The 57,671-nt window shown below is 39.2% G+C and carries 52 protein-coding genes and 1 pseudogene (1 of these 53 cut by a window edge); 4 read left to right on the top strand and 49 right to left on the bottom strand.

The features are described 5' to 3' along the window. Nucleotides 1–40 precede the first annotated feature (40 nt). Nucleotides 41–1,174 (bottom strand): aspartate phosphatase, encoded by a 1,134-nt coding sequence (locus ACQKEZ_RS14420; RefSeq protein ID WP_427301830.1) that lies wholly within the window; start codon nucleotides 1,172–1,174, stop codon nucleotides 41–43. A 362-nt stretch (nucleotides 1,175–1,536) separates the two neighbouring features. On the opposite strand from ACQKEZ_RS14420, the gene ACQKEZ_RS14415 reads away from it, so the two are divergent. The 3 genes from ACQKEZ_RS14415 to ACQKEZ_RS14405 all read left to right on the top strand — a co-directional run bounded on the left by ACQKEZ_RS14415 (nucleotide 1,537) and on the right by ACQKEZ_RS14405 (nucleotide 2,645). Continuing rightward, complete coding sequence (locus ACQKEZ_RS14415) at nucleotides 1,537–1,698, top strand: hypothetical protein (protein ID WP_427301828.1); 162 nt, start codon at nucleotides 1,537–1,539, stop codon at nucleotides 1,696–1,698. A gap of 71 nt (nucleotides 1,699–1,769) precedes the next feature. Continuing rightward, the gene (locus ACQKEZ_RS14410; RefSeq protein WP_427301826.1) at nucleotides 1,770–2,018 is read left to right on the top strand and encodes a hypothetical protein; all 249 of its coding nucleotides are present in this window, start codon (nucleotides 1,770–1,772) and stop codon (nucleotides 2,016–2,018) included. Between the two features lie 54 nt (nucleotides 2,019–2,072). After that, nucleotides 2,073–2,645: a hypothetical protein gene (locus ACQKEZ_RS14405; protein ID WP_427301824.1), complete on the top strand. Its 573-nt coding sequence runs from the start codon at nucleotides 2,073–2,075 to the stop codon at nucleotides 2,643–2,645. A gap of 61 nt (nucleotides 2,646–2,706) precedes the next feature. Here the strand turns inward: ACQKEZ_RS14405 and ACQKEZ_RS14400 are convergent. From ACQKEZ_RS14400 to ACQKEZ_RS14385, 4 genes and pseudogenes are all read right to left on the bottom strand, one after another. Next, nucleotides 2,707–2,781: pseudogene (locus tag ACQKEZ_RS14400) on the bottom strand (peptidoglycan-binding domain-containing protein); the annotation flags it as partial. 14 nt (nucleotides 2,782–2,795) lie between these two features. After that, a complete protein-coding gene (locus ACQKEZ_RS14395; protein ID WP_427301822.1) occupies nucleotides 2,796–3,230 on the bottom strand; it encodes an ArpU family phage packaging/lysis transcriptional regulator in 435 nt (144 codons plus the stop codon). 18 nt (nucleotides 3,231–3,248) lie between these two features. Then, nucleotides 3,249–3,440: a hypothetical protein gene (locus tag ACQKEZ_RS14390; RefSeq protein ID WP_427301820.1), complete on the bottom strand. Its 192-nt coding sequence runs from the start codon at nucleotides 3,438–3,440 to the stop codon at nucleotides 3,249–3,251. After that, the gene (locus ACQKEZ_RS14385) at nucleotides 3,437–3,631 is read right to left on the bottom strand and encodes an XtrA/YqaO family protein (RefSeq protein ID WP_427301975.1); all 195 of its coding nucleotides are present in this window, start codon (nucleotides 3,629–3,631) and stop codon (nucleotides 3,437–3,439) included. Before ACQKEZ_RS14385 ends, ACQKEZ_RS14390 begins: the two co-directional genes overlap by 4 nt. Here ACQKEZ_RS14385 and ACQKEZ_RS14380 point away from each other — a divergent pair. After that, the gene (locus tag ACQKEZ_RS14380) at nucleotides 3,567–4,124 is read left to right on the top strand and encodes a site-specific integrase (protein ID WP_427301818.1); all 558 of its coding nucleotides are present in this window, start codon (nucleotides 3,567–3,569) and stop codon (nucleotides 4,122–4,124) included. The genes ACQKEZ_RS14385 and ACQKEZ_RS14380 overlap by 65 nt on opposite strands. A 50-nt stretch (nucleotides 4,125–4,174) precedes the next feature. On the opposite strand, the gene mutL is transcribed toward ACQKEZ_RS14380, so the two are convergent. From mutL to ACQKEZ_RS14160, 44 genes are all read right to left on the bottom strand, one after another. Next, nucleotides 4,175–6,064, bottom strand: a complete 1,890-nt coding sequence (gene mutL, locus ACQKEZ_RS14375; RefSeq protein WP_427301816.1) for a DNA mismatch repair endonuclease MutL — start codon at nucleotides 6,062–6,064, stop codon at nucleotides 4,175–4,177. Between the two features lie 21 nt (nucleotides 6,065–6,085). Then, a complete protein-coding gene (mutS, locus tag ACQKEZ_RS14370; protein ID WP_427301814.1) occupies nucleotides 6,086–8,668 on the bottom strand; it encodes a DNA mismatch repair protein MutS in 2,583 nt (860 codons plus the stop codon). Between the two features lie 122 nt (nucleotides 8,669–8,790). Beyond that, entirely contained in the window at nucleotides 8,791–9,336 is a 546-nt protein-coding gene (gene cotE, locus ACQKEZ_RS14365; RefSeq protein ID WP_007499466.1) for an outer spore coat protein CotE, read from the bottom strand. 299 nt (nucleotides 9,337–9,635) lie between these two features. Further along, on the bottom strand, nucleotides 9,636–10,067 hold the full coding sequence (locus ACQKEZ_RS14360) for a RicAFT regulatory complex protein RicA family protein (RefSeq protein WP_427301812.1): 432 nt from the start codon (nucleotides 10,065–10,067) through the stop codon (nucleotides 9,636–9,638). Nucleotides 10,068–10,069: 2 nt separating this feature from the next. After that, nucleotides 10,070–11,596: a tRNA (N6-isopentenyl adenosine(37)-C2)-methylthiotransferase MiaB gene (gene miaB / locus ACQKEZ_RS14355; protein WP_427301810.1), complete on the bottom strand. Its 1,527-nt coding sequence runs from the start codon at nucleotides 11,594–11,596 to the stop codon at nucleotides 10,070–10,072. A 174-nt stretch (nucleotides 11,597–11,770) separates the two neighbouring features. Further along, nucleotides 11,771–12,949, bottom strand: coding sequence for a glycine C-acetyltransferase (locus tag ACQKEZ_RS14350; RefSeq protein ID WP_427301808.1), 1,179 nt, complete (start codon nucleotides 12,947–12,949; stop codon nucleotides 11,771–11,773). Nucleotides 12,950–12,970: 21 nt separating this feature from the next. Further along, a complete protein-coding gene (gene tdh, locus ACQKEZ_RS14345; protein WP_427301806.1) occupies nucleotides 12,971–14,011 on the bottom strand; it encodes an L-threonine 3-dehydrogenase in 1,041 nt (346 codons plus the stop codon). Nucleotides 14,012–14,695: 684 nt separating this feature from the next. After that, a complete protein-coding gene (gene spoVS, locus ACQKEZ_RS14340; protein WP_003211281.1) occupies nucleotides 14,696–14,956 on the bottom strand; it encodes a stage V sporulation protein SpoVS in 261 nt (86 codons plus the stop codon). 200 nt (nucleotides 14,957–15,156) lie between these two features. Continuing rightward, nucleotides 15,157–15,951, bottom strand: a complete 795-nt coding sequence (locus tag ACQKEZ_RS14335; RefSeq protein WP_427301804.1) for a TIGR00282 family metallophosphoesterase — start codon at nucleotides 15,949–15,951, stop codon at nucleotides 15,157–15,159. Between the two features lie 89 nt (nucleotides 15,952–16,040). Continuing rightward, a complete protein-coding gene (gene rny / locus ACQKEZ_RS14330; RefSeq protein WP_427301802.1) occupies nucleotides 16,041–17,603 on the bottom strand; it encodes a ribonuclease Y in 1,563 nt (520 codons plus the stop codon). A 302-nt stretch (nucleotides 17,604–17,905) separates the two neighbouring features. Continuing rightward, complete coding sequence (gene recA / locus ACQKEZ_RS14325) at nucleotides 17,906–18,946, bottom strand: recombinase RecA (protein ID WP_427301800.1); 1,041 nt, start codon at nucleotides 18,944–18,946, stop codon at nucleotides 17,906–17,908. Nucleotides 18,947–19,124: 178 nt separating this feature from the next. Next, nucleotides 19,125–20,375: a competence/damage-inducible protein A gene (locus tag ACQKEZ_RS14320; RefSeq protein WP_427301798.1), complete on the bottom strand. Its 1,251-nt coding sequence runs from the start codon at nucleotides 20,373–20,375 to the stop codon at nucleotides 19,125–19,127. 16 nt (nucleotides 20,376–20,391) lie between these two features. Next, nucleotides 20,392–20,973: a CDP-diacylglycerol--glycerol-3-phosphate 3-phosphatidyltransferase gene (gene pgsA / locus ACQKEZ_RS14315; protein ID WP_427301796.1), complete on the bottom strand. Its 582-nt coding sequence runs from the start codon at nucleotides 20,971–20,973 to the stop codon at nucleotides 20,392–20,394. Between the two features lie 64 nt (nucleotides 20,974–21,037). Beyond that, nucleotides 21,038–21,937 carry a helix-turn-helix domain-containing protein gene (locus tag ACQKEZ_RS14310; protein ID WP_427301794.1) on the bottom strand — a complete coding sequence of 300 codons (900 nt, stop codon included), beginning with the start codon at nucleotides 21,935–21,937 and terminating at the stop codon, nucleotides 21,038–21,040. Between the two features lie 23 nt (nucleotides 21,938–21,960). Next, nucleotides 21,961–22,752, bottom strand: a complete 792-nt coding sequence (locus tag ACQKEZ_RS14305; protein WP_427301792.1) for a DUF3388 domain-containing protein — start codon at nucleotides 22,750–22,752, stop codon at nucleotides 21,961–21,963. Nucleotides 22,753–22,881: 129 nt separating this feature from the next. Continuing rightward, on the bottom strand, nucleotides 22,882–23,139 hold the full coding sequence (locus ACQKEZ_RS14300; RefSeq protein ID WP_427301790.1) for a DUF3243 domain-containing protein: 258 nt from the start codon (nucleotides 23,137–23,139) through the stop codon (nucleotides 22,882–22,884). Nucleotides 23,140–23,214: 75 nt separating this feature from the next. Next, nucleotides 23,215–23,943 carry an elongation factor P 5-aminopentanone reductase gene (ymfI, locus tag ACQKEZ_RS14295; protein ID WP_427301788.1) on the bottom strand — a complete coding sequence of 243 codons (729 nt, stop codon included), beginning with the start codon at nucleotides 23,941–23,943 and terminating at the stop codon, nucleotides 23,215–23,217. A 29-nt stretch (nucleotides 23,944–23,972) separates the two neighbouring features. Then, the gene (locus tag ACQKEZ_RS14290) at nucleotides 23,973–27,092 is read right to left on the bottom strand and encodes an MMPL family transporter (RefSeq protein WP_427301786.1); all 3,120 of its coding nucleotides are present in this window, start codon (nucleotides 27,090–27,092) and stop codon (nucleotides 23,973–23,975) included. Continuing rightward, entirely contained in the window at nucleotides 27,070–27,546 is a 477-nt protein-coding gene (locus ACQKEZ_RS14285; RefSeq protein WP_427301785.1) for a MarR family winged helix-turn-helix transcriptional regulator, read from the bottom strand. The genes ACQKEZ_RS14290 and ACQKEZ_RS14285 overlap by 23 nt, the downstream gene beginning before the upstream one ends. Before the next feature lie 209 nt (nucleotides 27,547–27,755). Further along, a complete protein-coding gene (yfmH, locus tag ACQKEZ_RS14280; protein WP_427301783.1) occupies nucleotides 27,756–29,042 on the bottom strand; it encodes an EF-P 5-aminopentanol modification-associated protein YfmH in 1,287 nt (428 codons plus the stop codon). Further along, entirely contained in the window at nucleotides 29,039–30,319 is a 1,281-nt protein-coding gene (gene yfmF / locus ACQKEZ_RS14275; protein WP_427301781.1) for an EF-P 5-aminopentanol modification-associated protein YfmF, read from the bottom strand. The genes yfmH and yfmF overlap by 4 nt, the downstream gene beginning before the upstream one ends. Nucleotides 30,320–30,464: 145 nt before the next feature. Next, a complete protein-coding gene (locus ACQKEZ_RS14270; RefSeq protein WP_427301779.1) occupies nucleotides 30,465–33,581 on the bottom strand; it encodes an MMPL family transporter in 3,117 nt (1,038 codons plus the stop codon). A gap of 313 nt (nucleotides 33,582–33,894) precedes the next feature. Continuing rightward, a complete protein-coding gene (locus tag ACQKEZ_RS14265; RefSeq protein ID WP_427301777.1) occupies nucleotides 33,895–35,127 on the bottom strand; it encodes an MFS transporter in 1,233 nt (410 codons plus the stop codon). Between the two features lie 106 nt (nucleotides 35,128–35,233). After that, nucleotides 35,234–35,959 carry a GntR family transcriptional regulator gene (locus ACQKEZ_RS14260; RefSeq protein ID WP_427301776.1) on the bottom strand — a complete coding sequence of 242 codons (726 nt, stop codon included), beginning with the start codon at nucleotides 35,957–35,959 and terminating at the stop codon, nucleotides 35,234–35,236. Nucleotides 35,960–36,113: 154 nt separating this feature from the next. Continuing rightward, complete coding sequence (locus ACQKEZ_RS14255; RefSeq protein ID WP_427301773.1) at nucleotides 36,114–38,477, bottom strand: DNA translocase FtsK; 2,364 nt, start codon at nucleotides 38,475–38,477, stop codon at nucleotides 36,114–36,116. Between the two features lie 112 nt (nucleotides 38,478–38,589). Next, entirely contained in the window at nucleotides 38,590–38,826 is a 237-nt protein-coding gene (locus tag ACQKEZ_RS14250) for a YlzJ-like family protein (protein ID WP_427301771.1), read from the bottom strand. Continuing rightward, nucleotides 38,823–39,551, bottom strand: a complete 729-nt coding sequence (locus ACQKEZ_RS14245; RefSeq protein WP_427301770.1) for a ClpP family protease — start codon at nucleotides 39,549–39,551, stop codon at nucleotides 38,823–38,825. Before ACQKEZ_RS14245 ends, ACQKEZ_RS14250 begins: the two co-directional genes overlap by 4 nt. Before the next feature lie 118 nt (nucleotides 39,552–39,669). Next, entirely contained in the window at nucleotides 39,670–41,337 is a 1,668-nt protein-coding gene (gene rnjB / locus ACQKEZ_RS14240) for a ribonuclease J2 (RefSeq protein ID WP_427301769.1), read from the bottom strand. A gap of 167 nt (nucleotides 41,338–41,504) precedes the next feature. Beyond that, on the bottom strand, nucleotides 41,505–42,374 hold the full coding sequence (gene dapA, locus ACQKEZ_RS14235; RefSeq protein WP_427301767.1) for a 4-hydroxy-tetrahydrodipicolinate synthase: 870 nt from the start codon (nucleotides 42,372–42,374) through the stop codon (nucleotides 41,505–41,507). Between the two features lie 30 nt (nucleotides 42,375–42,404). Continuing rightward, entirely contained in the window at nucleotides 42,405–43,619 is a 1,215-nt protein-coding gene (dapG, locus tag ACQKEZ_RS14230; protein WP_427301765.1) for an aspartate kinase, read from the bottom strand. 92 nt (nucleotides 43,620–43,711) lie between these two features. Next, nucleotides 43,712–44,752, bottom strand: a complete 1,041-nt coding sequence (gene asd / locus ACQKEZ_RS14225; protein WP_427301763.1) for an aspartate-semialdehyde dehydrogenase — start codon at nucleotides 44,750–44,752, stop codon at nucleotides 43,712–43,714. 142 nt (nucleotides 44,753–44,894) lie between these two features. Continuing rightward, complete coding sequence (gene dpaB, locus ACQKEZ_RS14220) at nucleotides 44,895–45,491, bottom strand: dipicolinate synthase subunit B (protein ID WP_427301761.1); 597 nt, start codon at nucleotides 45,489–45,491, stop codon at nucleotides 44,895–44,897. A 2-nt stretch (nucleotides 45,492–45,493) separates the two neighbouring features. Then, nucleotides 45,494–46,390 carry a dipicolinic acid synthetase subunit A gene (dpaA, locus tag ACQKEZ_RS14215; protein ID WP_427301760.1) on the bottom strand — a complete coding sequence of 299 codons (897 nt, stop codon included), beginning with the start codon at nucleotides 46,388–46,390 and terminating at the stop codon, nucleotides 45,494–45,496. A 122-nt stretch (nucleotides 46,391–46,512) separates the two neighbouring features. Continuing rightward, the gene (locus ACQKEZ_RS14210) at nucleotides 46,513–46,785 is read right to left on the bottom strand and encodes a YlmC/YmxH family sporulation protein (protein WP_427301758.1); all 273 of its coding nucleotides are present in this window, start codon (nucleotides 46,783–46,785) and stop codon (nucleotides 46,513–46,515) included. Between the two features lie 62 nt (nucleotides 46,786–46,847). Beyond that, on the bottom strand, nucleotides 46,848–48,812 hold the full coding sequence (asnB, locus tag ACQKEZ_RS14205) for an asparagine synthase (glutamine-hydrolyzing) (RefSeq protein ID WP_427301756.1): 1,965 nt from the start codon (nucleotides 48,810–48,812) through the stop codon (nucleotides 46,848–46,850). 16 nt (nucleotides 48,813–48,828) lie between these two features. Further along, entirely contained in the window at nucleotides 48,829–49,386 is a 558-nt protein-coding gene (locus ACQKEZ_RS14200; RefSeq protein WP_427301754.1) for a hypothetical protein, read from the bottom strand. 6 nt (nucleotides 49,387–49,392) lie between these two features. Beyond that, nucleotides 49,393–50,391 carry a hypothetical protein gene (locus ACQKEZ_RS14195; protein WP_427301752.1) on the bottom strand — a complete coding sequence of 333 codons (999 nt, stop codon included), beginning with the start codon at nucleotides 50,389–50,391 and terminating at the stop codon, nucleotides 49,393–49,395. A 27-nt stretch (nucleotides 50,392–50,418) separates the two neighbouring features. Further along, nucleotides 50,419–51,612: an acyl-CoA dehydrogenase family protein gene (locus tag ACQKEZ_RS14190; protein WP_427301750.1), complete on the bottom strand. Its 1,194-nt coding sequence runs from the start codon at nucleotides 51,610–51,612 to the stop codon at nucleotides 50,419–50,421. 13 nt (nucleotides 51,613–51,625) lie between these two features. Beyond that, on the bottom strand, nucleotides 51,626–52,888 hold the full coding sequence (locus ACQKEZ_RS14185) for a type III PLP-dependent enzyme (RefSeq protein WP_427301749.1): 1,263 nt from the start codon (nucleotides 52,886–52,888) through the stop codon (nucleotides 51,626–51,628). A 14-nt stretch (nucleotides 52,889–52,902) separates the two neighbouring features. Then, the gene (locus tag ACQKEZ_RS14180; RefSeq protein WP_427301747.1) at nucleotides 52,903–54,129 is read right to left on the bottom strand and encodes an ATP-grasp domain-containing protein; all 1,227 of its coding nucleotides are present in this window, start codon (nucleotides 54,127–54,129) and stop codon (nucleotides 52,903–52,905) included. Between the two features lie 4 nt (nucleotides 54,130–54,133). Then, entirely contained in the window at nucleotides 54,134–55,267 is a 1,134-nt protein-coding gene (locus ACQKEZ_RS14175; RefSeq protein ID WP_427301745.1) for a nucleotidyltransferase family protein, read from the bottom strand. Then, complete coding sequence (locus tag ACQKEZ_RS14170; RefSeq protein WP_427301743.1) at nucleotides 55,254–56,390, bottom strand: aminoacyl--tRNA ligase-related protein; 1,137 nt, start codon at nucleotides 56,388–56,390, stop codon at nucleotides 55,254–55,256. Before ACQKEZ_RS14170 ends, ACQKEZ_RS14175 begins: the two co-directional genes overlap by 14 nt. Next, nucleotides 56,391–57,218, bottom strand: coding sequence for an HAD hydrolase family protein (locus ACQKEZ_RS14165; RefSeq protein WP_427301973.1), 828 nt, complete (start codon nucleotides 57,216–57,218; stop codon nucleotides 56,391–56,393). A gap of 36 nt (nucleotides 57,219–57,254) precedes the next feature. Continuing rightward, nucleotides 57,255–57,671, bottom strand: the 3' portion of a protein-coding gene (locus ACQKEZ_RS14160) for an inositol-3-phosphate synthase (protein ID WP_427301741.1). 666 nt of this gene lie beyond the right edge of the window; the window shows 417 of its 1,083 coding nt (coding positions 667–1,083); the start codon falls outside the window, past its right edge — the gene reads right to left on this strand; the stop codon is at nucleotides 57,255–57,257.

Genomic DNA, 57,671 nt, shown 5'->3' with positions numbered 1-57,671 from the left:
ACCTAACACACTTACAATTATTAATATGGTTACTACTGACTTAAATTTCATAAAGACAGTCTCCCCTTTTAATTTGTTGTTGGAAATAAAGAACCTTCTCATAAAATTCGTTTGCTCGCTCTATATCTCCTGCTTTATTATAATGCTTCGCTGCATCTTTCGATAAATCTTCAAGATTCGCAAAAAAGGACTTTGACTCCAAGTATTCCATTGCTTCTTTTATCCGGTTTATATTGTTTTCTATATATAATGATTTCAATAAAATAAATGTATTCACAAATATGTCATTTTTTAATTTTTCAGCTAGTTCAATGCCATTGTTTAAAGCGTATAACCCTAGATCGCTTTGACCACTTTTAAAATAGGATTTCGTCAACATGACTAGCGGATCGAGAATTTTGTTTAAATGTTCATATCCTCTTTCTTTGAATGAATTTATTGAATCGTTAAAGTATTTAATTGCAACAGATAATTCGTCGTTGTGAAAATAGCTTAATCCTAAATTATATAGCGCTGATCCTTCTAATCGTTTTGTTGAGTTGTCGACAGCTTTTTCTAGTGCGTGTTCAAAATGCGGTGAGGCTTTTTCGGGGCAGCCCATATCTATATAGTTTAACCCAATGACAAAAGAACATTGTATTTCTCTAACTGTGTATGTTTCTTTTTCTCGGTAACATTCTAACGCCTGTGCGATATGGTGCATGGACATGTGGTTTTGTTTCATGTGGTAATAGATTTCAGCCATCTTGTAATTGAACTCGGCACGTTCAATATCATCACTTACAAGAGATAGCTTTTTTTCTGCTCGTTTATAGAAGGTAATGGCGTTGAGGTATTCATAGTTTTCAAACTCATACATACCGTAGAAAAAATTAAAATAATAATCAAGTAAGCCTGTTAATTTCTCTTGATCCCTTTTGATCTTCATTGCTAATTCTCTAAAGTTGGCACGCTCTTTTCCATTCTCCAATGGATTCAAATAATCCAACATTAATTTATGTCGGAATTCCATGAGAGAGAAATATAATAATAAATCCTGGTTTTCCTCCATGTTATCGAGCAAAGATTTTAGTTCTTCTTTATATGCCTCGGCGTCCGGCACGTTAAATCTTTGAATATGGTAATACCATTCATTAATTTTCATACCGACATGAGAAGAAAGCACTTTCTCCATAAGACCCTACCCCTCCCTTGCTATTCCCTTTAATGACATATATTATCATTTTTCGAATAATTCCACACCGAAAAGAAGCCGCAATTTTCCATAAAAATCAAATATAATGAAATGGATACATGAATTTATCACATTACAAAAAAATACAGTATAAAGATACCATTTACCCTTAATATGGATGTTGTTACAATTTTTATGTATCTGCAGGAAGGAGTGATTATCTTATATAAAAGACCTATACGGATTTAAGACATATTTCACTGGATTTTCTTCAGATGCATTTTATAATTGAGGCTTAAACAACAAGATTTTTCTAGCATTATAAACAGCCTCTTCTTTAAATTTTCGGAGGCGAAATTAACATGACTTTTAGAAAAAAATTTGTTCCTGTACTACTAAGCACAACTTTATTAACTTCCGGTCTTGGTGCGACTACTGCGTTTGCAGCAGAGCCGGCTAAATCAACAACACCAGTACATGCGAAGGTGTATAAAAACTTCTTTACAACAAGCCACAACAAATAACAGTACCAGCCCTGTCCAATCCTATTCTTTAGCAACTCGAGCTACAACAAATGGGGATGTTTCTACTCAAGGTGTTGTTTCGTGGACATATAAAGCTTTCCGAGGTGCTTTACTCTGGTGGATGGTTACTGTCGAAAGCATTAAAACCCTTTAATCCAAAGGTAGCTGCATGGATCAGAAAGAATTCTGCCAAAATCGCAAATATAATGGATAAAGGGGAAAAGTGGACAGAAAAACAATTCACAAAAGCTTTTACTAAAATAGGCACTCCTAAAGATGTTGCTAAAACTCTGGCAAAGTTCATCGTTAATCTTATCTAAATATAAAAATATGTGCTTTTAGTTTCTAATAGCGCTTTTTTATGGAGGGTATTCATGTCTTTTTCTTACGTGATTTCATTAACTTTTTTAATACTCCTTTTAGTGTCTATCATATTCTATACTTTTTTAAGGAAGAAAAACGTTGTAGATGAAGCCCCTGGCGCTATTGTTGCCGTTCTTCTTATTTTACTTATATTTTTTTCCCTAAGTTTAGTTATTGTCCTTCCAACTGCCATGCTTTACCTAGTCTCATTGGGAGTAAATTTTCTTTTCGGTGAATACATAACTTATGATTCATTTTTCTCTTTAATTACCTTCTCGTTGTTAGTCAGCATCATTGTGATTTTTTGGTCATTTATCGTTTTATTTATAGGGAAAGGAATCACTTTTTTGTTGAAGGTCCCAAAATGGATAACTTATATTTTAGAATTTTTTGCTTCGTGGGCTCTTATTTACTTCACGATTAAATATGTACTAAATTTGAAGATAATTGAAGTTTCTATATGGGGAAATGGTGTATTGATTTTATCTTTCTTTGTTAGCTTTTTATACATTGGTCTTGATATCATATCCTCTGCGCTTGATCAAAAAAATCAGAACATAGAAGAAGACCCCCCCATCCAATAATGGAGAAGGGGTTTGTTTATTTCATAGCTTTTACTCTCTATAGTCGTATGTCTATAGATTTTTATTTTAATAGCTTTTCTAAAGCTACTTTAGTCTTTGGACCATAGATGCCATCAGCAGCAAGTCCATGCATAAGTCAAAAAAACACCTCTAAACTGGTGCTTTAAATACAACTTCATTGAGAGCATAAGCCAGGTCTAGGAAAGTCTTTGCTTTTAACCTTGTATACGACCTTTCACTCATGCCGATTTCATTATATACCTGGTAATCGAAAACAGGTTCTTGCTGCATGTAACGTTTTATAATGATCTGTCTCTCGTTATACGGAAGACGATTGACCGCTCTTTGCACCTTCTCAAGATAGGCATTTCGTTTCTGTTCCCATTCTATCCGTTTAATAGCTGTGCTTTCTGTGGATGAGCGGAAAGCGTTGGTAGTAGCGGGCGGCACTATGCTAAATCCTCCTGTTATCTTCGGTAGCATATCATCTGGGACCTGGAGAAGATATAAACGATAGTTGTCGAGTATCCTTTCAACTCTTTTTCTAGTTTCTTTTTTGTCTATTACAGGTGGTTCAACCAACATAAAAATACTACCCCCTTTTTATTTGCTTTTAAATGCCCCACCACGCCCTCTTTTATATGTTGGATGGTAGATACCCATGAGTGATTTAATCTCTTCTTCTGAAAGCTCCTGCGGGTGATTTTGGGCACACTCGTTCCTAGGAACATCAGTTCTTTTCGTTGACATAGATTTATAACCCGCTTTTAGAAAATCAGCTCTCAACGTTTTCATTTTGTTTTCTCCTTTCCGACAAATAAAAAAAGGACACCAACCACACAGCGCTTTGCTGTCATGATCAGCGCCCCCCGGCTTTCCGGTAGAACGGTTTTATTTACTGACTTGAATAACTCGCCTTCAATGAAACTAACACGAGTTACTTTGTTGTCATGTGTAACGATTTTTGTTTCACCGTGCGACGGCAGCGGTGCAAATCTCGCTTTACCATCAGATAAAATTAACCAAAAGACGATACGGATTAATAAATCAAGAAATGAGTATGGTGTAAAGATACCTAAAACAAAGTCCAGCATTCGTACAATCGCAATTGATGACACATTAATAACTGAACTTAAAAAATATCGCACCTGGCAAAAGAAAAACAAAATTAAATATGGAGTTGCATATCAAAAACCTAATTTTTTGATAGCATCACCAAATGGAAAAGATATAGGAACGTTTGGAATCAATAAAGTTATTGACTCGATCCTGTCAAAAACAAATTTACATCACATTACACCTCATGGGCTACGACATGCTCATGCAATCATGCTCCTTGAAAGCGGAGTTGATATAAAAACAGTGAGTGACCGACTCGGGCATGCTACCATCAACATGACAGCGGATGTTTATCTTCACGTTACAAAAAAACACAAAACAGAAAGCGTTTTGCGTTTTGAAAAGTATCTTGAAAATTAATCGGTGGGCAAATGGTGGGCAAACCAATTCTCCCACCATCTAAAATCCTGCTACATCACCCGTTTAAACATCTTCTCCATTTCATATGTGGAATGATGGATGATGATAGGTCTGCCATGCGGGCATGTAAATGGATCAGTTGTTTGGCGAAGTTCGTCTAACAATGCTTTGATCTCGTCATTTCTCAAGTGACGATTGGCTTTAATTGAACCTTTACAGCTCATCATAATCGCTGCTTCTTCACGCAATTTCTTTAGATCAATTCCTTTTTCGTCAAGGACTTGCTGGATGATATCTTCAATGATTTCAGCTTCTTCTCCTTTTGGGAACCACTGCGGATGTGAACGGACAATATAGCTCCCTGAACCAAATGACTCTAAGAAGACGCCAACTTTTGCTAGCGCATCCTTCTGTGCTTCTATTAGGAGCACTTCATTTTTCGAATAGTGAAACGTCAAAGGGACAAGCATCTCTTGAACTTCAGGTTTAATCTCACCTACCTTTTCACGATAATATTCATATTTGATTCGCTCCTGGGCAGCGTGTTGGTCAATAATATAAAGGCCTCTTTCATTCTGTGCCAAAATATATGTCCCGTGCATTTGGCCAATCGGGTACATCACAGGCACTCGATCACTTTCTTCGCTTATTTCAAATGTTGTAGATGTCTTTCCCTCCACATACATGTCTTCGGCTTTTGTATATTCTAATTCCAGCCCTGCGCTTACTTGTGATAGAGAAGATTCAGCGATGATTTCTTCTGGATCACTCACTTCATATGGCACATCTGTCTTGGCTTCATTCACAATAGAGTGAAGCGACGTAGATCGAAATGTTGATGGTTCATGCTGACTGTCTGCTTTGGATCGAGCTGCATCAAATGATAATGCTTGCTGCTCATTTTTTACTGTTTGAATCGGTGTCTTCTTAGGAAGAGTTGCACTAGGAATCAGTTGTTGTTTTTGAAAAACATCTCTAATTCCTTGCTTTATGAGATCATGAAGCTCTTGTTCTTTACTTAGCCTGACTTCGAGTTTAGACGGATGAACGTTCACATCGACTAAAATCGGATCCATGTTCATTTCAATGAATGTAATTGGGTGCCGCCCGATCGGTAAAAGGGTATGGTATCCTTCATGAATCGCTTTGACAAGCGGAAAGTGTTTAATATATCTACCGTTTACAACAGAGGACATATAATTTCGTGATGCTCTTGTCATCTCTGGAAGTGAAATATATCCTTTCACTTCAAAGTCCAGTGATTTCACATGAAGTGGCAGCATTTTTTTGGCAACAGCAGTTCCATAAATCGCTGCAAGAACATGTCTCACATCACCATTTCCATTCGTTTGCAACAGAACTTTTCCTTGATGACGTAATCTAATTGACACTTCTGGATGCGCCAAAGCGATCCGATTGACAACATCTGATATATTGCCTAGCTCTGTATGAACTGTTTTCATATACTTTAGCCGAGCTGGTGTGTTAAAAAATAGATTCGTCACTAAAATCTCAGTTCCGCGTCTTCCTGATGTTTTTTTCTCAGAAATGATCTTTCCGCCTTGAAGCGCTAAGTGGGTGCCAGCCCCTTCACCTGTACTTGTCTTCATTTCAAGGTGGGAGACTGAAGCGATACTTGGTAAAGCCTCCCCTCGAAATCCAAGCGTTCTCACGCGAAAAAGATCATTTTCATCCTTGATTTTACTTGTGGCATGCCTTTGGAAGGCGAGCTTACAGTCATCAGCATCGATCCCGTCACCATTATCAATCATCCGAATAGACGAAAGTCCTGCTTCTTCAACATCAATCTCTATCGCGGTACTGTTTGCATCAATTGCATTTTCTAATAGCTCTTTTACAACAGAAGCTGGGCGCTCCACGACTTCACCAGCTGCAATTTTATTTGAAAGGTCATCAGATAACTGAATGATTTTTGCCAACCTTGCTCACCTCACCAATGATTAGAATGATAATTTCTTTTGTAATTCGTGTAGTTTTGTCATGACATCTAGTGGTGTCATATCCATCAAGTTCAGCTTCTTTAATTCAGCTAAAACAGCCATCTCTTTCTCTTTCATTTTTGGCTTTGAGGATTGACTTTGTTTCTCTTCAAAAAAGGATAGTTGCATTTTCTCTTCTTGTTTTTCCTCTTTTTTGGGCGTGGTGACTTTCGGAATCACTTCACTACTTCCACTTTCTAGTTCTGTTAAGATTGTTTGTGCTCTATTAATAATCGCATTCGGTAATTCAGCGAGCTGTGCCACATGAATTCCATAACTTTTGTCTGCTGCACCTTCTTTGATCTGATGTAGAAATACCACTGTCCCTTCATGCTCTTCGGCACGTACGTGGATATTTTTCAGTTCACTTAATTGCGATTCTAATACCGTTAATTCATGGTAATGTGTTGAAAAGAGTGTTTTTGCCCCAATGTGATCATGGACAAATTCGATGATGGCTTGTGCAAGCGCCATGCCGTCATAAGTGCTTGTCCCGCGCCCAATTTCATCAAATAAAATCAGACTATTGTTCGTTGCATGCACCATCGCATTTTTCGCTTCGAGCATTTCAACCATAAATGTACTCTGTCCTGAAATGAGATCATCAGCAGCACCGATTCGTGTAAATATTTGATCAAAGATCGGTAGCGTTGCTTTTGTGGCAGGAACAAAACAGCCAATTTGTGCAAGAATTGAGATGAGCGCCATTTGTCTCATATAAGTACTTTTCCCTGACATATTTGGTCCGGTAATCAGTAAAGTTTGACGATTTTTCCCCATTTTGCAGTGATTCGGAACGTATTCCTGATGATCCATTACCTTTTCAACAACGGGATGACGTCCATCTACAACATCTACTTCATCATCAGAAAAATCAGGTCTAACGTAGCGACGTTTTTCACTAACTGTTGCAAAGCATTGGAGCGCATCTAGCTCACTCATTTGTTTTGCAAGTGATTGTAGCCTTGGAATATAGCCCTTTACTTGCTCTCGTAATGCAGTAAACAGTTCATATTCCAGCTCGTTAATATTGGATTCTGCTTCGAGTATGAGGGCTTCCTTCTCTTTTAACTCTGGTGTAATATATCGTTCTGCATTCGCAAGGGTTTGTTTTCTTTCATAGCGACCCTCTTCTAGTAGATGTGTGTTGGCTCTTGTGACTTCAATATAGTAGCCAAACACTTTGTTGAAACCGACCTTTAATGAACGGATACCTGTGTATTCTCGTTCCTTTTGTTCAAGGCGAGCAATCCAGTCTTTTCCGTTACGGCTGGCATCACGATATTCATCTAATTTTTCGTGATACCCGTCTTTAATGAGATTGCCTTCTTTTATCGTCATTGGTGGATTTTCATAGAGTGCTTCTTCTAATAAATCCAACAAATCTTTGCAGAGGTCAATTCGGCTTGCTCTCTCTTTTGCCATTTCATGCGCCAATGAGCCAATGAGATATTTGATGGCTGGCACTTGTTTAAGTGATTCCTTTAGCTGAATCAGATCACGAGCATTCACATTCCCAAACGCGACTCGTCCTGCCAATCGTTCAAGATCATATACTTGTTTTAATCGTTCTCTTAAATCTTCACGTTCAAAGAGTTGTTCTATGAAAATTCGAACCATTTCTTGTCGTTCTTTGATTTGGCTCAGCCTAATGAGCGGGCGATCAATCCATTGTTTTAACAACCTCCCGCCCATCGCTGTTTTGGTTTCATCGAGTAGCCAAAGAAGTGAGCCCTTCTTACTTTTTGAACGAATGGTTTCCGTTAATTCAAGGTTTCGTTTGGAATATAAATCAATTTTCATTGTTTGTTCAAGCTCAAACACTTGAACTTTCTGTAAGTGATCGAGACTGCGTTTTTGAGTTCTTCTTAAATAAGAATAGAGTTTGAGAAATGTAGCTTTTAAGTGCTCTTCAAGATGGGAAATGAGCGGTGCTGCTTCTTCGATATTGCCTTCGTCATTTTCATATGAAATGGTTGCATGACACCGTTCTTTCAGTGTTGTGACTGTTTGTTCATCTAGTTCCGATGAGACGACAATCTCCCTTGCACTGACAGAGTATACTTCTGAGATCACATCATCCAGTCGTTCAATAAACGCTGCCATATTCTCACCTGTCGAAATGTCCGAAAGCGCAAGTCCATAACCATGCGGGAACCGAGAGACAGATGCAATAAAGTTGTTTTCATTTTCACTAAGCCCTTTGCCTTCCATGACAGTTCCAGGTGTAATCAACTGAACAACTTCTCTTTTCACAACACCTTTGGCTGTTTTCGGATCTTCAACTTGTTCGCAAATTGCGACTTTATAGCCTTTTGAAATCAATTGTTCTATGTACGCTGAAGCAGCATGATAAGGAACACCACACATTGGTATCGTTCCGCCATCTCTACTAGTTAATGTAATTTCTAGTTCTTGTGACGCTTCTTTCGCATCTTCAAAGAACATCTCATAAAAATCGCCTAAACGAAAAAATAAAAAGGCGTCTTTGTAGTCAGCCTTAATCTTTAAATATTGCTGTATCATGGGCGTGTAACTTGCCATTTTAATCCCTCACTATATCACTTTCTAATTCGTACCACCTTTTATTATATCATAAATGACGAGTGCGTTTGACTATGAGACATACACAAAAAAACTAGGGGTTCATCCGCCCTAGTCATCAATTATTCCTCTGGATCGCCCGCTAAAAACTCTGGGTGGATGTCTTCTAGCTCTTCATCCACTTCTTCTTCCCACTCATGATCGTCTTTTTCTTTCCAGCTTGAGTTGACTTCGACAACGATTTTTGTTTCTCCAACAACCTCTGCAATAAACTCTCGTTCTGCTTGAACAACAATTTTGTTGCCATTCGGGGAAATCGTCACCTCGAGACAGTTCGGCTGTTGAAGTACCTTTGCAATCACTTCATGCTCATCATCCAAGAAATTTTTATCTTTGTATCTCAGCTTGATGATATCGACATACTTCACTCGCTCTGTGACGACCTCGGTTTTTGTATTGTCTGCATAAGAATACCAGACGTTGATGTCAAACGTCCCTTCGATTTCTACTGTTTTACCGACCTTTTCAGCATCATACTTATGATTAATGATCCAACCACCTAGAATACTGGTTGGTTTTTGCGATGGAGAAATGGTGTGTGTGCTTTGGGTGAATTTTCTCCCTTTTGCAACCACCGCTTTTGTAATAATCTCTCTGTATTCAGACATTCCGGCATGCCTCCTTGTTCTTGATCGTTTTATCTTATGCTGGGCATTCGTCTAGTGTGTCACGATTTTGAAAGTCATGTTAAATTCATTTCTGTTTCAGTGTATGCGTGGTTGCCCATAAACTTGCCATGAAAATTGGAAAAGTTGGAGAGCGGGAGAATGATGTCCTTTAAAAATAGGAGGATATGATTAAATGAAAGAAGCTAGAGCTCTTCTGATAAATTGGCAGCGCTCTAATATTAATTTTGTGCAATTTAAATTTCGAGAAACAAAAAACCCCGCAGGTGCGGGGTTTTTCATTAGAGTGAACAGCTTGGTGATGAATTTTTTACTTTCGATCCGGTTTCACCAGATAATAAGTTGCCGCCAGTCGATAAAATGATCTCATCTGTCACTTGATTGGAAATCGTATGTGCGACAAGCTGGAGCAATGAATTGACTTCAATTTGAGATTCTTTGAATTCTTGAATAATCGGAATTTCATCGAGCTCTACTTGAAGTGAATCAATTTTACTCTCGACTTGCTTCAGTGCTTCATGTTTTCCATAGTGTTTCAAATTAACAGCTTGCTTTTGGAGCGCCTTAATTTGATTAATAATGGAAGAAATTTTCGTATTTTCATTTATTTGTGCTTCGGCTTTTTTGAAAAAGTCGACTTCTTCCGTTTCAGAAATCATTTTTGCAAGCTCTCTGGCACGCTCTACAATTTCTTTTTTTGAATAAAGCGTCATTTTTAATTCACCTCGATTGCTTCTCCAACCATTTCTCCGTTAAGAGACCAAGTTTTCGCTTGTGTGATTTTCACGTTGACGAGTTTGCCGATGGCTTCTTTTGGTGCTTTAAAATTCACAAGCTTACTTTTACTTGTATATCCGGCCAGGATTTCAGGGTTATTTTTACTTTCACCCTCGACTAATACTTCGACAGTCTGCCCTTCATATTCCTTCATTTTTTTCGCGGAAATTTCATTCACAAGTGCATTTAGGCGTTGAAGTCTTTCTTTTTTCACACGCATCGGCACATTGTCTTTCATTTTTGCTGCTGGTGTTCCTTCTCTTGGTGAGTAGATGAAGGTATATGCCGCATCAAATTCAACCTCGCGATAAAGTGAAAGCGTTTCTTCAAATTGTTCGTCCGTTTCATTCGGGAATCCAACAATGATATCTGTTGTCAGAGATGCATTCGGCATCGCTTCTTTTATTTTCCGAACAAGATCCAGGTAACGATCTCTATCATATTTTCTTGCCATGAGTTTTAGGACAGCTGAACTTCCTGATTGCACAGGCAAATGAATATGATCAAGTAAATTCCCGCCTTTTGCAAGCACATCGATCAAGTGATCATCAAAATCACGTGGGTGACTTGTTGTAAAGCGAATACGCGGGATATCAATTTTACGAAGCTCATCCATCAGATGGCCAAGGCCATATGTCATATCTTCAAAATCTTTGCCATACGCATTTACATTTTGACCAAGAAGTGTAATTTCTTTATAGCCTTCTGCAGCTAGTCTTCTTACTTCTTGAATGATCTCTTCTGGATGGCGACTTCTTTCCTTCCCACGTGTATACGGGACAATGCAATACGTACAGAACTTATCGCATCCATACATAATGTTGACCCAGCCCTTGATTTTTCCTTGGCGTGCCCTTGGAAGGTTTTCAATGACATCTCCTTCTTTTGACCACACTTCGATGACCATTTCTTTTGACAGATAGCAATCTGATAAGAGCTCTGGCAAACGGTGAATGTTGTGTGTACCAAAGATTAAATCGACAAACGGATGTTTTTTCAAAATACGATTCACGACAGATTCCTCTTGTGACATACAACCACAAACACCTAGAATCAAGTCTGGCTTTTCGCGTTTTAACGCCTTTAAGTGTCCAAGCTCACCGAACACTTTGTTTTCAGCATTTTCACGAATCGCACATGTGTTCAGTAAAATAACATTCGCATCTTCAGTTGAATTCGTTGGTTCATAACCAAGTGCCATAAAAATACCGGCCATGACTTCTGTATCATGCTCATTCATTTGGCAGCCATAAGTACGAATATAAAACTTACGACCTTCCCCGATACCTTTGAACCGCTCGTCAATATTGAATTGATTATACGCTACTTCTTCTTTACCCCGTTTTTTTGCATCCTTTAAAGAAGGTGGAATGTAAACAGCTTCAAAGTACTTACTGTAGTCCTTCTCGGATTTTTTGTCCGATGAACTCACTTGTCCGCTTGCTTTTCTCTGCTCTTCATTCATGATTTTGTACTCCTTTCAAACCAAGTTCCACCCTACAGTATAGACTATTTTCTAATGAATTGAAAATAAATTCATATAGATCCTTTCATTCAATCACGACGCTTCTTGCAAAAAATAGACTTGCTTTTTAAAATCGGAAAGTCCTCCAACAGAAAAAGAGAGCCTTCGCTCTCTTTAAGATAAAATACCGAGTGCTTTCGCCTCTTCCTCAATAATAGCAAGTGCTTGATCCAGTTCTTCTATTGAATGCTCTGCTGTGATCATAGCTCTTATTCTAGCTTTTCCTTTTGCCACTGTTGGAAAGGCGATTCCTTGTGCAAAAACACCTCTTTCCATTAACGCTTTTGAAAAACGGAACGTTAAAGCTTCATCACCGATCATCATCGGGATAATGGGTGTTTCTGTTGGTGCAATATGAAGACCTAGCTCCAAAATTTTCTTTTTAAAATACGCAGTGTTATCCCAAAGAGTTTGAATTCGTTCTGGTTCATCTAAAAGCACCTCGATTGCTTCCTCACAGGCCCTTGTCACAGCTGGTGGATGAGACGTACTAAATAAAAATGGTCGTGCTTTATGCTTTAAATAATCAATCAACACTGCCGATCCAGCTACATACCCGCCGAGTACACCGACTGCCTTACTTAATGTGCCAACTTGAATATGCACTCTGCCATCCAGCTTGAAATGGTTCACTGTGCCACGTCCATTTTCGCCAAGTACACCGGATGCGTGAGCATCATCTACCATCACATATGCATCGTATGTTTCCGCTAATTGAACAATCTCCGGAAGCGGTGCAATGTCACCATCCATTGAAAATACTCCGTCTGTCACAATTAAGCGAGCACGATAGTTCATTGATTTTTTTAAGATTTTCTCTAGCTCTTCCATATTTGCGTGTTGATACACTTTTTTATCTGCTTTCGTCAACCTAATTCCATCGATAATGGATGCATGATTCAGCTCATCAGATATGACAATATCATCTTTTGTTAAAATGCTTGAGAGGACCCCTTGATTGGTCGTAAATCCAGATTGAAATACGAGTGATGCTTCTGTCTTTTTAAACGTTGCGAGCTTTTTTTCTAGACGCTCATGCATCGTCATCGTCCCTGCAATTGTTCGCACTGAACCTGTTCCTGCGCCAAATTCATCAATCGCTTCTTTTGCTGCTTTCATTAGTCTTGGGTGTGAGGTGAGGCCTAAATAGTTGTTGGAGGAAAGTTGAATGACTGGTTTTTCGTTTAATGTCACGGTAGAAGATTGTTTTGAATCAATCTCTTTTAATGTTTGATGTGTCCCTGCCTCTTTCATTTTCTGAAGTTCGTCTTGTAAATAATTAAATTCTTTCATTTATTTTATCCCCCTTTGTTTTTATGGAATGAGAACGACTTTCCCACAAGTACCGCTTCTCATAAGGTCAAATCCCTTTTCAAAGTCTTCAAATGAGAACGTATGTGTAATGACAGGCTGTACATCGACCGTATTTGTTCTCAAAAGATCTGATACTTGTCGCCACGTTTCAAACATCTTTCTACCAGTAATTCCTTGAACCGTTAATCCCCTAAAAACGATTTGATTCGTAATATCCAACGCGACTGGACGTTCTGGAAGACTTAAAATGTTGATTTTACCCCCGTTCGCTGCCGCTTCTAGTGCTTGTGTAATAGCAGTAGGATGGCCTGACATTTCACAAATGACATCCGCTCCTTCCATACGCGTTAGCTGTTTAATGGCACTGACTGGATCTTCTTTTCCCACATGGATGATTTGATCTGCACCCATTTGATCTGCTAATTGTAATCTATATTCATTTTTGTCAATTGCCATCACTTGAACAGCGCCTGAGGCTTTTGCTACAGCAATAGCCATCAGTCCAATTGGTCCACAGCCAAAAATGGCTACAGATTTACCTGAGACCGGTGTATGAAGTACCGTGTGAACAGCATTGCCTAATGGTTCCTGAATAGAAGCAAGTTCCTTCGGCATATTCGGCGGATTATGCCAAATATTTTGTTCAGGCACTTTGACATACTCAGCAAAACAGCCGTCAATATCAACTCCTAAAATATTCGTTTCACTGCATAAATGCTGCTGACCGGTCAAACACATGTAGCACCTGTTGCATACAAGGTGGGTTTCAGCCGACACATAATCCCCTACTGCTGCATGTGTGACCCTTTTTCCCACTTTTACAATATCCCCTGAAAATTCATGCCCAAAAATATATGGCGCTTTCACTCTTTTTTTTGCCCAGTCATCCCAGTTATAAATATGGACATCAGTTCCGCAGATTGACGCCGCTTTAATTTTGATCAGCACTTCATGCTCGTCAATTTCAGGAATGGGCATTTGCGCCAAAACCGCTCCGTAAGCGCTTTCTTTTTTAACAATCGCTTTCATCGTTCCACACATGACGTACAACCCCTTTTGTAAAAAAGTTCTCCCAATCAGATTTTAACATGTCTTTTTTCCCTCGTAAATACTGGTGTCTTCTCTGAGTGAACAGATGATCACGTCAGGAAATTTCTCTGCACTTTTTTTCAAAATAAAAGACAAATCCCCTTGCTAAAAGGAGATTTGCCGAATTTGTTACCTGTATTTTGAGATTGAAACATATAGTACAGTGTATCTGATATGCCTGGATACGCCTTTAAAGTAATGGTTGGTACACCATTTTCATGAGTTTTTGATTTTGTTTTAGTTCCAGCGGAATTCCCTCTGTAACGAGCCCAAACTGTCTATTCACTAGCTATGCACTTAAACAGTCTTCAGCTAGTTTGTCACGGTCTAGTTCATACGAATCGGAAGTTGGATAAACAAATAGCCACCAGCAATGAGGACAATAAAGAATAAAATAAAGACTAGTTTACCTCTTTTTAGAAAAGCCTCAAACATTGATTTACTTGCTTAATGATTTATTTTCGGTGCACTACTTTTTGTTCATTTTAATTTACCATCATATTGAAAAATTGCAAGCTTCCATATGTAGTTTTTAACCATATTCCAAAAGTAATATGTTATATAAGAAATGTATCTCGGTAAACAAAAACAACCTGCTTACAAGATGTAAGCAGGTTGAAAATAATAAAATTAGAATTATCGAGGCTCAACAATCAGTTTGATCGCTGTTCTTTCTTCACCATCGATAAGAATGTCAGTAAAGGCAGGAATGCATATTAAATCTACTCCGCTTGGTGCAACAAATCCCCTTGCAATTGCGACCGCCTTTACCGCCTGATTCAGCGCTCCAGCACCTATCGCCTGAATTTCCGCTGCACCGCGTTCTCGCAAAACTCCAGCTAATGCTCCCGCTACTGAATTCGGATTTGATTTTGCTGAAACTTTTAAAATTTCCATTTCTGCTCCCCCTTAAATTTACAATGGATAAGTGAGTGTTCATTAGAACAATCATTATTAGATGTTACTATTTTTGAAAATCCATCCCCAAAATGCTTTTCAAAAATAGCAGGATACCTTCCATTTTTACTATATTCACGATAGAGGGCGCATATTCCTTCTTTCTCATTAATATTTTTCTGAAATAAATATGTGAATTTTTATTCAAAGAAAATATGGTCATCATTAATCAAAATTCGATCAATTTTGACAGCTTTTTTCGACTGTTCGTCAATTTCTACTATCACTGCACTCAAAGTTGTGCGGCCATCCGCAATTTCAAATCGAACTGGTAGACTTGTTTTAAAACGTTTTATAATGGTTTCTCTGTCCACACCTAAAATCCCATCATAAGGACCTGTCATACCAACATCAGAAATATAGGCCGTCCCTTTTGGTAGCACTCGATTGTCCGCTGTTTGAACATGGGTATGTGTTCCTACAACACACGATGCTCGACCATCCGTATACCACCCCATTGCTTGCTTTTCACTTGTTGCTTCCGCATGAAAATCAATAAAAATGTATGGTGTTCGCTTCATAGCCTCAGCAATCAATTCATCTACTTTTTGAAAAGGGCAATCAATTGGTGGTAAAAAGGTACGGCCTTGCAAGTTGATCACAGCCAGTTCTTTTCCTTGCTTCTTCAAAAAAGTTAGTCCTTTTCCAGGTGTACCCTCTGGGAAGTTGGCAGGACGTACAATATTCGCAGCATCGTCAATAAATTCAAAGATTTCTCTTTTATCCCATGTGTGATTCCCCATGGTCAATACGTCTGCTCCTGATTGTAATAGTTCGCGATAAATCTTTTCTGTAAGTCCTTTTCCATGTGCCGCATTTTCTCCATTGACAATGGTAAAGTGCGGCTGATACTTTTTCTTTAATTTTGGCAAGTATTCTTTTAAGGTCTCCCTACCAGGTGAACCTACAATATCTCCAACAAATAAAATTTTCATGTAGTCTGAGATCCTTTCTTTCGTAAATTAACGTCTTCTAAGTGTTGCACATTTACATAAAAAAATAAAGCGGCGCTAAGCGCACCGCTCTATTTTGCATACTCTACTGCGCGAGTTTCTCGAATGACCGTAACCTTAATGTGGCCAGGGTAATCAAGCTCGTCCTCAATTCGCTTGCGAATATCTCTTGCTAGACGATGAGCCTCAAGATCATTAATGGAATCAGGCTTCACCATAATTCGCACTTCACGTCCTGCTTGTATCGCAAACGATTTTTCAACACCTTCATAAGATTCAGAGATATCTTCTAATTTCTCAAGTCTCCGAATGTAATTTTCAAGTGTTTCACTTCTTGCACCTGGGCGAGCCGCAGACAATGCATCAGCTGCTGCTACAAGAACAGCAATAATAGATGTCGGCTCTTGGTCACCATGGTGAGATGCAATACTGTTAATCACAACAGGATGTTCTTTATATTTCGTCGCAAGCTCAACACCGATTTCGACGTGGCTTCCTTCGACTTCATGGTCAATGGCTTTTCCGATGTCATGCAGGAGACCTGCACGTTTTGCAAGTTTCGCATCTTCTCCAAGCTCTGAAGCCATGAGACCTGCTAAATACGCAACTTCCATAGAGTGCTTCAAGACATTTTGTCCATAACTTGTACGGAATTTCAAACGACCGAGAATTTTGATTAGATCCGGATGTAGGCCATGAACACCTACTTCAAAAGTAGTTTGTTCACCCATTTCACGAATATAATCATCTACTTCACGGCGAGATTTCTCTACCATTTCTTCAATTCGTGCAGGATGAATGCGGCCATCCTGGACTAGCTTATCGAGAGCTATCCTTGCTGTTTCGCGTCTAATCGGATCAAAGCCCGATAGGATAACAGCTTCAGGCGTATCATCAATGATGAGGTCAATCCCCGTTAATGTTTCTAGTGTACGGATATTTCGTCCTTCACGTCCGATAATACGACCTTTCATCTCATCATTTGGAAGATTGACTACCGATACCGTTGTTTCAGCTACATGATCAGCCGCACAACGCTGTAACGCAAGTGAAAGAATGTTTTTTGCTTTTTTATCAGCCTCTTCTTTCGCTCGGTTTTCAGTTTCTTTCGTCATGATTGCAATGTCGTGGGAAAGCTCATTTTCAACCTGATCCAGAATGATTTGCTTCGCTTCATCACGGGTTAGACTAGAAATACGCTCTAGCTCCGCTTTCTGCAAACGAATCATATCATCCACTTTGCTTTCCATCTCTTCAATATGTTGTTGTCGTTCATGCAGAGAATGATCTTTCTTCTCCAACAGGGATTCCCGTTTATCTAAAGATTCGTCCTTGCGATCAAGATTTTCCTCTTTTTGCAGTAAACGGTTTTCTTGTCTTTGAAGCTCATTACGTCTTTCACGAACTTCTTGCTCAGCCTCTACACGAAACGAATGAATTTCATCTTTCGCTTCCAAGAGTGCTTCTTTTTTCAATGCTTCCGCATCACGCTTTGCATCTTCAACAATTTGTTCGGCCATGTTTCTTGCGCCGGATATTTTTGCTTCTGCAATGGTTTTACGAACAAAGTAGCCAACAACTAAACAGATTAGGCTCAGCAAAATGGAGATGATTGTAAACATCGTAGGCGACATATTTTCACCTCCTCTTGCTATGAACTTGGTTTTACTAAATTAAAGTGTCGGCATGTACATTGTCTTTTGTCTCAACATACAGGGCCTTCACAGGGAATGAGAACCTCACTGCCCTTGTCAAGTTTTAATTAGTTATCAATCATGTTAAGAAAAACAAGTGATACATTTCCATTGTAATTGTGTCAGAAATACTTGTCAAGCTAGTCAGGCTGAGGCGTAAGTCGTTATCTGAAGCAAACCCATATCTTTTGTCATGATGGCTGTCATGTAATTGTAAAAAAAAGACGCTTTTCAGCGTCTTTTTAGTCAGTTAACTCCATTTCTTCTTGAGCTTCTTCAGTTGATTTAACTCCATTTGTATCCAAACCATAGTGCTCTCTGATCTGTTCTTGGATCATAAGAAGGATATCTTTGTTTTCTTTCAAGAACTGCTTGGCATTTTCTCGACCTTGTCCAAGACGTTCTTCTTGATATGAATACCAAGCGCCACTCTTTTGAACAATATCTAGTTCGCTTCCAAGATCAATGATTTCGCCTTCTTTGGAAATTCCTTCTCCGTACATAATGTCTACTTCTGCTATACGGAATGGCGGAGCTACTTTGTTTTTAACGACTTTGATTCTTGTTTTGTTCCCCATAATATCGTTACCTTGTTTAAGCTGCTCAGCACGACGAACTTCTAAACGAACAGAAGAATAAAATTTGAGTGCGCGTCCACCAGGAGTTGTTTCTGGGTTTCCGAACATAACGCCCACTTTTTCACGAATTTGGTTGATAAATATAGCAATTGTTTTTGATTTGTTAATCGCACCAGAAAGTTTACGTAGTGCTTGTGACATCAGACGCGCTTGAAGACCTACATGTGAATCTCCCATGTCCCCTTCAATTTCTGCCTTAGGAACAAGTGCGGCAACAGAGTCAATAACAACAATATCAACTGCGCCACTGCGTACAAGTGCTTCAGCAATTTCAAGTGCTTGTTCTCCAGTATCAGGCTGTGATAGAAGTAGTTCATCGATGTTTACACCTAGATTTTGAGCATAAACAGGATCTAGTGCGTGCTCTGCATCAATAAATGCCGCTTGTCCTCCCTGCTGCTGAACTTCAGCAATTGCATGAAGAGCAACTGTTGTTTTACCAGAGCTTTCTGGACCGTAAACTTCGATAATACGTCCACGCGGATATCCGCCTATTCCTAGTGCCGTATCAAGTGCTAATGAACCACTTGGCACTGTTGAAATACGTGTATCTGTTCGCTCTCCTAGTTTCATAATAGAGCCTTTACCAAACTGTTTTTCTATTTGTTTAAGAGCCATATCTAAGGCTGCTTGACGATCACTCATTCTATTGTTTCCTCCTTTATCAATTCCACTATCTATACTATACCTTGTTTAAAGTCATTTGCCAAGAAAAAATCGAACACATATTCGGATTTTTTCTTGGCAGAAAATCTTAGAAAATACTATTTTCTATTAGAAGAAAATAGATTATATAAAGGAGCAAACCGGCTAAAAATCAAAATTAGCTTTCTTTTAATAATTTGAGCAAATGATGGCAGCCATACTTAACAGCTCGTTTGCGAATACCTGACCTGCTTCCTGCAAACATGAATTCATAGACCTCTGTGCTTTCTTTTGTTGAAAGGCCAATAAATACTTTGCCAGCAGGATGTCCTTCTTGCGTATCAGGTCCAGCCACTCCTGTAAAACTAATGCCAATATCGCTACCTATTAGCGTCCTCGCACCCTCGGCTAGTTCCAAGGCACATTGTCTGCTGACAGCACCATATGTAGAAAGCGTTTCTTCCTTGCAACCAAGCACACGCTGTTTGATTTCATTTGTATAGCAGACGACACTTCCTTTAAAAATGGATGTCGCCCCACTTACATCTGTAAGCCATTCAGAAAAAAGACCACCTGTCAGACTTTCAGCTGCAGCCACTGTTCGTTTGTCTTCGTGAAGCGCTTTTGATAGCTCTTTAACTAACGAAGTGTCATCATATCCGTAAAAGTATTTACCAACACGCTTTAAAATTCTTGTTTCTGTTTCTTTTAAAAGACGTGTTGTTTCCTCTTCATCAGCATGTTTTGCAGTTAATCTTAGTGTAACTTCACCATCAGCCGCAAGAGGTGCGATTGTTGGATTTGTCTGCGCATCGATCAAATCTTCAAGATCCGTTTCAAGTTGAGATTCACCGATACCGAAGAAGCGTAGGACAACTGAAACGATTTTTTCATTTGAACCAAGCTTCTCTAAAATAAGCGGTTTGGCTTCATTTTCAAACATCGGATGCAGCTCACTAGGCGGACCAGGAAGAAGCATATAAAATGTATCGTCTTGATTGATAAACATGCCGGGAGCCATACCAAAGCGGTTAACGAGTACATCAGAGCCTTCAAGTACAAGCGCCTGCTTCCGATTGTTCGGTGACATGGTGCGGTCTGTTTTTTTGAAATAGTCTTCAATCGATTCAAAAGCTTCCTCGTTTAAGATAAGCTCTTTTCCAAGGGTGCTTGCAATCGTTTCTTTTGTTAGATCGTCTTTTGTTGGTCCAAGACCACCAGAAAAGATGATCAAGTTTGATCTCTCTTGTGCGATACGAATCGCCTGTTTTAAACGCTCTGGATTGTCACCAACTGCTGTATGGAAATAAACATTTACCCCCATTTCAGCTAGCTGTTTGCTGATGAATTGTGCATTCGTATTCGTAATTTGCCCTAGCAAAAGTTCTGAACCGACTGCAATGATCTCTGCTTTTCTCTCTGACTTCAAAGCGTTCACGTCCCTTTTAGTTTGAATTCTTTAGTGCTTCCCAGTTTTTCACAAAATAATCCCATCCTGATACAACTGTGAAGAATACAGCCACCCACATCGCAAGATCACCGAATGGGAATGAAACGAGTTCAAACGGTAAATTGTGCAAAAGAAGTGCTGAAATGGCAATGATTTGTGCCCAAGTCTTTACTTTTCCAAGCATATTTGCCGCCACAACTTCTCCCGTTCCTGCAAGTACAAGACGAAGACCGGTCACAGCAAACTCGCGACTTATGATCACGATCGCCATCCATGCAGGTGTGAGGTGATAATGAACAAGTATAATCAACGCCGCAGAAACAAGCAATTTATCTGCAAGTGGGTCAAGGAATTTCCCGAAATTTGTAACAAGATTTAGCTTACGTGCATAATAGCCATCCACCCAATCTGTTGTAGAGGCGACAATAAACAAAATCGCTCCCACTAGGTGCGTGACTTCAATACTCACAGTGCCAAAACGTATCATACCCCAATCAAAAGGTGCTAACATAATGATCATAAAGATAGGGATCATTGCGATCCTTGAAAGTGTAATTTTATTTGGTAAGTTAAACATTAAAAATCCTCCAATAAACAAATTTTATGTATATGTGTGAACAAAAGAAAAGTCATCTACTTGCTTAAGATGACTTTTCCTTCTCTTTATTCACAATCACAATGTTCTGTGTCATTGTGTTTTTTGGATCAATTTCGTACTTGAGCGTTTCATCATTGATTTTTATGACAATCCCTGTGGCGTTTCCAAGACGAATATCCACTTGCGACAGATCGGAAATATCGGTTTTATAAGACTCTCCATCTTTTAACTCGCCAAGTTTTAGAACTTCTCCAGACTGATCCCTTACACGTAACCAAGAGGCTTGAGTCGCAGAAACTTCTAACTCCAGCTCGCTAGCTCCAGCTACTTCATAGGTTGTAGTAGAACCTTCTGTCTTTGTCGCTTTGATGGAGATAGCTTCATCTTCTTTTGTTGAGTCGTCTTTTTGAGCCTCATCTTTTTTCTTGCTTGAGGCTGCTTTTTCTTTTTTCTTTTGATCTTTTGCAAGTGACGAATCTTCTGACACTTCATATTTCGTTTCAGATTGCGCTGGCACCTTCTGAGCGTTTTTTTGTCCACTATCGTTATTAACTGCTTGGACAATTACGTAAATGATGGCAATGACAACAAGTATACCCGCAATCACTAATACAGTAGGCAATAGCTCTAATGCTTTTGATGCTGGCTTTGGAAGCTCTCTTTGTGGCTTAATATTGGACAATTTATCTGAAGCCTCATCATTGTATGTGCTTGGCACATCCTTACGATATTCTTCAAATAGTTGTTCAGCATTCAGTCCAACGGCTTCGGCATACTGTTTAATAAACGCTCTAACGTAAAATTTCCCTGGAATGATGTCATAGTTCCCTTGTTCGATTGCTTGCAAATAGCGCTTTTGGATTTTAGTAGCCGTCTGAAGGTCATCCAGCGACACCCCTTTTTCCTCTCTGGCTTCTATGAGCCGTTTTCCTAATTCAGTCAAAACAAACACCTACCATTAGCATATTAAAAGTCGAAACCTGAAAAACCAGAATGATCAAACACTTGTGGTTCTTCAGCATGTTCATATGTAATCTCTTCACCTGCATTATTACGCAGTTCAATAATATAGTCGAAATCATCCATTGTATATTCTGAGTTTTGAATAAAAATATCTGGGTGCTCAACCACTTTCGTTGCTGGCAATCTCATAATTTCACGAAGAAGCTGCAAATGTTTTTCAGAACCTCTTCTTGTTGAGACAATTCCATCAATAATGAATACGTTATCTGGGCTATATTCGTCCGCAATTAATTGACTGCGAATGGTTTGTTTTAAAAGTGTAGATGAGACAAAAAGCCATCTTTTACTCGCACAAACACTGGAAGCTACAATTGACTCTGTTTTTCCAACACGTGGCATTCCACGAATCCCTATCAGCTTATGGCCTTCTTTTTTAAATAGCTCTGCCATAAAATCAACAAGAAGACCGAGCTCGTCCCTTTCAAATCGGAACGTCTTTTTATCATCTGCATCTCGCTGAATGTATCTCCCATGACGAACAGCCAAACGATCACGTAGCTTTGGCTCTCTCAGCTTTGTTACTTTTATCGTTTCCATTGTGTTTAAAATGGATTCAAGGCGCTTAATCTGATCAGTGTTATCGCAGCGAAGCAACATACCACGTCTTGAGATATCCACACCATTAATTGTGACAATATTTATAGAAAGCATCCCCATTAAAGAAGAAATATCTCCTAAAAGTCCAGGACGGTTTACTTGTATCTCATATTCAAAATACCATTCGAACTTTGCCAAATGATATTACCCCCTTCATTGTGGCAAATTTTTACCTTCCTTTATCATAAAGCATTTTCTCTTAATTAGAAAGCACAATGTTGCCAAACAGCTAAAATAAAAAGAGAGGCTCACGTCCCCTCTTTTTTGTTAGTGCGAGCTATTATTTTCAACAAGCTTGACCATTATATTTGCAATCGCACGCTGCTCATCTTCCGAGGCAACGCTCCAAAGGTCTGCAAGTACTTTTTCCTGCTCGTTTTTCGACTCTACTTCATTGGCAAGATAACCCCCAATTTCATACGCAAGGTTTGAGATTGTATCATCGGACAACCCTTTATCTTGTGCATGGTTTAGACGGTCACCTAAGAAGTTTTTCCAATGATCCCAGTTTTCAAGTACGGACATGTCGAATCCTCCATTCGAAAAAGATGAGTTACAGCCATAGCTTTTGTCAAGAAGGAACGAATTATACACGCTTTTTTAACAGTACCAGCCACCATTGACTGACAAAATTTGTCCAGTAATGTATGTGGATTGGTTTGAGTTAAGAAAATAGATAGCATCTGCAATTTCATAAGGACTTGCAAGCCTTCCCATCGGAATCTCATCTTCCATCATTTCAATATCTTCTATAGAGAAATGGGTCATCATATTTGTTTTCACTGCTCCAGGTGAAACCGCATTTGCTCTAATCCCACTTGGTGCAAGCTCTTTCGCAAGTCCTTTAATAAAAGCATTTTGCGCACCTTTCACCATACTGTAAAGCACTTCACAAGATGCGCCTGCTTCTCCCCAAATCGAACTAACCACTACAATTGAACCGGATTTTTTTTGGATCATTGCCGGAAGGAGCAATTGTGTAAGTAAGTATGGGCTAGATACGTGAAGCTGCACCATTTCAGTGAGAGTCTCTTGCTCCGTGTCAGTCATGAGACCAAAGTGGCTTCGTCCGCTATTTAAAATGAGCACATCAGGTGAAACAGATAGCTTGTGAAAAAGTTCAGTGGCGCCATTCAGAGCTGATAAATCTGCCTGCACAATATTGGTTTGTACCTGATACGTCTGGTTTAAATACTTTGACAGCTTGTTCGCAGCTTGTTCATTTTGATGATAATGCAAAATCAAATGGTAACCTTCTTGGGCAAGTTTTTTTGCTGTTGCTTGCCCAATACCACCACTGGCACCAGTAATAAGCGCCCACTTACTCATAATTGTTCCTTCTTTCTTTATATTAGTGATTATTCTTTTCGTTTAAATGGGAACCAGTTCGCTGAACCAAACATACGTACCATAACAGGTACAAATAATGGTAGAACAATGAGAGCATATAGCAAAAGCCCCGTTAAAACAAGCGTCGCAATTTGAAGCAGTGACAAAACGCCAGAAGGAAGCATTGCTGCAAACGTCCCTGCCAAAATAACAGCAGCAGACATAATGACTGAGCCCATATTTTTCATTGATTCAGTCATCGCCATTTGAATATCTCTCGTTTTATATTCATTAAAACGCTCCATCAGGAAAATCGAGTAATCGACACCAAGTGCCATCAAGATGACGAAGCCAAAGAACGGCACTGCCCAGTTAATACCTGGATAGCCAAAGAAGTTGGTGAAAATAAATTCGGTTACCCCAATTGCTGTAAAGTAAGTCAAGATGAGAGAAGCCACTAAATAAAGCGGCATCACAATGGAACGAAACAGCAAGACTAAAATTAGAAAAATCCCGATCATCATATAAAAAACTGTTTTGTTAAAGTCCTGATCAGATAGCTGCTTTAAATCAGTATTCATACTAGATACACCTGACACGCCAAAAGAAACATCGTCTAAGTTGGTTTCAGGCAGGACACGTTTCACCGAAGCTTCTACAGCTTTAATCGTTGACATTGCTTCATTGCCATATGGATTTTTTTCTAAAATGACATCGATTGTTGTGATTTTTCTATTGTCAGACATGTAGGAATCAAACACTTGATTGAATGCTTTGTTCTTTAGAACTTCTTTTGGGATAAACCAGCCTGCCATATCTTGATCAGGTGCATTCTTTAATTGGTCTAGATAATCTCCAGCACCCATTAAACCACTGGAGATTTTCTCGAGTCCTTCGACACTTACATTTAGACCGTCTGACAACTTGATGAGTTCATCTCCAAAACCTTCGACTTTTCCCTTCATTTGTTTTTGGCCATCAATCACTTTACCTGCCCCATTTTCAAGTTCAGGCAAATGATCCGCAAGTTGTTTTTGACCTTTGGAGGTTCGATCCAAGCCTTTTTCAATTTTGTCTAGACCATTAATCAGTTGATCTATTTTATTTGTATAAACTTTTTGCTGCTGTGAGGCTTTTGCAATAAATGTATCGGCAGCTTCAAGCTGTTTTTTCGCTTCCTTTGCTTGTTTGGCATAGCTATCTGCTTGTGCCGAACCTGCTTTTAAAGCGGCAGCAAGCTCTGAATAAGACGCTTTAATTGCCTGATAAGATTCGTTTTGTTTCACTTCTGGAAGCTGCTGCTCAAGGGTTTTAAATTGATTGGTTGTTTGATTCAGCAGTGTCTTCACATCTTCTGTTGCAGATTGTGTATTGTCCACTTGGGATAAAGCGGCTTTCAATTCTTTAGAGATGTTTTTATAAAGGCTGATATATTGATTTAACTGATCGACTTGGGAGATCAGTTCGCTTTTTGCAGCTTGAATTTGTTTTTTCGCCTCAGCTACACCTTGTTTGCTCTGATCAGTTCCCTTTTGTAACTCTCTTAGGTTTTTCTCCACATCACTAATTCCAGATTTAATGGATTCAGTTCCGGTAATCAGCTGATTAATCCCTTTGCCAGATGATTTGATTTGTGGTGTTTGATCTTCTATTGATTTACTTGCTTTTGCAAGTCCATCCTTGATTTTATTTAATCCTTCGCTCCCAGATTCTAGCCCCTTGTTTAGCTCCTTTGCCTGTGTTTTGACATAGAGATCACTGAGGCCCTTTCCGACTGGGCGAGTAGCGCTTCGTACTTTGCTGACACCCTCTGTTTGCTCAATGGCTCGACTTAATTTCTCAATGGCAATGAGCCCTTCGTTTGTATCAAGAGCATCACTTGATTTCACAACGACTGTTGCTGGCAATGATTCACCAGGACCAAATTTATCTGAAATAGTATTAAACGCACTCACAGATTCGTATTTGTTGCCAATTTCATCAAGACTGTTGTAGGAAAGTGTCCCTTTATACATAAGGATAGGAGGAACTGTGATGATTCCGACAATTATTAAACTAAAGAGTGGTTTTTTGAACGAAAAGCGTCCGGCAGCTTCCCACACTTTCGATTGCGGGTGTCCAATATCTCCTTTGATTGGCCAAAAAAGGACTTTTCCTAGAACTGCCATGAAAAATGGCACAATTGTCAGTAATGCCACAATTAACACGGCAACACCGACAGCAACGGCAACAGCCGATTTATAAAGCTGGAACTGAGCAAGACCGATACATGTAAAACCAATTAAAACAGCAATTCCACTAAATAAAACTGTTTTTCCTGCTGTTTTATACGTAGTGATAATGGCTTCAATTTTATCCTTGCCATGAGCAAGTTCTTCTTTAAACCTACTTAATAGCAAAATGCAATAGTCTGTTCCTATGCCAAACATGATGGCAACCATAAAAATTTGTGTGAAGGTGGATAATGGAAAATCCATATATTTCACTAGATATGCCACAATTGACTGACTGACAAGATATGATAGTGCCACAGCTACCAATGGAACAAATGGAGCAACAGCAGATCTAAACACTAAAATTAAAACAATTAAAATAAAAGCAATTGTAATATACTCTGTCTTTTTTAAGCCTTCTTGAGAGCTAGCGAGAACATCCTCGTCAATGAGCGACTGACCGGTCATTTCATAACTCAGGTTTAAGCTCTTTAGTTTTTCATTTACTTTTTCTTTAAAGTCAATGGCTTTAATTTTATTCGAGTCGTATGTAACTGGAACAAGTAAGGTTGTTTTATCCTTTGATAAAAGCTGTTTTTGGATATCCTTATCTGCTTCAAAATAAGAGGTGATATCTTTAACATGTAGAGCTGGGTCACCTTCTAAGATGTCCAATGCTTTTTTTAATAAGACTTCTTGATTTTTGACGAGTTGTTGACCTTGAAAAACGATCACCACTGATTTTTGAGTATCACCATCTTCAGACATTTGCTTTAGCAAGTTATTTGCATATGAAGAGGGATACCCTTCTGGAACTGAAATCTGCCCTTTTTCCTTTGTTAAGTCTGCCATGCTAGGCGCTGACATAAGTAAGACGGCTGCTAGCACGATCCATAATGCAGAAATTAACCATCTACCCTTTATAATGGCTCTCATTTGAATGTTGTGCCTCCTCTTCGATGATCATTTGATATAATTTTTCATACGTATGAATAAACGATTCGATTTCATGTTCTTCAAATTTCATGAAATATGAGCGAACAAGATCTTGGAGCTGTTTTTCCATCCGGCTTACTACTTCTTTTCCCTTTGAAGTGGTAAATAAATGAACGTTTCTGCGATCTGCTTGATCGTGCTGCCGAATCATATAGTTTTTATTAAAGAGCCTGTTTGTCATTGACGTTACAGCACTTTTATTAACATTGCATTCCATTGCAAGATCTGTTGATGTACATCCAGGATTTAAATTGATATATCTAAGCGAGTAATACTGATCAAGTGTGAGTTCTTTGTCTAATTTTTCTGAAATTAAGCTTGAGACTTTTCTTTCCACCATTAAATAGACATCTGCATACCTTTGAATTAATAGTGCAATTTTATGCTGTTCCATACGCTGCTCCTTTTTAGTTTAAGTGTTGAACTATTAAAGAGTTTAACTAATAACCGAGACAACTGTCAATTATTTCACTTATAAAAAAACAGAATTTTTTCATCATGATCTTCCTTTCGTCACAAATTCTCCTTCGTAGTGTTTGTAATCACAAAAAGACAAACTCCTTTTTGCGGAGTTTGTCTTTAAATTGTGAAACGCGTAGTTGATTATTTAGGTACCACCTTACAAACTGACATTCGATCCTCGCTCATTTCTTCTTCCAGAATTTGCTGTATATCGCCTAGTGTCAATTGTTCAAGTACGGTTACGACATCAAATAAGCTCATATCCAAAAAGGCATATCTTGTGAACTGGTTTGCGATGTATTCTGGTGAATTCATCGCTTTTAAAAAGCTACCGATCTTTTTCTTTCTCGCTAGTTCAATCTTATCTTCAGAAATTGTACGTTTTGCATTGAGTAGCGTTTGTTTTATTTCATTCGCCAGCGCATCTGGTTGATCTGTATCTCCACCAACGGATGTGAATCCAAATCCACCTTCTTCTGTATAATCATAGTTGAATGTTTCATCAATCATTCCGTTTTCATACATCCGTTCATATTGTACAGAGCTTTTGCCAAACAGGGCTTCTAATATTAAATTCATCCCAAGCTCATGCTTTAAGAGCTGTTTCCCAGTTTTATACGGATTTTTGGTTTTTAAGCCAACAAGACATTTTGACCCTTGTACATTCATTTTCATTTCAAATTCTTTTCGGTACACTTGGTCAGGTTCTTTTACTTCTTTTCGTTTAATGTCTGGTTGATCTGTAAATGGCTTTTTCGCTTGGTTTTCTCTCACTTGGTCTAAGATTCTTTGAGGGTCAACTGGGCCAACAATAAAGAGTAACATATTACTTGGATGATAAAACGTTTCATAGCATTCATATAGATGATCCTTTGTAATAGGTGCAATACTCTCAACTGTTCCAGCGATGTCAATTTTCACAGGATGTTCTTGATAGAGATTTTCGATTAACCCAAAAAACAATCGCCAGTCTGGATTGTCATCGTACATATTGATCTCTTGCCCAATAATGCCTTTTTCTTTTTCAACAGTTTTTTCAGTAAAATATGGTTCCTGTACAAAGTCAATAAGTGTTTCAAGATTTTGTTCGACATTGGCAGTGCTTGAGAAAAGATAGGCTGTTCTTGTAAATGTTGTAAACGCATTCGCAGATGCCCCTTGTTTACTAAATGTATGAAATACATCACCATCTTCTTTTTCAAAAAGCTTATGCTCTAGGAAATGGGCAATGCCATCAGGTACACGAACCATGTCCTGTTTGCCAAGTGGGACGAACTCATTGTCGACAGACCCATATTTTGTTGTAAAGGTAGCGTATGTTTTGTTAAATCCATGCTTCGGAAGCACATACACTTCAAGTCCACTTTTCATTTTTTCATGGTAAACCTTTTCCTGGAGCTGATCGAATTCAATTACTTTTGCTGTCATGAAACGCCCTCCGTTCCTTTAAGAAAATAGGTCGTGTCCCATTCGATTTTTTGACCGACTGCAATGATGTCCTCTTTTGTTACACGTTCAATCGCTTCTAAAAATGAATCTAATGATTCATCGGATTGTGAAACAGCATATTGGTATAAATACTCAGCAGTTCCGTGGGACGTATCAATTGTTTCAAGTAGTTGATTTTTCACAACGGCTTTTGTTTGTTCAATGGCTTCTTCAGTAAAATCACCTTTTTGCATGGCATCAAATTGTTCTTTAATAATATCGACAGCCTTCTGATAATTAGCGACCTCAATCCCAGACATGACCATCATTAGCCCTTTAAAGCTTTCTAGTCTTGAAACAGCATAATAAGCTAAGCTCGCTTTCTCACGTACATTAATAAATAGCTTTGAATGAGAAAAACCGCCAAATAGACCATTAAACACATGCAGAGCAGGGTAATCAACATCAGAAATCGTTGTATTTGTGCGGAAGCCAATGTTTAACTTCCCTTGCTTAACGTCTTCTTCATCAATGATTTCTTTCGGCTCTGTTTTTTGTCTGTCAGCACTCGCCACCTTTTTCACCGGGGCTCTGTCCTTTGTTTGAAAATAGCGAGAGACGATGTCTTCTATTTCTTGTTCATCTACATCTCCAACAACATATAAGTCCAGTTGATCTTCATTGAGCGCATGCTGATAAGCTGCAAAAAGGGTTTCAGGCGTCATACCTTCAATATCTTCCATCTCACCATTCACGTGAAGGGCATATGGTTCATTTTTGCACATTTCCTGTACGAGCCTTAGGTTAGAATAGCGCATTTTATCATCGTATACTGCTTGAATACGCTGCTTTAATGTTCTTTTTTCTTGATCAACATATAATTTGCTAAATACACCATTTTCAAGATAGGGCTTAAATAACAGCTCAGCTAGTAGTGTAATGCCCTTTTCTAAAAGCGGTGTTTGATCTTTTAAATATTTTTCATTGGCGATCTCTAGACGAAATGTAATGACGTGATTTTCACCTTTTTTCGTCATGTCAGCTGATACAGAAGCGCCATATAATTCATCAAAATATGCCTGAAGCTCTCCTGTCTTTGGCATATTCTCTGTTCCTCTTAGCAGGACATGTGGGAAGAGAGAACGCATGGTTACATCATCTTTTGACAGTGGTGCAAGTAATTTAAATAGAACAGTCACTGTTTTAAATTTTTCTGTTCTGACAATATGTGTGTTCAGACCTGATGTCTTGAATGTCTTCTCTTGTAAGTATGTCATGAGAAACCTCCTTTGTTCATCCTATTTATTATGTATTAGAACATAGCTGATATATACGTCATTCAGCTATTTAATAGACATTATATCAATCAGAGGAAAGGATAGGAAATAAAAACGCCTCTACCAAGGGTAGAGACGCTTATGATTATTTTCTCATGAACGGCCACCAATTCCACTTTCCAAAAATGCGAACCATGACTGGAATAAAGAGCGGTAAAACAATGAAAGCGTATAATAATAGTCCGATGAGTACAACGGTTGCAATCTCAACAAGTGACAATACACCTGATGGCAACATCGCAGCAAACGTGCCAGCTAAAATGGCGACTGCTGAAATAATAACAGACCCCATATTTCTCATAGCGGATATCATTGCAGCTTGTACGTGTTCACCTTTCCATTCATTAAAACGATCCATGAGGAAGATGGAGTAGTCAATACCAAGGGTCACGAGGATGACAAAACTGAAAAATGGAACAGCCCAGCTCACACCATCATAACCGAAGAAAGTTTTGAAAATCCATTCCGTTATTCCTATGGCTGTAAAATACGTCAAAATAAGTGATAGTGTTAAGTAAACCGGCATAACGATTGAACGTAATAATATAATTAAAATTAAGAAGATTCCAATTAACATAAAAACAACGGTTCGAGTAAAATCGCTGTCAGAGTTTTCTTTTAAATCAACGTTTAAGCTTGATATACCTGAAACTCCGTAGCTTGCGTTTTTCAATCCGCTTGTCGGCAAGTACTGATCCAGCATTTCTTCAATCTTCGCAACACCTTTCATCGCCTCATTGCTGTATGGATTTACATTTAAGACGACTTCAAATGTTGTCAATTTACGATCAGAAGACATATATGTGTTAAAAATGCGATGAAACTCCTGACGATTCAATACTTCTTTTGGAATAAACCAGCCTGTAACTTCTTCATCTGGTGCGTTTTGCAATTGCTTCAAATAATCATCAGCCTCCGCAAATCCGCTCTTCACTTGTTCAAGTCCATTAATGCTTTGATCTAAGCCATCTGTTAACAGCATTAGTTTAGATGAGAATTGGCTGAACCCGTCTTTTAATGTTTTTTGCCCAGCTGCTAATTGATCTGCCCCATCCTCAATCTTCGGCATCTCCTTCACAAGTTGTTTCTGTCCTTTGTTCGTTTGATCAAGCCCGTCGTATATTTGATCAAGACCTGTCATCAGTGCTTGTATTTGCTGTTTGATTTCTTTTTGTTTACTTGAAATGGATACGATGACTTGGTCAGCATTAGCTAGATTTTTTTCAAGAATAGCTGCTTCATTTTCATATAAACTAATTTCTTGGGATACTTGGTCAATGACCAGTTTTGTTTCATTAAAGGTATTTTTTATTTCCTTATATTCTTCCATGTCTTTTAATTGTGGGATATCTGCTTCCAAGCTTTCAAACGGAAGATTGCCATAAGATTTTTTTGCGTTTTTTAACGTTTCTATCAATTTTTTGTTTGATTCGGTACTGCGTTGAAGCGTGTTGACCATCGCTTTAAACTCGTTTAGCATCGTTTGACTGCTTTCATATTCACGTTCAAGCTCCACTTTTGCATTTTTAATTTTTTTACGAATGGTATCGACGCCATCTTTGCTGCGATTTACACCATCTTCAAGGGCAACAAGTGACTCTTTGACTTCACCAATGCCACTTTTTATTGCTTTTGTGCCATTTATGAGTCTATCAATCCCTTTAGTTGATTCCTTAATTTTAGGCTTCTGCTTGATAATCGCTTGATTGGTTTCATTTAGTCCATCGGATATTTTGCCAATTCCATGATGACCTTTCCCTAGCTCACCACCAAGCTCTTTGGCCTGAGATGTCACGTATAACTGGCTTAGACCATCTCCAACTGGCCTTGTGACACTACGAACTGATTTGACTTCTTTAATGTCATTTAACTTGCGGCTTAATTTCTCAATAATGATGATATATTTCTGATTATCTAGCTTTGCATCGTTTTGGATGATGACATTTAGCGGTAGTGCTTCTCCTTCTCCAAATTGAGCTGAAATCGTTTCAAATGCTCGAACCGATTCATATTTTGTACCGATTTCATTTAGGCTGTTATAGGAAAGCGTTCCATCATACATCAGAATAGGCGGTATTGTTATCAATCCAACTACCCCAAGACTTAAAAGTGGTCTCTTAAATGTAATTCTACCGGCAAATTCCCATACTTTGCTTTGGGGATGACTGATATTTTCTCGTTTTGACGGCCAGAATAATGATTTCCCAAAGATCGACATAAAAAACGGGACAATGGTTAGAAGGGCAATAAGTAAAACCCCTACCCCGACTGCGACACTAACAGCCGATTGATAAAGCTGAAACTTGGCAAATCCAATACTTGAGAAGCCGACTAATACAGCTAGTCCACTGAATAGTACAGTTTTTCCAGCAGATTTGTAGGTGATGATGATTGATTCTTGTACATCGCGCCCATGCCCTAACTCCTCTTTAAAACGGCTTAAGAGAAGAATGCAATAGTCTGTTCCAATACCGAACATAATGGCTACCATAAAGATTTGAGTGAAGTTTGATAGAGGAAAATCAGCAAATTCTACAAGAAAAGCCACTATGGACCGACTTACTGCATACGAAATGCCAATCGTCAAAAGTGGTACAACAGGTGATAAAATAGATCTGAACACAATTATTAAAATAAAGAAAATAAAAACAATCGTTATAAGTTCAGTTTTCTTCAGACCTTGTTGAGAGCTTTTAATCACATCTGCATCCACGAATTTTTGACCTGTCATTTCAAATGAGACATCGTAAGGCTTTAAGACTTCCTCAATGTCCTCTTTCACCCTCACTGCTTTTTTTTCGTTGTGATCGAATTTGAATGGCACGAGAAGGGTGCTTTTATCTTTTGATAAAAGTTGTTTTTGAATATCCGGATCTTCATTGAAATAAGAAGTAATTCCGTTAATGTGGAGTGTCGGGGCATGCTCAATGAGTGTTGCTAAAGCCTCTTTCAGCTCCTTCTCTTTTGCGGGAAATAGTTTTTTTTCGGAGAAGACGATAACACCAGTGTCTTTTTTACCACCATTATCTGATAATTTATCCAATAAATGTAACGCATCAGCTGTAGGTGTCCCCTCCGGAACCTTCAATTGCCCTTTTTCTCTCGTTAATTCCTCTAAATCGGGCGCAGAAATAAACAGGATGACTGCTGTCATTATCCACACCACTAATACAATCCATCTTGCTTTAATTATTTGCAACATAGCTGCTTCAGGCTCCTTCTAATTCTTAAATCTCCTCTGTTTCATGAGCGTGTATGAAGGTGATGGCTGCGACTCCTTTTTCGTGCTAATGGCATGATGACATATTCACTTTTCTTTCGTGTTTTGAAGAAGTACAGATATAATAAAATGAATCATACACGAACATTTCTTCTATCTTCTGAAGACAGAAAATCATTGCACCCCCTAATGGAATATTTTTATATATATTACTATACATTAGTTTAACTATCAAAATTTTACATGTCAATTTAAAACAAGAAAAAAGAGGGCAAATTGCCGTCTTTTTTCTATATTAAACCGTTTTAAGTTGTTCACTCTCATCATTCTCATCTGGTTGTATAAAGAAAAGGACCAAAAATAATGAAATCAAGCTACAAATTGTCGATAAAATAAAGACAATTGAATCACCTTTATCCATTAAATAAGCAAAGATTGGTGGGCCAAGTGCCACGCCAATAAACCGCATACTACTATAAAATGAGGTGATGGTTCCGCATTGTTCTTTTTCGATACCTTCTGTAATGAGGGCATCAAGGGCAGGTAAGACAATTCCAATACCAGTTCCTCCTACACTTAAACAGATAAATAATGAGTAAAAGCTGTGATTCCACCATAGCAAAATATAAGAAATGGAAAGTAACGCCATTCCTACGATTAAAAAAACTCTCATTTTTCCTTTTTCATTTCCAATTGTTTTACCTGCAATAAAGGAGCTGATCGATAAAAATAGAAGCGGAATGCTGAGAAGAAGACCTTTCATCACACCTTTGATTTGATAAGCGGTTTCTAAATTATCCGACAAATAAAATAGCACGCCAAATAGAAGAAACATGATAAAACCACCAATTGCAAAAATGGAGTAAAGCCAGCGTCCATTGTGTTTAAAAATGGTTTTCGTTGATTTAATAAATTCTCCGAATGAAGGAGGTTCTTCATTTTTCTTTGCCGAATCAACCATGAACAATACCATTAAAAAGCTGATGACAGAAAAAAATGGGATAAACCAAAAGGGCATGTACCACACCCATAGAGCAAGTGAAGCGCCGATGATCGGACTTAGTACTTTTCCTGCGGTGTTTGATGTTTCGATTGCGCCAAGGCCGGCACTGACTTCTTCATCATTATGATATAAATCCCCGATAAATGGCATGACAATTGGAGCTGCTCCAGCTGAACCAACTCCTTGAAGCACCCTACCAAATAAAATCCACATATAAGGATCCTTCGTGATCGTTGAGGCGAAAGCAGCCACAGCTCCTCCTAAACCAGCAATTAAAAGACATGGAAGAAGCACTTTTTTTCTTCCGATTCGGTCTGATAAGTAACCTGCTATTGGAATACATAAAATAGCGACGACTGAATAGACCGTAATGATTAAAGATACTTGAAAGGAAGTAATGGATAGCCTTTTTTCAATTTCGGGTAGTACCGGTATTAACATTGAGTTACCAAGTGTCATGATTAAAGGCACTGACGATAATGCAATAATATTCTTTTTACTGACTGTTTTCCCGCCCAACATCATTCACCCAATTCTATATACTGTTATCTCTTATTGTGGCATGTTTGGGGTTTATTATGTATGAGCAGACAAAACAAAAAAGCAACCGCTCTAGCAAGCGCCTGCTTCATTAAAAACGTTTTCGAATGACATGAAAGCTGAATTTATCTGCCCGAAAATAGTTGAGGGAGTATAAGACAGGTTGGTCATCCTGATCGTAGTGCATTTGTTTCAGTAATAAGAGGGCTGTCTCTGGGTCACACTCTAATATCGGTGAGGCTTGATCATGATAACCAATCGGTTCAATATCAGCGACAGCATATTTAATCCCACTGTGAGGCTCACGTCCAAATAATTCAAAAAGGGATTCTTCCTCGTGTGTAAATGAGGATGGTAAATGTTTGACAGGAATTTTGTCTAGACAGTAGACAACAGGCTGTCCATCCGCAGTCCTTACTCGCTCCATTGAAAAGATGCCATCTGACTCCTCACACTGAAAGCGCATCAAATCGTTTTCTGTGGGCTCTCCTTCTTGCGAGGATAAAAAGATCGTTCCAGGCGTCATATTCACCTGTTCAATCATTTTTGTCACACTTGAGAGCTGTTCAATGCCCGTAGAAAAAAGTGGTCTAGGGTTTACGAATGTGCCCACACCATGTCTTCTGATTAAGTACTTCTCTTCTTCTAATACACGGAGTGCTTCCCTTAGTGTTGCTCTGCTCACCCCTAAAAGCTTCGACAGTTCAAATTCTGAAGGTAGCTTTTCCTTTTCAGCATACACACCCGTTTGAATATCCTCTTTAATGCGGTCAATCACTTTCAAATATAAATGGCGATTGTCTGTTTTGGTAGACATGTTTTCCCTCCGTCTAATCAATGCAAATGATAAGATGAGAAATCTTTGATTTGAGATAAGATGAAAATAACTATATCATGTTTTTGAAAATAAATAAATAGTCTGACATTTAGTTTACATAATGAATTTATTGTTAAGCAAAGCTCTCTTCGTCTTACGAAGAGAGCTCATCATATTGTTCTTTTGAAAGAAGAACTTCCCTTGGCTTACTTCCTTCATATGGGCCGACTACGCCTCTTTCTTCCATGGCATCAATTAGCCGTGCCGCCCTTGTATAACCTATACGAAATCTTCTTTGTAGCATAGAGACAGACGCTGTTTGCATGCCAATAATGAGTTCTACTGCCTCATCGTAAAGGTCATCCGTTACTTCAGCTAGCTGCTCCTGTGTTTCTTCAGTTGGGATCATTTCCTCTTGATATTGCGCTTTTTGCTGTGTAATCACATGGTCTACTATATGCTCGACTTCTTCATCAGATAGAAAAGCACCTTGGACACGGACTGGTTTGTTCGCACCAACAGGGAGGAAGAGCATGTCCCCTCTGCCAAGTAGTTTTTCTGCCCCGCCCATATCAAGAATGGTTCTTGAATCGGTTTGGGAGGAGACACTAAACGCAATTCTTGACGGGATATTCGCCTTTATGACCCCTGTAATGACGTCAACGGATGGTCTTTGTGTAGCAATGATTAAATGAATTCCCGCAGCACGAGCCATTTGTGAAAGCCTTGTAATGGAATCTTCCACATCTGAAGATGCCACCATCATTAAATCTGCAAGCTCATCGACAATGACAACGATATATGGAAGCTCTGGTTGCTTTGCTTCTTCTTCACTATTCATTCGTTTAATATGATCATTGTAGCCTTCAATATTACGTGTACCTGTATGTGAAAAGAGCTCATAGCGACGCTCCATTTCATTTACAACTTTCTTTAATGCTTGTGAGGCTTTTTTCGGATCAGTTACAACTGGTGCCAAAAGATGCGGTATGCCATTATAGACGTTAAGCTCAACCATTTTTGGATCAATCATCATCATTTTGACTTCATGCGGTTTTGCCCGCATCAAGATGCTTGTAATAATGCCATTGATACATACGCTTTTCCCGCTTCCTGTTGAACCTGCCACGAGTAAATGAGGCATCTTGTTCAATTCGGCAAGCACTGCTTCACCTGAAATATTTCGACCTAGTCCAATCAGTAACTTTGCATTCGGACGATCGTTTAGCTTTGATTCTAGCACCTCTTTTAATGAGACCATCGCAATTTCAGCGTTCGGTACTTCAATACCAATCGCTGATTTGCCTGGGATTGGTGCTTCAATTCTAATATCTTTTGCTGCAAGTGCAAGCGCAAGGTCATCACTTAAATTGACAATTTTACTGACCTTTACTCCTACATCTGGATATACTTCATATTTAGTGACGGCTGGTCCAAGGTGGACTTGTGTTACTTTAGCCTTTACACCAAAACTCTGAAAGGTCGTCTCAAGCTTTCTCGCATTTTCATAAATATTTTTCTTATCTGTTTGCTGTCCGGAATGCTGTGGTTCTGCCAAAATATCAAGAGAAGGTAGCTCATAATCTTTATTCTCAAGCTCAGTAAAAGTGATAGGCGGAACCTCTTTCGGCTCAGTTGCTACACTTTGCTGCGTATGCTCTATTTCTTCAAGTGGCTCCGCAGCTTGCGTTTGTTTCTTCTCCACATAGGCTGAACGGTTCATTAAATCATCTCGATCAGCAAAGCTGGAGATAATTGGCTGACTTTCTTCAGAGATGGATCGTTCTTCCTGTATGATCACTTGATCGTCTTCCTCTGGTTGACGCCCCGATGATCGTTTCTTTTTTTGAACTGGTTGTTGATTCGATTGTTTTTTAGCTTGCCTCATGTCCTTCATGTCCTGGACAAATGCTTGCCACTGTGAAACGAAAAACCGTGAGAGTGGAATCGTTACTTTTTTCACTATCTCTTGCAGAGAGCGATTCGTGATGAGAACAATCCCAATGAGCATAAGAACAATCGCCATGATTTGAGAGCCTGCTTGTGCAAACAAAAAGTAGGAGGCAGCAAATAATACCGCTCCAATCATTCCCCCACCTAAATCTGGTGATCCAGTCTCTCCTTTCATGTCCATTAAAAAGAGTTCAAACGTATTTCGGATAACACTTTGAGAGCCTATCGCACCGGAGGCTGATAAATGCTGAAATAGCTTCACATGTGATAGAAGCAGGATGCTTGCAATCATACAGTAAAGCCCTGCCTTCCTTCTCGTCAACACATCTGGAATTTGCTTTTTCCAGAAGATCGTCACTCCGAAAATTAATAATCCGATGAGGCAGAGAATAAACCATTCTCCTGCAAAAAATCGAAATAAATGAACAAAGGTTTGTCCAACGACACCTAACTGCAAAATGGCGATAATCGCTATGGCAATACAGACTAACCCATTTAATTCGTATTTTAATTTAAGTTGTTTATTTTGTTTTTTTCGTGTTTTTCGTTTTCTCTTTTTTGCCATATTCATCACCTTACTACGAAAGAAAATAAAACCTACTCAAGATCAGAAAGAAAGCAGCCTGATTTTGGCTGCAACTTGTTGTAAGTTTTCCCTTTATTATAGCATAGAATTCTCATTCTGAGATGGTTTGATTCAGGCTCAATTGTAACTTCACTCTTTGACCTGGTGCTAGGTTTTGATTCAAAAAATCCATCGGATTTGTACTCAGCACTTGAACAATCTCAGCCTCGTCCTCTTTCATCTCAATCATGACTGGTACTCCGTCAATTTGAACTTGTTTTAAAGAACGTTCCGTTTCTTTCTGATCTGGATAAATGGCTTCATGTGGCATCGGAGTATACAAAATCATTGGATCAGCCCCTCTTTCTCAATACCTCGCTGGGAGATCAGTTCATTCAATTTTCTGATCGCTTGCCCAACACCGCCTACTTCATTTATCATGCCATATTCCGCTGCTTCATGACCAACAACATTCGTTCCGATATCTCGGGTTAGATTTCCTTTTGAAAACATGAGTTCCTTGAATTTTTCTTCTGTAATATCGGAATGGCTTGTGACAAAGTTGACGACTCTCTCTTGCATTTTATCTAAGTATTCAAATGTTTGCGGCACACCAATGACAAGACCTGTTAAGCGGACAGGATGGATGGTCATTGTCGCTGTTTCGGCAATGTAGGAATAATCACAGGAGACAGCTATAGGTACGCCAATTGAATGCCCGCCTCCAAGCACAATTGAAACGGTTGGTTTTGATAAAGATGCTAACATTTCAGCAATGGCAAGTCCTGCTTCAACATCTCCTCCTACTGTATTTAAAATAATTAAAAGACCTTCGATTTTTGGATTTTGTTCAACTGCAACGATTTGTGGGATGACATGTTCATATTTAGTGGTTTTATTTTGTGGCGGAAGCTGAACATGGCCTTCGATTTGTCCAATGATCGTCAGACAGTGTATGTTCGTATCTTGAGGCAACTGCGGGACAGCTGTTTCGCCAAGTTGCTGAATTTTGCTCAGAATGCTATCTTTTTCTGCTGGCTTACTGTCATTTTGCTGTTCGTTCTGTTCATCCATCTGTTTCAATCCTTTCCTTGATCTCTTATCATATTATGAACAAGATAGAGCCATTCAATCCATGAAGGTTATCAAGACAAAAAAAGACCGTAGAGCAGGGCTCTTCGGTCTTTTTGTATTATACTTCCATGATGATTGGGATGATCATCGGTTTACGTTTTGTTTTTTCATAAAGGAACTGGTTTAAGACATCTCTCATTGATTGCTTTAATGTAGACCATTCAACAATCGCATTTTCCGTCTGCTCTTTCGCAACATTGTGGACTAGCTCTGTTGCTTGGACAATCAGTTCTTCTGATTCCCTTACATAGACGAAACCTCTTGTGATAATTTCAGGTCCAGAAATGAGTTGTTTCTTCTGCTTGTCGAGTGTAATTACAACAATTAAGATACCATCTTGTGATAAAAGGCGACGGTCACGTAACACAATATTGCCAATGTCTCCTACGCCAAGTCCGTCAATGAGAATGTTACCTTGATGCACTTTGTCACCAATTTTTACATTTTGTCCTCTAAATTCAACGACATCTCCTTTATCAATCAGGAAAATATCGCTTCGTTTCATGCCGATTTCTTCTGCAATTCGTGAATGTGCTTTTTGCATGCGATATTCGCCGTTTACTGGAATTAAATATTTCGGTTTCAGCAAATTAAGCATCAATTTCAGCTCTTCTTGACAGCCGTGTCCTGACACATGAACACGCTTTTGAGCAAAGATGACCTGTGCACCGCTTCTTGTGAGAAAGTCAACGGTCTTTGAATAAATTAATTCTTGACCAGGTGTCGGTGTTGACGCAATGACAACTGTATCACCTTTTTCAATATGGAGTTGTTTATGATTTTGCTTCGCCATTTTTGTCAGTGCGGCAAGTGGTTCTCCATGACTACCAGCTGTTAAAACCACAACCTCATCTTTTGCCATCTTTTTCACTTCTTGAACAGGGACGAAGATCTCTTCATCTGCTGTCACATAACCAAGCTTAATCGCAAGCTGAAGGGTTGTCATCATATTTTTACCTGCAACGGCAAGCTTACGACCGTTTTGAGCGCTTGCATTAATAACCTGTTGCACCCGGTGAATATTTGACGCAGATACGGCGACAATGACACGATTTTCTGCATTGTACATCGCATTGGAAATTTCGTCTTGAACGAGCGCCTCAGACGGTGTATAGCCTGGTTTTTCAGCATTGGCACTATCTGAAAGCAATGCTAAAACGCCATTGTTGCCAATTTTCGCAATCTCTCCGATGTCACAAGCTTGGTTAAGCGCTGGGGTTTGATCAAATTTAAAATCACCTGTGCATACAATAGATCCAAGAGATGTTTTGAAGCTGATTCCAACTGAATCAGGGATACTGTGATTCGTTCTGAAAAATGATACTTTTGTTGTTTCAAATGTAATCACAGATTTCGCGTGTACCTCTCGCAAATCAGCTTTTTGATGGAAACCGTATTGTTTCAGTTTCTCTCTTAGCAAAGCAAGCGTGAGCTTTGTTCCGTAAACCGGAACAGATAATTTGCTTAAGCAATGGAAAACGCCTCCGATTGCTTCATCATGTCCGTGGGTAAGAAATATTGCTTTTACCCGATCAGCCCGTTCAGTTAAATAAGAAATATCGGGAATGACGACATCGATACCAAGCATTTCATTTTCTGGATGCATGAGGCCAGCATCAACAACATATATGTCAGTATCAATCTCAATGACATATAAATTTTTGCCGATCTCCCCTACGCCTCCAAGTGCAATAATTCTTACGTTCTCTGTATTTTTCTTTTTCAAATTTCTAATCCTCCTAGTCTCTAGCCCGTCCATCATCGCTTATTGCTATTATAACTGAATCTAAAAATAGAAAACAAGATGAAGTCACATTTTAAGAAAGTGTTTATGTACAAAAAACGGTCAAACTCAAGGGCATCTGAGAATGACCGCTATGTCTGTGTTTTGTGTTACAAGCTGTTTAATACACTGCTTAAATTAAGTCTTTCTTCTTCAGACAATGACAAGAGAGGGAGGCGAACAGAACCAACATCTAGCCCTTTTAACTGAAGTGCCGTTTTGACTGGCGTCGGATTCGGTGCTGAGAAAAGCTGTTTCATCACCGGGAGTAGCTTTTGGTGAATGAGCGCTGCATTTGCCGTTTGACCAGATGCATAACATTTCAGCATTTGCTGCATATCAAGACCGACAATATGTGATGCAACAGATACAACACCTTTAGCTCCAACTGCAACAGCAGGTAGTGTCAGGCTATCGTCACCTGAGTACACGTCGAAGTCTTCCGTTGTTTCAGAGATGATTTTTGTGATTGCATCTAAATCACCACTTGCTTCTTTAACGGCGACAATATTTGGAATTTGCGCAAGTTTAATGGTTGTTTCGGGTGCAAGTGATGCAGCCGTTCTTCCAGGTACATTGTACAGCATAACAGGAAGAGATGTAGACTCGGCAATCGCTTTAAAGTGTGCATACATGCCTTCCTGTGATGGCTTGTTGTAATAAGGTACGACAAGCATCACTGCATCAACGCCTGCTTCTTCTGCTTTTTTCGTCAGTTTAATTGACGCATTTGTATTGTTACTGCCTGTTCCTGCAATGATTTTACAACGACCATTTGCGAGTTTAACCGATTGCTGAAAAAGCGCTACTTTTTCTTCTGTGGATAAGGTTGGTGATTCCCCTGTTGTTCCTGCTACAACAAGGGAGTCGCTCCCGTTTTTTAGTAAGTAATCAATTAAAATTGATAATTTTTGGAAATCAATGTTACCTTTTTTATCAAAAGGTGTAATCATAGCTGTTGCGATATTTCCGAAATTCATTTTTTTCACCTCATCATGATTCAATCACATTTATCTTGAAAGTTCAAACACTTCATGCAGTGCATTAACAGCGGTTGCCATATTTGCTTCATGTACCAATACCCAAATGGTCGTATGGCTGTCAGCAGACTGTAAGATTGGAATATTTTTATCTGACAGTGCAGATACAATTTTGGATGTGACGCCTGGAACGCCCATAATACCAGCTCCTACTGCAGACACTTTTGCACAGCTTTTTGTCACCTGCGGGGTATAACCAAGTTTTTGCAGAATCACTGTTGCTTTTTCAGTCATTGCACCCGTAACTGTATAAACAATTTCACTTGGCGTAATGTTAAAGAAATCGACACTGATCCCTGCATTTGCCATGGCTTTAAAGACCTCAGTTTGCACGCTGTATTGCCCTTCTTTTGCAGGGACTTTAAGTTGCGTGACATCATTGACATGCGCTATACCTGTAATGAGACGATCATACACATCATGGCTCATTTTTTCTGAATAATGAGAGGTAACAAGTGTTCCCTCATTATTAGAATATGTTGAGCGGACCCTCATTGGTACTTTTGCTTGCATGGCGATTTCGACAGCACGTGGGTGGATGACCTTTGCCCCTTGATATGCCAGGTTGCAAATTTCTGTGTATGTGACAACACGTAGCGGCTTGGCATTTTTGACAATGCGAGGATCAGCGGTCATGACACCTTCTACATCAGTGAAAATGTCAATGAAATCAGCTTGTAAAGCAGCACCTAACGCAGCGGCTGATGTATCACTTCCACCTCTTCCAATTGTGGTTACATCGCCATTTTTAGCTGCTCCTTGGAAACCTGCTACAACAACAACATCATGTTCTGAAAGTGCCGCAACGAGTCGATCCGTTCTCATATCTGTGATCTTTGCATTTGTATGATCCTGATTTGTCACAAAACCTGCCTGCGCACCTGTCATGGCTACTGACTTAAGACCATTTTCAACAAGCATACTTGAGAATACGACAGAAGAGATGTTTTCTCCGCATGATACGATTAAATCCTTTTCCCGATTAGATATTTGATTTTTATCTCCATATAAAAGGTCAAGTAGTGTATCAGTGGCATATGGGTCACCTTTTCTGCCCATTGCTGATACGACGACGACAGATTTATAGCCCTTTTCCTTTGCTGATTGAATGTGCAAGAGCGCTCTTTTTCTACCGTTATCATCTTTGATGGAAGTACCACCAAACTTTTGGACAATTATCTTCACTGTTTTCACTCCAAGTTCATTCTGACGTAACAGAAGAGAGCAGGCGAAAGATGCCTAACTCTCTTCTGTTCGTCCTCATCATCCATCGATTTTTATACTAAGTTGAGTGCCTTTAAGCTTTCTGCAATTTGAACAGAGTTCCATGCAGCACCTTTTAGCAGGTTATCAGATACAACCCATAAATGGAACCCGTTTGGACGATCCAAATCCTTCCGAATCCGGCCCACAAATATATCATTTTTGCCTACAGCAGCTGCTGGCATTGGATAAATTTGCTTGGTAGGATCGTCTTGAAGTGTGATGCCTGGGGCATCTTTTAAAATCGATTTCACTTGTTCAACGGTTGCATCATTTGAATCCAGTTCAATATAGATCGATTCAGAATGGCCTGTTTCAATTGGAAGTCTGACGCACGTAGCCGCAACTTCTAATTCAGGCATATGCATAATTTTTTTCGTTTCATTGATCATTTTCATTTCTTCAAATGTATAGCCATTGTCTTGGAATTTATCAATTTGCGGAATCGCATTAAAAGCAATTTGATAATGTTTTTCGTCGCCTTTTACAGGCATTACTTCAGGTTTCACATCTTCTTTATTTAAAATGGCTGCTGTTTGGCTATAAAGCTCTTCGATTGCTTCGTGTCCCGCACCTGATACAGCTTGGTATGTGGAAACAATCACCTTCTTCAGACCATATGCCTGACGAAGTGGCTCTAACGTTGCGACCATTTGAATTGTTGAACAGTTTGGATTTGCGATAATGCCGTTATGATCATGCAAATCTTTTTCGTTTACCTCTGGTACGATAAGAGGAGTATTTTCATCCATACGAAAAGCGCTTGTATTATCAACGACAATAGCGCCTCGTTTGACAGCTTCAGGAGCAAGTGCTTTAGAAACACTACCTCCAGCACTAAACAATGCAATATTTACCCCTTCAAAGCTTTCTGGTGTTGCCTCTTGAACTGTATACTCTTGCCCTCTGAATGTAATTGTTGTTCCAGCAGAACGTTTTGAGGATAGTAGAGTAAGTGTATCCATTTCAAAATTTCTGTCAGCAAGTGTTCTTAACATTTGTTGACCGACAGCTCCAGTCGCTCCAACTACAGCTACATGTAATCCTCTTCCCATCAGTAAAACTCCTTCCGACTCACCCGTTTTCCTTTTTCTTCATTTCGGATGACCATCCTATGACTTTTTACATTTTATTTTACCATAGAAAAGCAAGGCTTGAGGGATATTTTTTTGAATCTTTCTAGATTTTCTAATGGTACTATTCTTTATTTGAGCCAATTAAAATTGGCTGAATCTGCTGATGTTCAAGAGCTGCTTCTACCGTTTTTGATAAAAGATTCATGTTTGCTACCATTGATGTTGGTTTTTTGAAGGGATCATCCTGCCCAAATGGAATGAAGAAGATATTTTTCGTCGACATGAGCCTCATTAAGTTTGTGCCGTTTAAACCAAGTGCATCATTGGTTGAAATACCGAGAACAACCGGTCTGTGATTTCGAATGGTCGCTTTTGCAGCCATGAGTACGGGGCTATCTGTCATTGCATTTGCAAACTTCGCCATCGAATTTCCTGTCAGCGGTGCAATGATCATACAATCAAGAGGCAATTTTGGGCCAAGCGGCTCTGCTTTTACAATAGTGTCAATCGCTTGATGACCAGTAAGCTTCTCAATTCGATCAATCCATTCTGCTCCGTCTCCAAATCTTGTATTAGTAGATTGAACAGTATATGAGACGATTGGGCGTACTTCCGCTCCTTTCTCAACGAGTTCTTCAATTTGCGGATATACTGCATCGTACGTACAATGGGAGCCTGTTAGCCCAAAACCAATTCTTTTCCCTTTGAATGATGTCATATTTACGTCCTCCTTTTTTCCTCAGCGAGCTCACTTAACAGGCCTGAGAGTACTTTTGCAATGATTTGCCCAGCTGTTTTTGGTGCGACAATCCCAGGAAGCCCAGGAGCTAAAAGTGCCTTCACGCCATGCTTTTGTGCAAAATCAAAATCAGTTCCACCTGGACGCGACGCAATATCTAAGATGAGCGTTTTGGGTGTCATATGGACAATGACAGATGAATTTAGCACCATACTTGGAATTGTATTAATGACAATGTCGATCTCTCTTACTTCATCCTTTAATTGTTCTACGGAAAACGGCTGTAGTCCCATTTCAAAAATACGTGCCAAATGAGCCGTATCCTCGGCACCCACTTTGACTTTAGCACCTAGTGCGCTAAATGTTCGCGCAATGGTTAACCCTGTTCTCCCAAGCCCAAGTACCATCACGCGTGATCCGTGAATGGTGTAATCGGTTTGCTGAATAGCCATCATGATGATCCCTTCAACCGTTGGAATGGAGTTATAGATGGCAATGTCATCTCGTTCAAATAGCTTCACGAGTTTTCTGTTTACCTTTTTGCTCAAATTGTCTAAGTACGGATTTGATATACCTGAATAGAGGATGCAATTTGTAGGGGTTCTTTCTAAATATTTAGGGTCTAGCACGACTTTCTCATTCGAGAAGACAGTGGCAACGACGCCTTCATCTGTTGTTGCCGATACTGGGAGAATAATGCTATCAACTTCTTCAAATGCCACTTCAGACATTTTGAGTTTTTCAGCCCCAATAAACCCATGATCAAGCTGGTCAAATCCGACGAGAAATACTTTGGCATGCTGCTCTGACAGTTTTCGGATGATCTCAAGCTGTCTGGCATCTCCTCCGATAACCGCAATCGTTAAACCGCTCAACATACTGTTCGTTCACCTTCTTTATTTAACAAAGTCTGTTGTATCATCTTCATCTCCCTTTCAGCATATGAGGAGAGGATTCAGGCTGTGAACATTTCAAAGAGAAAAGAAAAAGAGCACGCCATTTATGATGGGTGCTCTTCATCTCCATATGGCTGAAGTTCTTCAGGCACATCGAGAATAATCATATCTGAACCTATTTTTTGAATGTGATGCCACGGAACGCGGATATCATTTCCTTGCTTTCTGAAGCCAAACCATTTAACGGAAGGAATGATGAGTGCTGTAATTTGACCATCTTTTTCATTGATCTCCAGGTCGGTTTGGCCAAGCACGCCTAGCCGTTCCGCTCTTTTAATATCGACAATTTCTTTTCCTGACAACTCACTTAGCCTCAAAAGCGCATCACTTCCTCTCATTACTGTATATGTCTTGTGAGATCAAAAAAGACCAGCTTGTTTTAATAGCCGGCCAGCACTGCGTTTTCTTCTGATTTAATATAATGATCATGCCATAATTCTAAATTGTAGAGCATCCATACCTTTTGATCCATCCCATTTTTAGAATCGTGGTTGCTGTAATGCTTTAAAAATTGCTCTAGTGGTTTCTTTTGAAAGATTTGAATGGCAAAACTGCTGTCATCAAGAAGTTGCTCCTCTATTTGTTTTAGCCTTTTGTTCATCCAGTGATATACCGGAACGGGAAAACCCATCTTTCTTCTATATAATATGCGTTTGTCTACTGTTTCTTCCATTGCCTTTTTTAAAATGAACTTCGGGATGTCCTGTTTCTCACTTGTTTTCAAACTTGATTGAAAAAAAGCGGACAGTCTACTAGGAAAACCTTTGTAAGGAAGCTTGTATTTAAAAGGCATCTCATTCACAAATTGGATGATCCGATGATCAAGAAAAGGAACACGTGCTTCAAGGCCATGAGACATTGTCATGATATCCAATCTGTCTAGGAGGTTTGGCAAATGGATTTGCTGAAATTGATATAGCAGCTTATTGTCATATGTTTTGCCGTCCATCTTTTGGAAGCATGCTGTAATAAACCGGTGAATGTCACTATCATGTGAATCTAATGACGTCCATTTCTCTTGTAAAAGCAGTTTTTTATCTTCTTCTGTAAACCACGCATACCTTTTTTTATAATGATCGATTTCATTGTCTAAATGGATAAATCGTTGCAATTCATCATGACGATATGCTTGATCAAACAGAAGCCTAGATAAAATTGGTGAGAATAAGTTGCTTTTTTGGAGTAAAAGAATCTTTCTCCAATCTGAAGGACTCCTGAAAATACGTCCATAGCCAGCAAATAATTCATCCGCTCCTTCTCCACATAAAACAACAGATACGTATTTTTTTGCTTCCTGTGACATGCGGTAAAACGCCACTTCATGTGGAATTGAAATGGGGTGATCACGCCTTTTCACAACGTCAGGCAATAACCGAAAGTACTCCTCTTCACTCATTTGATGGGAGTGAAGTCTCACACCATATTGTTTAGCCGCTAACTCTGCATACGGCTTTTCAGAAAAACCTTCTTCTTCAAAGCTAGTGGAAAAGCAATGAATCTCTTCCTTTGTGTGTTTTGCCATCAGTGCAACAATCGAAGTAGAGTCAACACCCCCGCTTAAAAAAGCACCAACAGGCACATCTGAGACTAGCTGCTTTTGTACACTGTCATCGAGCAATTCAAACAATGTCTTTTCGTAATAATCAGTTCCCCTATCCGGTTCATCAGAAGGCAAGGGGTAATTCCAATAAGATGCCTGGATAACCCCTTTTCTATCCATTTTCAAAAAGGAACCGGGAGGAAGCTTTTGAATCCCTTTAAAGAAGGTCTGCTCTCCGATTGAATAACGAAAGGATAAATAACTCATCACAGCTTCTGGCTGAACGATGCGATCTACGTGAGAATGTTGATGAAGCGCCTTAATTTCCGAACCAAAAATGAGACCGCCATCTTTCATAGATATATATAGCGGCTTTATACCTGAGCGATCTCTGAATAAATAAAATACCTGCTTTTCCTTGTCCCATATAGCCGCAGCAAACATGCCATTTAATTGGTCGATAAACGAAATACCGTATTCTTCATAACCATGCACAATCACTTCTGTATCAGTTTTTGTTCGAAATATATGACCTTTTTTCCACAAATCATCTCTCAGTTCTTGAAAATTATAAATTTCACCATTCAGGATGACAAGAACAGTCCCATCTTCATTTTCTATCGGTTGGCGGCCAGCGCTAATATCAATAATGGAGAGACGGGTATGAACAAGTCCTACTGTCTCATCTTGATAAATACCGCTGTCATCAGGGCCACGCACAGCAAGTGATTCTTTCATTTTCAACAATATGTGATGATCTACTGGTTCGCGAAAAAAATGACAATAACCTGCAATGCCGCACATAGACTGTCCTCCTTTTTCATCCTTCGTTTGCCATTTCAAGTGTCATTGCAAAGATATGCATAGACGGATTGTCTTCAAATTGAATCTCATCAAATAATGTTCCTTTTGGAAGCGATAAGGTATCATGCCATAGTCTTGATCCAAGATGGCGATTGATGCCCGTTACGGTATGAATGTAATTGAAGGAAAGTGCAAGTCGATCAGAAAATGCAGGCTCCTGTTCAATCACATCTGTTAAAGAAAGCCGAGATTGATGAACAGGATGTCCATTCAGTAAAAACGTGACGTCTTCATATAAATTTCCATTGCAGGCACAGCCGACGATATGAAGGGCTTCCGCTTTTATTTGTCCAAGTTGAATGGATTGCCCCTCTAATTCAATGTTGTCCCCTTTATTTATATAAATGAATTCAAAGGGAATGCCGTGAATGACGGGCTCTTGTTCTTTTAATAGTAGCTCAGCGGGAAAGGAGGCGTTGCCCAGTGTCAGCTTCCCTTTTTGATAATCTTTTTCATACGTCATTCCCCTGTTGTTCACATAGGGTTCAAGATTAATGGTTTGATAGATTCCCAATTTTCATCACCCTCTTATCATGTCGTGATTGACGAACTCAGTGGCTGCTTTTAATTGTGTGAGTAGCTTTTTTTCAACATCCAACGTTTTTTGAAAACGATTTGAAATGCGCTCCATCATGCTCATTGGATTTTTACTCAATCCAACTCTGGCAGTGAAATTGGCAAGCACTGTCCAGCTTTGATATGAATCTTCAAAGGCTTGAATAAGCGGGCTTAACATGTCACTGTCATAGGATGATAAAAACATGACCATATGCCGTCTTGAATTGGCTATATCCTTTAGGCCTTCAAAATAGAGATTGTCCAGCAGATTTTCAGTTGCGCCTTCACTTCCCTTTATACTTGAGACATAATGCTGTTCAATAACAGGAATGGCACTTAAACCTGTTATCACTCCATCCAATTCAAAATCAGGTGGGGCTCCCTCAAATAAGGCAACATGTTCTTTTAATATGGTAAAGAGATCGGGATGCTGACTTTCATTCACACGTTTGATCCATTTGTAGCGGTTTTCAGTTCGAGGGGTATGATCATAAATGGACAGAGCGGCTTTTTTAAAATGATCCTTATTTAGTTTCCCATAATAAGAGTATGCATGGTCGCTGATGATGATATGATCTTTGTTTACGTCGAGTACTTCAAGCGTATGATAACCATGTTCTCTTTCGTAAAATGGACAGTACGGTAATTCATAAATGTCAAGTGATACAGATACAGTTCCTCTGCTTGGATGCTGTTCAAATACTCGCTCAATATATGCAGCCGATTCCTCTTTTCTATAAAAAATTTCCTCTAGATGAATACCGTTATGTCTCGCCACATCTTCACGAAAATGCTTAAAGGAGCCAATTAAAACAAACCCTTTATTAGCAGGACGAAAAACAATGCCCGCTTGGTGCCAAACTCTTTCAATCGGTATCCCTTGTCTAAGTAGCATGGCAGCAATGGTTAGTTGTGAACAATTCAAATAATTGTTTCGAAAAATCGGTGTATCTAATGTCAACAAAATCCCTCCTTTTTATGTTTGTCATTATCCCCAGCGATTCTTTAAAGGAATAATGCCAAGTTCTTTTTTTGCAATGACTTCCTTCAATACATCTTCAGATGGCGGATGGAATTTCGCTGCTTTGACATCTCGTCCAAGACGTTCTAAAAGCGATCCATTTTGAAGGGCCGTAAAACCTTCCACCTGTGATGCCAGTTGAACGATCTCTTCTGCTGCTTTTGTCACGACGTGTTTTGTAATAAGTGTCCTTGTATATAAATCACTAGAAAATGCGCCCTGCGTCTTTTCCTCATCTGCTTGCTGTGCACAACTCATTAATTGCGAATGTGCCATATCTAGCTTTATTTTCATGTCCGCAATTCGAAATTGTTGACCTGGTAAAAAGGCCGTATTTTTTTTGGAAATTCGATCTTTTTTTTGATGAGACACTTGGACGGCATGCCGGTATGCGGTTTTAGCAATTCCATAATAAACGGCTGTTACAGCTAGACGAAACCAGTATATTAAATCCTCTGTATCTTCAATGGCATAACCTTCACGTCCTATCAGATGATGATCAGGTACAAATGCTTGATCAAAATGGATATGATGACTCATCGATGCTTTCATACCAGAATAATTCCACGACTCTTCAATGGTCACGCCCTCTGTTGGTAAGGTCACCAGTAGTGCTGTCATTCCATATTGAGATGCACACGTAACAGGTGCATATTGACAATAGATCGGTAAGTATTTTATACGAGGGGCACCCGTTACAGTGAACTTTGTACCACTGACAAGATATCCTCCAGATGTTTTTTCTGCTGTGATGGTTGGAATGCCTTCCATTTGTTTACGATGATAGATAAAAAGAACATTCGGGTCACTGACAGAAGCAATCATCTCACCTGAATCACAAATATCCTGAAATACAACTGACTGCTGCTCATTGGTCAGTACTTCCGAAAAGGCACCGAGTGAATAATAATGCATCGCCATGACCAATCCTGTCGAGGGACATCCTGATGATATACGTGCCAAGAGCTTCACCGTTTCTTGAAAACCATATCCAAGACCACCGCTTTGCTTAGGCATATTGGCAACATGAAGACCACATTTAATCAATTCATCAAGATTTTGATCAGGAAAACAGAACTCCTCATCTAAGCGCTGTGCCCTTTCAAAAAAATCATTAACCAAGCGATCGATCGTTCCTTTGCTTTGTTCAATCAATTTCATATACAGCACTCCTTTATTCGATCAAAAGCAAGTTTTGTCTTAATGCCAAGTCTTCAGGCTTACCTCTCTCACGTATGACATAATCCTTCTCTTCAAACAAAAGTAATTCTAAAGGTGCTGGATGTCCTAAAAATAAAATAGGACTGTAAGAAAATCCATATGCTCCTGATTTCTCAATGCAGAGAAGATCACCCGGCTCACCTTTAGGGAGTTCGACATGTCGACCGATTAAATCCTCAGGTGTACACAACGGACCAACGATAGACTGCTTGATCTGCGCTTCGATGCAACCCGATCTTTTAATCAGGTGCATTGGATAGTTGTTACGGAGCAGTCTTCCTCTAAACGTGACAGCCTGATGATGGTGCATTCCTCCATCTGCAATTAAAAACTGTTCACCTTTCGATTCTTTTTGATATTGGATGGAAGTTAAATAAACGCCGCATTCGGCGACAAGGAAACGTCCCATTTCAATCACAAATCTAGGGAATTCGAGGTCGTTTTCATATGATTTTATTAAACTGGCGATTTTCTGAAACAACTCTTTCGCATTTAAAGGTTTTTCATGATGAAAATAAGGAACACCAAATCCGCCACCAAGATCAACCATTTCGCAAGTGAACCCATACTCGTGTTTCACTCGCAGTGCTGTTTTGATTGTGTATTCAAATGAAGAAAGAAGCGATGCTTCATCAAGAACTTGCGTCCCCATATACATATGAATACCTCTGAAAACAAGGCTGCTCTTATACTGTTGAAATAGTTCGAATATAGAAGCCAGCTTCGATTCATCCACTCCAAAAGGACTTGGCCCACCGCCCATTTTAATTTTTGCTCCTGAAATGACGGAATCTGGATTAATTCGAATACCTACAGCAACTTGTTCCCCTTGTCTCTCGGCAGATTCTGCAATATACACTAACTCTTCCTGCGATTCTGCAATAATACAGTAAATATGATGACGAATCGCGGCATCAATCTCTTCCTTCCGTTTACCTGGGCCAGAGAAAATAATATAATGTGGAGAAAATCCTGCCTGAATCGCCATAAGAAGCTCTCCTAATGAAGCAACTTCTATTCCAGCACCAAAAGACCTTAGCAACGAAGCGATAGAGAAATTACCATTGGATTTAAATGAAAAAAATACCTCTGCTGACTGATGAAGCCATTCCTTAATATGATCGTAATGATGCTTTAATTCATCTCCGTCATATACGTACATCGGCGTTCCATATTGATCTGCTTTTTCTAAGAGTGTGACATCGCTTTTTGGCAATTCCTTTCCTCCTTTTAAGAAAATATGAATTGTTCAAAGGTGGTAATCATGCTCGATTGTTTGCTCTGATTAACGCTATAAAACAAAATAAACACCCGGTAATGCCAATTTCCAGCCGCTTCTGTCTTCCCAAATGTATAAATGAGAAATCCTCCATCCTCATCGGGACAAAGGGTTTGATTGAGTTCATTTAAGATGTCCTCAAATGCTCGTTCAGCAGTACAATCAAAACGCTTAAAACGACTTTCTAGAAAGCTATATTTTGTCAAGAAACGACTGATCGTTGAAAGTAAATAGGTAACTTGCGTAAACCTTGCATTCATTTCTATGATGGGAATGAGTTCGTCCTTTTCATCAATAATAGAATCGACCCCAACGATCCCTCTGTATCCTTCTTTCAAAAGGAGATCCATCAGTCGTTTCATACATGTCTCGTATTCAAGCAGTCTGTCTTCTTCATAAACTGGGGTAAAGTCTGTCCCCATATAAACGCCGTCCTCATCAATTAACTGTTCTGTTACAGACAAAAGGTATGACCCTTCCTCCTGAATGAGCAATTGCGCATTTAATGACCTTTTGGTACGGTGCCATCCTTCTAATAGTAGTTCTGCTGATTCAGCCCTTCTTTTAATGAATGTCAGTATCTGATTAAATTCCTGGTCACTTTTGAAAATACGTAGCCCTTTTCCTGAGGAACCATAAGGTATTTTCAGCACGAATTTCTCGAAATTTTCCATTTTAAGTTGATCATAGGTGCTTTTGAGCTCAGTTAAATGGTTGCATACCGCTCCGCGCGTGACCGTGAAATTGTTTTGTTCTGCCCATTTCCTTGTAAATATTTTATGATTTAAATGTTTAACAAGCACTGGATTGGAGCCATATATCGACTTTTGGCGCGCGAAAGGCTCGTCATAAATGGTCTCATCCAAGAGGTACGGCACAAGCAGTCCTGATTGGTTTGCTGCGTCTTCCTTCCTTATGATGTGAGGCAATGTAACGCCCTTCTCTTTTAAGTAACACAAAAAAGATGGATCAGGCTGATGGCTGAAAATGACATGATCTTTTGATGAAGCTGCAAGGAGAAGTTGTTGCTCTTGCTGCACAACTAACTCATTTTGTACAGTGTCAGTAAACACTGGAAAGGCTTTTGTTTGTTCCCAGTTCTGCTCCTGATTGATATTCCCATACCAATACACGTCTTTTCTACCTGCAAAATCAAAGAGCTCCGTTGGATTTTTCATGCTTCTACTCCTTATTGACAGGTGATTGTTGGATGTCAAGTGAACGATTGATATGGAAAAAACGTTTGACAATTGGCTGATCCCACGTATGAACGACCTCACTTGTATCAAACACCTCAGACAAATAAGTAAGAGAGACTGGTCGAAGTTCATCCATCACATCCGCTGAAATCGTATTTGGAAAAACTTCGTTGACATAATGAAACGCAAAGTAAACCATCTTCTCAAAACCGTAATCTTTCGTTCTTTTCACAAAAAGGGTTACATCCAACATATTCTCTTTTAAGAAGAGCCCATAAATATCAAGCAATTTATAAAGAAGTAAATCTTTCATCGCCTTCACTTCACTTAAATAAATGGCTTCTTTATAAAAATGAATACACAAGAAAAGCAACATATCCTCTTCTTTTAACGTCCAAACTGGATAATGGTTTGCAATGGTCGTTTGGATTCTTCTTTCTAGCATGTCTCGAACGATTTCATGTGTCCGATTCCCTGACATTAAATCAACGGAGAACTGAACATCTATTCTATGACAATCCATAAAGCGGCATTCTAGAGATGGTTTCATATAAGTGTAGGTTTGATGTGAGTTCATGATGAGGTAAAGTATCTCACTTCGTTTTGCAGGTGTCACAGTCTGCGTCTCGTAGTTCCAAGAGCCTTGAATGTAACCTAAATTTTTCAAAACAGCTTCTGTGTTATGAAGCTGCTCTTGTGAAATAAACAAATCATTATCTCCAAAAAGCCGAAGCCCCACATCGCCATACGCCCATTCGCCGACAACACTACCTTTCACAATGCCATATACGATACCATGCTGATCAAGTGCCTTAAACAGGACATCATTAAACTTGATATTATCCATCGCTGTTTCAAGCTGACCTTTATACATAATTTCAAGCGATTTTAAAAAATAAGTAGCTTTAAACTCTTTCCTTAAATGAATCGCATGTTCCTTGATATTCTTCCATGCAATACCTGCAGTTCGATGAACGTGAAGCATGCCGAGAATTAAATTCCAGTCCTGCTGTTCAAATAGCAATTGCTTCATGTCTTTGATCTCGTTCTCACGTAAAAATGGCTTCGATAAAACGAGGACTGTTTGTTCCTCTCTGGTTAGTTCATTTGGCAACATGGCTTTCCTCCTCTATTTCCATCATGCCACTTGGCCAGTTCGTATGCTCACGCCCATATTTTTGCAAGAACACCTGCACCCATCTGTCAATTCCAAATGCTGTACAGCCTGAATAAAGCGGCATGCCCTTTTCATCCTTAATTTGAAATCTCTCACACAGCATATCTCCACAATGATTAAAAGATGCGATGGAGACTTCTTTCTTTTCTGTTAGCGCCACGAGCTCATATTTGCTATTAGCCATTAATTGATAGTTTGCCTTTTCAATATCTTCATAGAAAAAAAACGGATCATTCGCCGTAATGACCTTCCCGTCAAGCCCTAACTGATTAAAGCTATGCCACACCTTTTCAATGAGTGCCTGTCTTGTCTCAGTGATATAATCACTACTACCGATAAAAACGATTTCACGCATACTAAATTCCAGCTTCCGAAGAGGATCAACCTTCCAAGAAATTTCATGTCTGAAACATTGACCGGCAGCAGTCATGATTTGGCTACCCGAATACGTCTTTCCTTCTAACTCTTCATAGCAGTGATAGCAAATGCAAGGTTGAAGAAAACGCCCAGCTTGCTGAAAGTGTTCGGGTAAGAAGCCATTGTTATCCTCACGAATCTGGTCAATAATTTGATAATCATGGGGAATTTCAAAAACAGAATAAATATTTTGTGGAAAATTAGTATGGTACTTGCATTTCTCCATCAAATCTTTGCTGACTGTAGAAGGATAACGTCGCTGTTTTGCACCAAAATCAGTCGCTATCTTCAAAAATAATTGATCAAAAAAAGCAGCGAGTTTCATTTCGACTGCATCATAATATGTTTTCTCACCATCCGGTTCATTCAGCATGGATCGACTAGGATGAAAGGATGTAGAAACATTGGACTTCATCTCTTTTTCACGAAACCTACGCAGTTGATTGACGTTAGGTACGAGCTCTGAATAGGCAGCGAGGATGGCCTCCGTGTCTCCTTGATCGTCAACCGTTACTTCTACTAGTTGATTCGTTTCACTTAATTTAACATGTAAAATATGTGCAGATAGAAAAGAAATCCTCTCCATTAATTCTGACATCAGTGAATCATCTAGTTGCTCTGGTAAAGGAAGCTGAATCGTTTTCATCTAATAAATACCTCCTCTTTCATTGATCAAATGTTCACTTTGTGATGGCAACAGCACTTTTTGAATAAATTCAGGAATGGATTCTTCTAAGTGAATATCACAGAGTTCAATCGCTGATGGATGACTATCTTGGACTGCTATACCACACTTCGCTTGCTTTAACAGCAGTCGATCATTGTAGCCATTCCCAAACGCAATGACTCTTTCCAAATTCTGTTCACCAAAATATTCTATTAAATGCTGTTTCAACAACGCTGCTTTGCAGATCCCTTTTGGAGAAATGACTTTCGCATTTAAAAAATGAGCATCTGCCACATGGCAGTTAAAATGACTTACCTCTTTTGCCACATCCATTTTATCCGCAGACAAGACAAACAATTTTGTGACGTGTTCAAAGGAATGCTGACGAATATCTCCAACTTCAATTCTTCCTCGCGGGAGCATATAAAGCATCGAGTATTTTAATCTGGCACTTTTACTTGATGCGATGTGTTTCCCACTAGCTTCAATGACAAATTCAGCTTTGCCATCTAGTAAAGAAACAAGGTGCTGACATAAAGAAGGTTCCAGTATGTTTCTGACAGTAAACGTTCTCTCCTGATGATGACACGTTACATTTCCGTCATTTATCAAAACAGCATGATGGAATAAATTCAGGAATGACGGGTCAAAATCAAGAGAAAAAAAAGAATCGTAGGTCCTACCAGTGATGATAAGTGGTGTGATGCCCTTATGGCGCAGTTTTTTCACCGCGCCTTGGACATCTCCGATTAGCTGACCTTTTTCATTAATTAAAGTCCCATCTAGATCAAATGCAGCAAACTTTATATCATGAAGGTTCAGTTTTGTTTCCTCCTTTTTCAGTTACACCTTTTTCAATTCGGCATTTGCAACAAATTGATTGAACATTCGCAGCGACTCTGAGTCTACCTGGCCTATCGGTGCACTCTTAAACAAAAATGGGCAGACATCATGAATGACCCCACCAAGATTCAAATCTTTGGCTGCTTTTGCCGCTCGCATGGCATTTGCAATGACACCGGCTGAATTTGGACTATCTTCTACTTGTAAGCGAATTTCAAGTGAAATATCTGAATCAAGGACTGAATTCCCTTCTAAACGTAAGAAGCATACCTTGTTGTCACCTAAATAGCTGACATATCCATTAGGACCCGCAGCGACTTCACTTGCATCGATCCCAGAAGCAAACAGCGCTTTGCGTTTAGATTTTTGTTTACTAATTGATCTATTCGGATTGGCGAGATTCAGAAAGTCTGTATT

Origin of the sequence: Bacillus sp. NPDC077027 (assembly GCF_050269555.1) — a bacterium.
GTDB lineage: Bacteria > Bacillota > Bacilli > Bacillales > Bacillaceae > Bacillus.
The sequence above is the reverse complement of the archived record's forward strand: the minus strand, read 5'-3'. Positions and strand labels throughout refer to the sequence as shown.

Bases quoted from the DNA above. Each gene is read 5' to 3' on its own strand.
- ACQKEZ_RS14420 (WP_427301830.1), bottom strand. From the start codon at position 1,174: ATGGAGAAAGTGCTTTCTTCTCATGTCGGTATGAAAATTAATGAATGG.
- ACQKEZ_RS14415 (WP_427301828.1), top strand. From the start codon at position 1,537: ATGACTTTTAGAAAAAAATTTGTTCCTGTACTACTAAGCACAACTTTA.
- ACQKEZ_RS14405 (WP_427301824.1), top strand. From the start codon at position 2,073: ATGTCTTTTTCTTACGTGATTTCATTAACTTTTTTAATACTCCTTTTA.
- ACQKEZ_RS14395 (WP_427301822.1), bottom strand. From the start codon at position 3,230: ATGTTGGTTGAACCACCTGTAATAGACAAAAAAGAAACTAGAAAAAGA.
- ACQKEZ_RS14390 (WP_427301820.1), bottom strand. From the start codon at position 3,440: ATGAAAACGTTGAGAGCTGATTTTCTAAAAGCGGGTTATAAATCTATG.
- ACQKEZ_RS14380 (WP_427301818.1), top strand. From the start codon at position 3,567: ATGAAACTAACACGAGTTACTTTGTTGTCATGTGTAACGATTTTTGTT.
- mutS (WP_427301814.1), bottom strand. From the start codon at position 8,668: ATGGCAAGTTACACGCCCATGATACAGCAATATTTAAAGATTAAGGCT.
- cotE (WP_007499466.1), bottom strand. From the start codon at position 9,336: ATGTCTGAATACAGAGAGATTATTACAAAAGCGGTGGTTGCAAAAGGG.
- ACQKEZ_RS14360 (WP_427301812.1), bottom strand. From the start codon at position 10,067: ATGACGCTTTATTCAAAAAAAGAAATTGTAGAGCGTGCCAGAGAGCTT.
- miaB (WP_427301810.1), bottom strand. From the start codon at position 11,596: ATGAATGAAGAGCAGAGAAAAGCAAGCGGACAAGTGAGTTCATCGGAC.
- ACQKEZ_RS14350 (WP_427301808.1), bottom strand. From the start codon at position 12,949: ATGAAAGAATTTAATTATTTACAAGACGAACTTCAGAAAATGAAAGAG.
- tdh (WP_427301806.1), bottom strand. From the start codon at position 14,011: ATGTGTGGAACGATGAAAGCGATTGTTAAAAAAGAAAGCGCTTACGGA.
- spoVS (WP_003211281.1), bottom strand. From the start codon at position 14,956: ATGGAAATTTTAAAAGTTTCAGCAAAATCAAATCCGAATTCAGTAGCG.
- ACQKEZ_RS14335 (WP_427301804.1), bottom strand. From the start codon at position 15,951: ATGAAAATTTTATTTGTTGGAGATATTGTAGGTTCACCTGGTAGGGAG.
- rny (WP_427301802.1), bottom strand. From the start codon at position 17,603: ATGTCGCCTACGATGTTTACAATCATCTCCATTTTGCTGAGCCTAATC.
- recA (WP_427301800.1), bottom strand. From the start codon at position 18,946: ATGAGTGATCGTCAAGCAGCCTTAGATATGGCTCTTAAACAAATAGAA.
- pgsA (WP_427301796.1), bottom strand. From the start codon at position 20,973: ATGTTTAACTTACCAAATAAAATTACACTTTCAAGGATCGCAATGATC.
- ACQKEZ_RS14300 (WP_427301790.1), bottom strand. From the start codon at position 23,139: ATGTCCGTACTTGAAAACTGGGATCATTGGAAAAACTTCTTAGGTGAC.
- ymfI (WP_427301788.1), bottom strand. From the start codon at position 23,943: ATGAGTAAGTGGGCGCTTATTACTGGTGCCAGTGGTGGTATTGGGCAA.
- ACQKEZ_RS14290 (WP_427301786.1), bottom strand. From the start codon at position 27,092: ATGAGAGCCATTATAAAGGGTAGATGGTTAATTTCTGCATTATGGATC.
- ACQKEZ_RS14285 (WP_427301785.1), bottom strand. From the start codon at position 27,546: ATGGAACAGCATAAAATTGCACTATTAATTCAAAGGTATGCAGATGTC.
- yfmH (WP_427301783.1), bottom strand. From the start codon at position 29,042: ATGACAGCAAAAGTAATTGAATTCGATCAGCTCCAGGAAAAGGTTTAC.
- yfmF (WP_427301781.1), bottom strand. From the start codon at position 30,319: ATGACATACTTACAAGAGAAGACATTCAAGACATCAGGTCTGAACACA.
- ACQKEZ_RS14270 (WP_427301779.1), bottom strand. From the start codon at position 33,581: ATGTTGCAAATAATTAAAGCAAGATGGATTGTATTAGTGGTGTGGATA.
- ACQKEZ_RS14265 (WP_427301777.1), bottom strand. From the start codon at position 35,127: ATGATGTTGGGCGGGAAAACAGTCAGTAAAAAGAATATTATTGCATTA.
- ACQKEZ_RS14260 (WP_427301776.1), bottom strand. From the start codon at position 35,959: ATGTCTACCAAAACAGACAATCGCCATTTATATTTGAAAGTGATTGAC.
- ACQKEZ_RS14255 (WP_427301773.1), bottom strand. From the start codon at position 38,477: ATGGCAAAAAAGAGAAAACGAAAAACACGAAAAAAACAAAATAAACAA.
- ACQKEZ_RS14250 (WP_427301771.1), bottom strand. From the start codon at position 38,826: ATGATTTTGTATACTCCGATGCCACATGAAGCCATTTATCCAGATCAG.
- ACQKEZ_RS14245 (WP_427301770.1), bottom strand. From the start codon at position 39,551: ATGGATGAACAGAACGAACAGCAAAATGACAGTAAGCCAGCAGAAAAA.
- dapA (WP_427301767.1), bottom strand. From the start codon at position 42,374: ATGAATTTCGGAAATATCGCAACAGCTATGATTACACCTTTTGATAAA.
- asd (WP_427301763.1), bottom strand. From the start codon at position 44,752: ATGGGAAGAGGATTACATGTAGCTGTAGTTGGAGCGACTGGAGCTGTC.
- dpaB (WP_427301761.1), bottom strand. From the start codon at position 45,491: ATGACATCATTCAAAGGGAAAAGAATTGGTTTTGGGCTAACAGGCTCC.
- dpaA (WP_427301760.1), bottom strand. From the start codon at position 46,390: ATGTTGAGCGGTTTAACGATTGCGGTTATCGGAGGAGATGCCAGACAG.
- asnB (WP_427301756.1), bottom strand. From the start codon at position 48,812: ATGTGCGGCATTGCAGGTTATTGTCATTTTTTTCGCGAACCAGTAGAT.
- ACQKEZ_RS14190 (WP_427301750.1), bottom strand. From the start codon at position 51,612: ATGAAATTGATTGAACAAAGCAAAGGAACGATCGATCGCTTGGTTAAT.
- ACQKEZ_RS14180 (WP_427301747.1), bottom strand. From the start codon at position 54,129: ATGAAAAATCCAACGGAGCTCTTTGATTTTGCAGGTAGAAAAGACGTG.
- ACQKEZ_RS14175 (WP_427301745.1), bottom strand. From the start codon at position 55,267: ATGTTGCCAAATGAACTAACCAGAGAGGAACAAACAGTCCTCGTTTTA.
- ACQKEZ_RS14170 (WP_427301743.1), bottom strand. From the start codon at position 56,390: ATGAAAACGATTCAGCTTCCTTTACCAGAGCAACTAGATGATTCACTG.